Raw genomic sequence first — 57,671 nt, 5'->3', positions numbered from 1 at the left:
GGCCAAGACATCCTTGCCCTCAACATTTCCAAACACACGCTCTGTGTATGCTTTCATTCTGTTCTCCTTTTACTATTTCTCTCAAGCAAACAAACCATAGAAAGCCTACTGACAATCTATGGTTTATCTGATAATTTACAAATCCTCTTGTCAAGAATCTATAAACGCAGTATTACTTTTGATATTCGTGGATGATAACACCTTGTACCACACGGTTTACGGTACCTGTAGGAGACGGTGTATCTGGTTTATTTTCTACCTTGAGTGAAGTCAATAGAGCAAAGAGTTGAGCATATACGATGTATGGGAAGACACGGTAAATATCATTCAAGACACCGCCACAACCAAGGGCCACTTCTTTGACATTTTCAAGACCAAAGGCTTGATCACTCAAAAGCACAACACGACGAGCAATCTGGTCACCAGCAACTTCACGAACCAAGTCTAAGTCGTACTTGCGAGTGTAGTCTGTCGTTGTACCAAAGACCAAGACAACTGTATCTTCGTTGATAAGTGATTTTGGACCGTGACGGAAGCCAACTGGACTTTCATACATAGTCGCAACTTGACCAGCTGTTAATTCCAAAATCTTGAGCTGAGCTTCATGAGCAAGCCCAAAGAAAGGACCAGCGCCTAGGTAGATGACACGCTTAAAGTCTAGGTCAACAAGCTCTTTGACATCTTCTGCATTGTCTAGAACTTTACGGGCAAGACTAGATACAACTTCAAAACGTTCAGACTTAACAGCAAATTCTGTAGGATCAAAGACCAAGAGAGCTGTCAACATCATAGACGTAAAGCTAGAAGTCATGGCAAATCCAGCGTCATTAGAAGCAGTTGGTTGCAAAAGCAAAAGATTGCGATCATCTCCATGAGCTTGAAGAGCCAATTTACCATCTACTGCACAAGTAATCGTCACTTGGTAAAGCTCATCCACCAAGGCTTTGGCCAATTCAACAGTCGCCACACTTTCAGGCGAGTTCCCACTGCGAGCAAAGGATACAAGGACAGTCGCCACATCTTTTTTCAAATAAGTTTCTGGATTGGCAACAATATCTGTGGTCGCAATGGTATTGAAATTCCATTTGCGTTCGTCATAGACTTCCTTAAAGTAAGGCACCAAGGTGTCTCCCACATAAGCAGAAGTCCCAGCACCTGTCAAGATGACCTTGATATAGTCATGTTTATCAGCAATTCCTTGTAGGAAGGCTGCAATTTCTTCACGTTTTTCTTGATAAGATTCAAAAGCTTCTTTCCATACATCAGGCTGTTGGTAGATTTCACGTGTCGTGATTTCTGCACCCAATTCGAGTAAGTCTTCTTTTGTATAATGTAGCATTGAGTTCCTCTTTTTCTATCAAATATGGGAATGGGAGTAAGCCCCATTCCCATGTATATTCTATATAGAATGCTCTAACGATTTTCACGTTGTCACATCTTATTCATCTTCGTCATCATCGAAGCCAGCTAACAGGTCATTAACTTTCACAATGCTTTCTGCAGCACGGCTCTTGTAGTCCGCATCTGCGCCTGTCAGGCTCGCATTGATAAATTCAATCACCATTGGAAGATTCATCCCTGCATAAAGTTCTATGTCACGACCTTCCATGATCAAACGACTGACCACGTTACAAGGTGTTCCACCGAGAAGATCCGCAAAGACTAGGAAATCATCCAACCCTTCAATAGCTGCTTCAAATTTTGCAGTAAAGTCTTCTGGGCCATCTTCTGGAAGAAGAGCTACTGTGTAAATGTTGTCTTGTGGGCCCATAATCATTTCTGTGCTACCTTTAAGCTCCTCACAGAAGCGACCATGGCTCACCAAAATTAATGATTTGGTCATAAGGAATTACATTCCAAATGCAAAGTGACCAAGGGCAGAAAGAGCCAAAGCAAGTACGATAATAATACCGATAGCTTTAGTAGAGTTCATACCTTTCTTACCAAGCAACCAGAAGATAAAGGCAGTAAAGATTGCTGGAAGCAAACGTGGGAAGATTTGGTTCAAGATGTCTTGGAAATCAATCATCTTTTCACCGATTGGCAACTTGTAAGAAATTTCAAAGTTAATCACTGTTGCTACAAGAGCACCCATCATGAAGACACCAAGTACAGATGCAGCGTCAATCAAAGCTGTCAAGGTACTTTGCATATTGTTGATAAGGTTAACCCCTTCTTTGTAAGCAAATTCCAACTGTTTCCAACGGAAGATGTCATACGCTACTGCAACTGCAATCCAAAGGAAGATCCCCCAAGGTTGGCCAGCGATAGCCATAGTTGCTGCGACTGACCCCATGATAGCAGGTACAAGTGAACCAAAGATTGTATCCCCAAGAGGAGCGAATGGTCCCATCAAACCTGTCTTGATACCGTTAACGGCGTCTTTTGAACCTACACCATCTTTTTCTTCCATGGCAAGGTCAAAACCAGCGATAATGGTATGGAAGAATGGCGAAGTATTGAAGAATTGAGTATGAACTTTCATCATTTCTTTCAATTCAGGAGTTCCATCACCATACATTTTACGCAACTGAGGCAAGATCATGTAAAGGTAACCAGAAGCTTGCATACGTTCGTAGTTCCAACCTAATTGGAAAGTAAACAAGCTACGTTTGTTGATTTGATTAAAATCTTCTTTTGTAAGTTTGTAATTAGAATTCGTCATCTTCGATTTCCCCACTTTCTGATGGTGTAGAAGGTGCTGCTACAGCTACTTTTTGGCTATTTTTGAAGTGAAGCACTGCAAGGAAAATACCTACGATAGAAATACCAATCATAGACAAACCTTTGAAGTTGTTCACGAAACCAATTTTTTCAGCAACTTCAGCAGGAAGAGTACCTACGATACCAGCAACAGCGCCACCAAGACCTGTTACATATGAGTAAAGAACAGTCAACATAGCTGTCAAACCAAATCCCATAGCAAGGTAGTGAAGGTTACGTTTAACTGGAAGGTAACGAAGCAAGATTGCAAATCCAAGACCTGGAAGCATACGTCCTGCGAGTGTCAAGCCATCTGCAACCCATTTGTAGGCTTCAACGAAGTCTACTACTGATTGTACAAAAGCACCACCAAAAGCAAGGGCAAAGAAGACTGGAAGGGCACGAGATAGAGCCCACGGAATCGCACCAAGCAAGTAGTTGCGTTCAATACCTTTATAGTCAAAGCGTTCGATTGCAGCATCCACACGGTGAGCGAAGAAGGTAGTAGTCATACGACCAAGAACGTCGAAGTAAGTCAAGAGAGCTGCTACTGGTACAGCGATTGTAGTAATTGCAAGCGGTGCATCAATTCCTTGTGAAACAGAGAAGGCTGTCGCAAGAACCGCACCAGAAGTTGCGTCGATACGAGAAGCACCACCGAAGGTACCAACCCCAAGAACGAACAGTTGCAAGTTACCACCGATAAGTAAACCAGTAGTCACATCTCCCATGATTAAACCAGTAATGAAACCAGCAAATACAGGGGAACCTGCAGATGAAACGATCGTCAACTCATCACAGATTTGATAAGCTGAGTACAAAGTGAGAAGTAAAATTTGCCACCATTGTATCATAACAATGACCTCCTAAAAAATTTTTTCCTATTTTAATAAGCTCAAAAAGTCTGAAATTGGATCATTTGGAACCATCTGAGCAGTAAGTTTAACACCTTTTTCTGCCAGTTTGTGGAAGTCTTCCACATCCTTGTCTACTACGTTGATAGAACGTGTAATAGAACGAGTTTCTGGTGTTTGAGACATATTCCCAACATTAAGGGTTTCAAGTGGTACACCTGCTTCTACCAAACCAAGGAAGCGGTCTGGTTTACGAGCCACGATAAAGAGACGTTGGCTATCGTATTTGCCAGCAAGAATATTGGCTGCAGCTTTCTCAACTGGTAAAATACTCAATTTCACACCTGGTGGTGTCGCAAGTTTCAAACCACTCTTTTCAATATCGTTGTTGACAACTTCGTCGTCTACAACCATAATGCGTGAAACATTTAGTTTTCCAGCCCAAAGATTGGCTACTTGTCCGTGGATCAAACGTCCATCAATACGGCATCCTACAATTGTCATAAGTTTTCCCCCTTTATGTGTTTTAGTGTAGGTTTACGAGTTAAATAAATCTCTTCTTTATATTGGCCCTCTGTTTCAAAGATGATGATACGATTGGCACCTTCCTTGAGATAGCTATGAGGGATATAAAGTGAGAGAGTCGGGCCGACGTTCCAAAAACGTCCTAGATTCTGCCCATTGACAAAGGCAACTCCCTTACCAAACTCAGACAAGTCTAGGTAAGTATCCTTTGGCTCTTGAACTGTAAAGTCATAAGCGTAAAAGGCTGGTTGTCCTTCTGTCCATCCTTTTGAAAAATCAATTTTCTCAGGATTATCTAGTGGAAGTGGATAGTGTTTCCAGTTTAGTAAGAAGTGCAAATCCTTACAAACCCCTGTCCGAATTCCCTTACGTTGCGTATCTGCTAAGAACTTATGTCCATAGTTGACACGCCCCATATTTTCTATCAATATGTCAATCCTAGATAACGCTTTCTTTTCGCCTTGATAAAAAATATCTTCCCCAATCTCTGTCTGATATTGGGTTTTAATCCACTGACCATCGACATAAAGCTGAGCCCTATCTCGACCATCAATGATACGAAGTCTTTCTTCTTCTGCATCCCAGTTTGTTTCTGTTCGATAGAGTAGGTAGCCATAGCTTTGTCCCAACTCCTCCATCTTTTTAGGATAGAGACTTTCTATCGGACTTGACAAGCTATCTAAGGTTTCAAACAAGGAAACTTTTTCAACTAGTGGAATAGCATCCAACTCCATACTCTCTTTGTAGAGTGGTTCCAACTGCGGATACTCTGGAAAATGTGTTGCCATCATCTTCTTGACCGCCAGATATTTAGCAGTTGGATTTCCTTCTTCATCCAGCAGGGCATCGTAATCATAAGATGTAACTTGTGGCAGGTCCAAGGTCCCTCGAGCCGAACAACCATTCATGAAGCCAAAGTTTGTACCACCGTGGAACATGTAAAGATTGATAGAACCTTGCTCCAAAACCTCTCGAACTGCATCTGCCAATTCTTTTGGATCCCGTGTGATAATCGGTTCTTTCCAACGATTGAACCAGCCATCCCAGAACTCCATACACATGAGCGGCCATTTCTTACCATGCTCATCAAAGAATTCCTGCATCTGTGAAAAGTTGTAAGGTGCCTTAGAACCAAAATTTCCTGTCACAAAGAGGTCATCTTCAATCAAGGTTCCAGCTTTCAGAGTAGCTCGCCATGGACCATCTGATGTAAAGAGGGGACAGGTTACGCCACGCTCTTCCATCAACTGTCGAATTGCTCTCAGATAAGCCTTATCTTCTCCGTAAGAACCATACTCATTTTCAACCTGCATCATGAGGATATTGCCACCATTGTCCAACAAATGTGGAACCAATCGTGACAAGAGCTGATCATAGTAGCGACCGACAGCTTCAATATAGACAGGATCTGAGGAACGAAGCCTCATATCTTTGGTTAAAAGCCAAGCTGGTAAACCACCGAATTCCCACTCCGCACAGATGAAGGGAGAGGGACGAACGATAGCGTAAAGACCCAAATCTTGTGCCGTTTGGAGAAATCGCTCCAAATCCAGATCACCTTCAAAATGAAACTCACCTTCACGAGGCTCGTGTAAATTCCAAGCCACATAAGTCTCTACCGTATTAAAACCAAGAGCCTTCAAGTTATAGAGCGAATGATACCAATCCTCTGGAGGAACCCTAAAATAATGAATGGCACCAGATAAAATCTTAAATGATTTTCCATCGAGATAGAAATCATCTCGTATCTCAAATCGTGTCATAAAACTACCTTCTGACTGCGAAAGTTTGCGCTTTCATTTGTTGTTATAGTCATTATAAACCAATCTGTTTGAATTGTCAATAGAAATTGTAGGGATATTTACTGCAATTTTACTATTATACACCCGTTCAATTAATTTCAAACATTTTCAGACCCATTTCAAACGCTCTTTAAATTCGGAATAGAGAACCTAAAATAATTTTGTATAGAATACATTTATAAAATACGAGCAATCCCTATATCGCTTAATTTTTCAAACTATTATTCTAATTTTTTATTCAAAAGACTACTATTTTTTTCGCTTTTATGGTAAAATTTTCTATGGAGAAGGAAAATAGAGGTAAAAATATGGCAATTCCCAAATATCAATACATAAAAGACGAATTAAAAAATAAAATCATCTCTGGGCAGTTTAGCAGTGGAGATAAATTTTACACTGAAGCAGAACTCATTTCAATGTACGATGTCAGCTCTATCACAGTTGTTCGCGCCTTAAACGACCTTGCCAAAGATGGCTATATTGTCCGCCAACAAGGAAAAGGAACCTTCGTTTCACGTGCACGCAAACACAAGCTTGTAGAGTTTTCAGATATTGAACTCTTCAATGCTAAAGATGATAAGGTAACTGTTCTTTCAATTGAACGCGGAAACAAGCTTGTTTACTTGGAAAAATTGGGTCTACGCGGCGATCAATTCTACTACAAGATTGAACGTATCCGCGAATCAAACGGTGTCGTTTATATCTACCATACATCCTACATCCCAGAACAATATATCAACGCAAATTATCCAAACCTTGAATACTATAGTTCTATCTATAATCGTTTCAAGTTAGACTACCACATTCACATGAATGATGAACACTTTGAAGAAATCAACGAAATAGTCTTTCCAACTCCAGAACATGCGGCTTCAGTCCTCGGAGTCGATGAACAATTCCCTACTGTCCTACAAACTAAAATCACCAAACTCGAATCAACTGGCCAAGTTTTAGAATACAGTGAAACTTACAAACGATCTGATTACTACAAGATTAAATTTATCTCATGTGACCGTGATCACTAAGAAGAAAACCTGAGCTAATCGCTTGGGCTTTTTCTATGCTTATTATACTACACCAAAAAGGTAGCGCTTACCTATTTTTGGAAAATTCTATAATTTGTGGAATATTTTATAGAAATAGAACCAAAAATTATACTAGATATATATACGTATTTTTTCCGACCAATCTGAAATCTTAAGTTTAAATTTTATATTTTTTTATACTTATTATAGTTTTTTGTCATCTCCTCTTGACTCTCGTTAATATAAGAAATAAAATAAAGGCGTTGATTTATATAATCGCTATCAATATAACAATGCAATCAGGAGGTTTTGCAATGAAACATGAAAAACAACAGCGTTTTTCTATTCGTAAATACGCTGTAGGAACAGCTTCTGTTCTAATTGGATTTGCCTTCCAAGCACATACTGTTGCAGCCGATGGAGTTACTCCTACTACTACAGAAAACCAACCGACCATCCATACGGTTTCTGATTCCCCTCAATCATCCGAAAATCGGACTGAGGAAACACCTAAAGCAGAGCTTCAACCAGAAACTCTAAAAACTGTAGAAACAGAAACTCCAGCTACTGATAAGGTAGCTAGTCTTCCAAAAACAGAAGAAAAACCACAAGAGGAAGTTAGTTCAACTCCTAGTGATAAAGCAGAAGTGGTAACTCCAACTTCTGCTGAAAAAGAAACTGCTAATAAAAAGGCAGAAGAAGCTAGCCCTAAAAAGAAAGAAGCGAAAGAGGTTGATTCTAAAGAGTCAAATACAGACAAGACTGACAAGGATAAACCAGCTGAAAAAGATGAAGCGAAAGCAGAGGCTGACAAACCGGAAACAGAGGCAGGAAAGGAACGTGCTGCAACTGTAAATGAAAAACTAGCGAAAAAGAAAATTGTTTCTATTGATGCTGGACGTAAATATTTCTCACCAGAACAGCTCAAGGAAATCATCGATAAAGCGAAACATTATGGCTACACTGATTTACACCTATTAGTCGGAAATGATGGACTCCGTTTCATGTTGGACGATATGAGCATCACAGCTAACGGCAAGACCTATGCCAGTGACGATGTCAAACGCGCCATTGAAAAAGGTACAAATGATTATTACAACGATCCAAACGGCAATCACTTAACAGAAAGTCAAATGACAGATCTGATTAACTATGCCAAAGATAAAGGTATCGGTCTCATTCCGACAGTAAATAGTCCTGGACACATGGATGCGATTCTCAATGCCATGAAAGAATTGGGAATCCAAAACCCTAACTTTAGCTATTTTGGGAAGAAATCAGCCCGTACTGTCGATCTTGACAACGAACAAGCTGTCGCTTTTACAAAAGCCCTTATCGACAAGTATGCTGCTTATTTCGCGAAAAAGACTGAAATCTTCAACATCGGACTTGATGAATATGCCAATGATGCGACAGATGCTAAAGGTTGGAGTGTGCTTCAAGCTGATAAATACTATCCAAACGAAGGCTACCCTGTAAAAGGCTATGAAAAATTTATTGCCTACGCCAATGACCTCGCTCGTATTGTAAAATCGCACGGTCTCAAACCAATGGCTTTTAACGACGGTATCTACTACAATAGCGACACAAGCTTTGGTAGTTTTGACAAAGACATCATCGTTTCTATGTGGACTGGTGGTTGGGGAGGCTACGATGTCGCTTCTTCTAAACTACTAGCTGAAAAAGGTCACCAAATCCTTAATACCAATGATGCTTGGTACTACGTTCTTGGACGAAACGCTGATGGCCAAGGCTGGTACAATCTCGATCAGGGGCTCAATGGTATTAAAAACACACCAATCACTTCTGTACCAAAAACAGAAGGAGCTGATATCCCAATCATCGGTGGTATGGTAGCTGCTTGGGCTGACACTCCATCTGCACGTTATTCACCATCACGCCTCTTCAAACTCATGCGTCATTTTGCAAATGCCAACGCTGAATACTTCGCAGCTGATTATGAATCTGCAGAGCAAACACTTAACGAGGTACCAAAAGACCTGAACCGTTATACTGCAGAAAGCGTCGCGGCCGTAAAAGAAGCTGAAAAAGCTATTCGCTCTCTCGATAGCAACCTTAGCCGTACCCAACAAGATACGATTGATCAAGCCATTGCTAGACTTCAAGAAACTGTCAACAACTTGACCCTCACGCCTGAAGCTCAAAAAGAAGAAGAAGCTAAACGTGAGGTTGAAAAACTTGCCAAAAACAAGGTAATCTCAATCGATGCTGGACGCAAATACTTTACTCTGGACCAGCTCAAACGCATCGTAGACAAGGCCAGTGAGCTCGGATATTCTGATGTTCATCTCCTTCTAGGAAATGACGGACTTCGCTTTCTACTCGATGATATGACCATTACTGCCAACGGAAAAACCTATGCTAGTGATGACGTTAAAAAAGCTATTATCGAAGGAACTAAAGCTTACTACGACGATCCAAACGGTACTGCACTAACACAGGCAGAAGTGACAGAGCTAATTGAATACGCTAAATCTAAGGACATCGGTCTCATCCCAGCTATTAACAGTCCAGGTCACATGGATGCTATGCTGGTTGCCATGGAAAAATTAGGTATTAAAAATCCTCAAGCCCACTTTGATAAAGTTTCAAAAACAACTATGGACTTGAAAAACGAAGAAGCGATGAACTTTGTAAAAGCCCTCATCGGTAAATACATGGACTTCTTTGCAGGTAAAACAAAGATTTTCAACTTTGGTACTGACGAATACGCCAACGATGCGACTAGTGCCCAAGGCTGGTACTACCTCAAGTGGTATCAACTCTATGGCAAATTTGCCGAATATGCCAACACCCTCGCAGCTATGGCCAAAGAAAGAGGGCTTCAACCAATGGCCTTCAACGATGGCTTCTACTATGAAGACAAGGACGATGTTCAGTTTGACAAAGATGTCTTGATTTCTTACTGGTCTAAAGGCTGGTGGGGATATAACCTCGCATCACCTCAATACCTAGCAAGCAAAGGCTATAAATTCTTGAATACCAACGGTGACTGGTATTATGTTATAGGCAATCACAAACAAGATGAAGCTTACCCTCTTTCAAAAGCAGTTGAAAATTCTGGTAAAGTTCCATTCAATCAACTAGCTTCTACCAAATATCCTGAAGTAGATCTTCCAACAGTCGGAAGTATGCTTTCAATCTGGGCAGATAGACCAAGCGCTGAGTACAAGGAAGAGGAAATCTTTGAACTCATGACTGCCTTTGCAGACCACAACAAAGACTACTTCCGTGCTAATTATAATGCTCTCCGCGAAGAATTAGCTAAAATTCCTACAAACTTAGAAGGATATAGTAAAGAAAGTCTTGAGGCCCTTGACGCAGCTAAAACAGCTCTAAATTACAACCTCAACCGTAATAAACAAGCTGAGCTTGACACACTTGTAGCCAACCTAAAAGCCGCTCTTCAAGGCCTCAAACCAGCTGCAACTCATTCAGGAAGCCTAGATGAAAATGAAGTGGCTGCCAATGTTGAAACCAGACCAGAACTCATCACAAGAACTGAAGAAATTCCATTTGAAGTTATCAAGAAAGAAAATCCTAACCTCCCAGCTGGTCAGGAAAATATTATCACAGCAGGAGTCAAAGGTGAACGAACTCATTACATCTCTGTACTCACTGAAAATGGAAAAACAACAGAAACAGTCCTTGATAGCCAGGTAACCAAAGAAGTTATAAACCAAGTGGTTGAAGTTGGCTCTCCTGTAACTCACAAGGGTGATGAAAGTGGTCTTGCACCAACTACTGAGGTAAAACCTAGACTGGATATCCAAGAAGAAGAAATTCCATTTACCACAGTGACTCGTGAAAATCCACTCTTACTCAAAGGAAAAACACAAGTCATTACTAAGGGCGTCAATGGACATCGTAGCAACTTCTACTCTGTGAGCACTTCTGCCGATGGTAAGGAAGTGAAAACACTTGTAAATAGTGTCGTAGCACAGGAAGCCGTTACTCAAATAGTCGAAGTCGGAACTATGGTAACACATGTAGGCGATGAAAACGGACAAGCCGCTATTGCTGAAGAAAAACCAAAACTAGAAATCCCAAGCCAACCAGCTCCATCAACTGCTCCTGCTGAGGAAAGCAAAGCTCTTCCTCAAGATCCAGCTCCTGTGGTAACAGAGAAAAAACTTCCTGAAACAGGAACTCACGATTCTGCAGGACTAGTAGTCGCAGGACTCATGTCCACACTAGCAGCCTATGGACTCACTAAAAGAAAAGAAGACTAAGTCTTTTCGATAAAAAATAAACAGCGAGATTGAAGCTCGCTGTTTATTTTTTAATTAATCACCTAGTCCAAGACGTTCAAAGATATCATCCACTCGTTTGGTGTAATAAACTGGGTTGAAGATTTCATCGATTTCTTCTTGAGTGAGACGTGATGTTACTTCTGAATCTGCCTCAAGAAGTGGTTTAAAGTCTACTTGGTTGTCCCAAGAGTAGGCTGTTTTTGGTTGCACCAAGTCATAGGCTTGCTCACGGGTCATGCCTTTTTCAATCAATGTCAACATAGCCCGTTGGCTAAAGATAAGACCAAAAGTCGAGTTCATGTTTCGGATCATATTTTCTGGGAAGACTGTCAAGTTCTTGACGATATTTCCAAAACGGTTGAGCATGTAGTCAATCAAAATGGTCGTATCTGGTGTGATGATACGCTCAGCTGATGAGTGGGAAATATCGCGTTCGTGCCAGAGAGCGACGTTTTCATAAGCCGTAATCATGTGACCACGAATGACACGCGCCAGACCAGTCATATTTTCAGAACCGATTGGGTTGCGTTTGTGAGGCATTGCTGAAGACCCTTTTTGCCCTTTAGCAAAGAACTCTTCTACTTCGCGTTGCTCAGATTTTTGTAGACCACGAATCTCAGTCGCCATACGTTCGATTGAAGTCGCAATGCTGGCAAGAACTGCAAAGTACTCAGCGTGAAGGTCACGAGGAAGGACTTGTGTAGAGATTTCTTGAGCACGGATACCAAGCTTGTTGCAGACATACTCCTCTACAAATGGTGGGATATTGGCAAAGTTCCCAACCGCACCAGAAATCTTACCAGCTTCTACACCAGCAGCCGCATGCTCGAAACGCTCGATATTGCGTTTCATTTCGCTATACCAAGTTGCCAATTTAAGACCAAAAGTTGTCGGCTCAGCGTGCACACCATGAGTACGCCCCATCATGATGGTGAACTTGTGCTCCTTGGCCTTGTCAGCGATGATATTAGTGAAGTTTTCAAGGTCACGACGGATGATGTCGTTGGCCTGCTTGTAGAGGTAACCATAAGCAGTATCCACCACGTCGGTAGAAGTTAACCCATAGTGAACCCACTTGCGCTCTTCACCAAGAGTCTCAGAAACCGCACGCGTGAAAGCCACCACATCGTGGCGCGTCTCCTGCTCAATTTCCAAAATACGGTCGATGTCAAAGTCCGCCTTCTTGCGAATCAAAGCCACATCTTCCTTAGGGATTTCCCCCAACTCAGCCCATGCCTCGTCAGAGAGGATTTCCACCTCAAGCCAAGCACGGTATTTATTTTCTTCACTCCAAATATTCGCCATCTCAGGGCGAGAGTAACGGTTGATCATGTGTTAATTTTTCCTTTCTTCTTAAGCTGTTGGGAATAAGCTATCTAGGTAAACCAAGATTTCTACTCAAACTCCTCTTTTTCAATAAACACAGACGGGTAATGATCTAGTGTATTCAAATCCGTATCCAGCGGTACATCATAGATAGCTAAATAATTTTCGGGGTATTGTGCAGCTAGTTCTTCATATTTAGCTTGTACCTTATCTTGGTCAGCACTGGCATACAACACTTCAACAACTACTCCAGTCTTATCCTTTTCAATAAATGTATTAACGATAATTTGTATCATAGACTTGTCCTAAAAATCAATCCCTTCCCCAAGCTCATCCACACTATCCGGTACATCACTAAACAAGGTCACATGTCCCATCTTACGATTATGCTTTGCTTCTATTTTACCATACATGTGGAGGTGGGTGCTTGGATTTTCTGCGACATACTTTTCAGCAGCCTCGACGTGTTGACCTAGGACATTGAGCATAACGGCTGGCGCATGGAGTTTGATGACTGGTAATGGTGCTCCGAGAACACCGAGAATATGGGTGTCAAACTGAGAGAAATCACAGGCTTCAATAGAGTAATGGCCTGAGTTGTGTGGTCGTGGAGCAATCTCATTGACAATGATGTCATCAGCTGTCGCAAACATTTCCACACAGAGAGTTCCAGACAAGTTGAGTTGTTCTGCGATTCGCACTGCCATAGCTTTAGCCTTGTCTGCTAGACTTTCAGAAATGCGGGCTGGTACGATGGTCTTAGACAGGATATTGTTGCGGTGGATATTTTCCTGAACTGGGAAAAACGTCACCTCCTTGCCATTTCCTGACACGATGACAGAAATCTCAAGGTCAAAGTTGATAAATTCTTCCAAGACGCAGTCTGCTGAGTCTGCTAGCGCATAGGCTGCTTCCAAGTCTGCTTCTGAACGAATAACCTTTTGTCCATGACCATCGTAGCCACCAGTCGCAGTCTTGAGGACATAGTTTTTCGACAAGTCGATATCTGCCAAGTCTAGGCTAGAAGTCACGACCTTGTAGGGTGCCACAGTGACTTGAGCCTTGTTTGACAAAAAGTCCTTTTCAAAAATACGATTTTGCGAAATGCGGAGCAGATCTGTTCCTTGAGGGAGTTGTCCATCCTTGATAACGGCATCCAAACCGTCAGCGTCGACATTTTCAAACTCGTAAGTGAGGACATCGCAACGGTCTGCCAACTGACGGAGGGCGTCCACATCGTTATAAGGTGCCACAATGATTTCCGCCACGCGAGAAGCCGGGCAATCCGCCGCAGGATCCAGCGCGATAACCTTGTGCCCCATGTAGATAGCAGAAATGGCCATCATCTGACCCAGTTGACCGCCACCGATAATTCCGATTGTTTTAGATGAGCTCATTTGACGACTCCTCTGCGATTTTTCCTTGTTCTTCAGCAAAGTTGGCAAGTGCATCCGCAATGGACTTATCTTCTACAGAGAGGAGACGGAGGGCAAAGAGAGCTGCGTTAGTCGCTCCAGCTTCACCGATAGCCATGGTCGCAACAGGCACCCCACCCGGCATCTGAACGATAGAATAGAGTGAATCCACTCCACTAAGAGCACGAGACTTGACTGGCACACCAATGACTGGAAGGGTTGTTTTGGCAGCTACCATTCCTGGCAAGTGGGCTGCGCCACCTGCACCTGCGATAATGACCTTGATGCCACGGCTACGAGCTTCTTCGGCATGTCTGAACATGAGGTCTGGTGTGCGGTGGGCAGAGACAACCTTCTTCTCGTAGGCTACACCGAAGCGGTCTAGGACTTCTGCTGTTTTTTGCATGGTTGCCCAGTCGGATTTTGAGCCCATGATGATGGAAATAATTGGTTTAGTCATAATTTTTCCTTTTTTCTTCTTTTTTGATAATGGTCTTAGGTGGTGGGGACGGAAGCAAACCTTCGGTTTCATTCCTAAACTTTGAGCCTAAGGTCTCAAAGTTTCCCCCTGACCAGAACATTCACTGTTCTGGTCTTTTCACCACGACGACCATTATCGTGTTTGGCGACTACGGCGCGTTATTCTTATATCTTTACTTAATTGCCTTGCTTCCGATATCTGTTCGGTAGAAGAGTCCTTCTATTTTTTGTTGGGATAGTTCTTGGTAGATGCTGGCTTGGGCTTCTTTGACGGTGGCTGCTGTGGTAACGAGCATATAAACTCGTCCGCCGTTTGAGATCAGTGCTCTGCTATTTTCTGCAAACTTAGCCCCTGCATAATAGGTGATAATGTCGCCATCGGTTTTGGCTGGCAACTTGACACCTTTTTCATAGTCTAGCGGGTAGCCGTTTGATGCGACAACCACACCCAGAGTCACACCCTTATCCGTCCAGGTGATGTTTGGCTCCTTGCTATCCAGAATATCTGTAATATTTTGTGCAAAGTCAGATGTCAAACGAGGCAAGATAATCTGTGTTTCAGGATCTCCAAAGCGAGCATTGAACTCGATGACTTTAGGACCTTCTGCTGTCAGGATAAGCCCTGCATAGAGGATGCCAAGATACGGACGGCCTTCTTTGATCATCCCTTCAAGGATTGGCTTGACAATAGTCTCAACCGCTGTATCAACTACACTCTGTGGTAAGTGTGGAACTGGCGCATAGGCCCCCATCCCACCAGTGTTAGGTCCCTTGTCGCCATCGTATGCACGTTTGTGGTCCTGAGCTGTTGGCATGATGTAGAACTTGTCTCTATTGACAAAGGCAAAAAGTGAAAATTCCTCTCCGTCGAGGAATTCCTCAATAACCACACGCGCACCTGAGTCACCAAATTTATTGTCCAAAAGCATCTCGTGAGCTGCTTCGACTGCTTGCTCAACCGTCTCCGCAACGACAACACCCTTCCCAAGCGCCAAGCCATCCGCCTTGACTACGATAGGCGCCCCCTGCTTTTCGATATAAGCCTTGGCTTCCTCGAAATCTGAAAATGTGCCATAGGCTGCTGTCGGAACGCCATATTTGACCATGATTTCCTTAGCAAAATCCTTGGACCACTCCAGCTCCGCTGCCAATCTTGTCGGACCAAAGGCTTTGAGACCAGCTGCATGGAAATCATCCACGATACCAGCCGCAAGGGCGTCATCTGGACCGATAAAGGTCCAAGCAATATCGTTGGCCTTTGCGAAGTCAATCAATTTAGAATGTTCGGAAATAGAGATATTTACCAATTCCAGACCATCCAGAGTCATACCGTCATTCCCAGGAGCTACAAATACTTTTTCAACGTCTTTTGACTCAAGCAACTTCTTAGCAATCGCATGTTCACGACCACCCGAACCGACAACTAACAGCTTCATCCCTCAACCTCTTTTGCGAATTATTTAATAATATTATACCACAAACGTTCGTTTTAATCTTGTTTCAATCCGCATTTTTACGCAAAAAAGGAAAGAAACTGTTTTCTTCCCTTTAACGTTCTTAATGTCTAAAATGTCTCACACCTGTAAAGACCATTGTCAAGCCATATTTGTCAGCAGCTTCGATAGACTCTTGGTCACGGACGGATCCACCCGGCTGGATGATAGCCCTGATCCCTGCTTTGGCGATTTCTTCCACATTATCCGCAAATGGGAAGAAGGCATCCGAAGCAAGAACAGCGCCGTCAAGACGGTCTTTAGCTTGCTCAATAGCGATGCGAACAGAAGCCACACGGTTAGTTTGACCCGGACCGACACCAAGTGTCATGTGGTCATTGGTTACGATGATACCGTTTGATTTGACGTACTTGATAGCTTTCCAAGCAAACTCAAGAGCAGTCGCTTCTGTCTCAGTTGGCTGGCGTTTGGTCACCACTTGCCAGTCAGCTGGGCTTTCTTTGACCACGTCTTGGTTTTGTACCAGAAGTCCACCGACAACACCTGTGTATTCTGCTTCCACTTCGCTAGCCTCTTGAGCATCAAATGGCAAGGCAAGGATACGCAAGTTTTTCTTTTTATTGGTCAAAATAGCTAGCGCTTCATCCGTATAACTTGGTGCGATGATGATTTCAAGGAAAACACCATGCATCTTCTCAGCTGTCGCAACATCCAACTCACGGTTGAGAACGACGATTCCACCGAAAATTGAGACTGGGTCAGACTCATAAGCATAGTCCCAAGCAGTCTCGATGTCGTCAGCTTGACCAATTCCACATGGATTCATATGTTTGAGAGCCACAACGGTTGGACGATCTTTGAAATCACGAATGATACGAATGGCAGCATCCGCATCACGGATATTGTTGAATGACAATTCTTTCCCGTTAAGCTGTTTAGCAGATGCAATCGAGTAGTCAGTCGGCAAGGCTTTTTGGTAGAAATCTGCATCCTGTTGAGGATTTTCCCCATAGCGCATGGCCTGCTTGAGGTCATAAGTCAAGGTCAGCTTTTCAGGTTTGCTTTCACCCACTTGAGTTGTGAAATACTCTGCAATCAAGGCATCATAAGCCGCTGTGTGACGGAAAACCTTGGCTGCCAAACGTTGGCGAGTTTCGTAAGTGGTTTCGCCGTTAACTGACAACTCGTCCAAAACCACTGTATAGTCAGCAGGGTCTACCACAACCGTCACACTGGCATGATTTTTTGCTGCTGAACGAAGCATAGATGGCCCACCGATGTCAATGTTTTCAACTGCATCAGCGTAAGTCACATCCGGTTTGAGGATTGTTTCCTTGAATGGATAAAGGTTGACCACAACAAGGTCGATGAACTCAATCTGATTGTCCTTAGCTGCTTCCAAGTGACTATCCAAGTCACGACGAGCCAAAAGTCCCCCGTGGATATTTGGGTGAAGGGTCTTGACACGACCATCCATCATTTCTGGGAACCCAGTCACATCATCAATCGCAATGGTATCTACCCCAGCATTATTAAGGGCAACCTTGGTCCCACCTGTTGAGATGATGTCCCAACCGAGTTTTTTAAGTTCTTGGGCAAATTCAACAATACCCACTTTGTCTGAGACGCTGATTAAGGCTTTTTTCGTCATTCTATTCCTCTTTCTTTAAGTCCAAGCGCATAGCGACTTCGTTATTTTCTTCTATAAATCCTGTTTCCTGAAAACCCAAACTAGTCAACAGGTGCTTCATTTTTTCATTTCCAACCACATAATCTGCAACAATATGACTGCAGACTCTATCCATCTGAGCCTCTTTGATTAGAACTTCCAAGGCTTTTCTACCATAACCTCTTCCTTGGTACTGCTGACCAATCATTATCCGCCAGATAAAGTATTCCGCTTCATCCTTGTCTATTTCCAGCAGGAGAAAGCCAACCACTTGCTTATCCCAATAGATTGCCCTCGGAAACACATCTTCATTTTCCCGGTAGAGCCATGCGTCAGCTAAAGAGCGTACATTTGGAGCCACAAAACGTGCTCGTTCATCAGCTTCAGATATTTTCAAATCCAGCACTGCCTGAAAACTGCTCTCATCTACTAATTTCATCTCAATCATTTTTTCTCCTTTTGAATAAATAGGGTTTTGAGGTGATTAAAGACTAATCTAACTCATATAAAAGGTAGTTATCAAAATTTATGATTCCTTTGAGGTAATCTCGGTCTGCTTTAGACAACTCAAATTCTGGAAAAGTCGCAATTAAACTGGACAAATAAAAATAATTCGGGTGCCTACGATAAGAAAAACCTGCTTGACCGAATTTCCCTTGACAAAAATCATAGGCAAGTTTCAATTCTTGACTTGTGACACCGTCTAAAATTTTATCTAACTCTGAAAGCTGACTTTTATCAGTATTTTCTATCATAGCTTTCACTGTATTTACTAAAACAAAAAGAAAATCATTAGTATTATCCAGTAGGATTGGTCTGTTAGATAACTTATTCTTTAACTCCATATAGTATTGGTCCATAATCATTTCTTCCTCTCCACTCCCAAACTATCCAACAATTCTGGATACAGTTTGTACTCTGTTTCGTGTATGCGAGTCTCGAAAGTATCTAGGGTATCCCCTTCAAGCCGTGGCACACGCACTTGTTTGATAACCTTTCCTGTATCCACACCTGAATCCACCCAATGAATGGTCACGCCGCTCTCAGCAACGCCAGCATTCCAAGCATCCTCAATCCCATGAGCTCCTGGAAATTCTGGCAGGTAGGCTGGATGAATGTTGACAATCCTGCCTTCATAAGCCGCCAATAAGGTTGGCCCAACGATTTTCATGTAGCCTGCTAGACAAACCAAGTCAATCTGGTGTTCTTCCAAGAGTTCGACAAGGGCCGCTTCGTAGTCTGCCTTGCTCTCAAACTCCTTGAGTTCAAAATCATAGGACAGAACGCCGAGCTTGTCTGCACGTTCGAGCACATAGGCGTCACGATGGTCTGAAAAGACAAACTCTACTGGAAATTGTTCCGCTATCACCTGAAAATTTGAGCCATTACCAGAGGCAAAAACCGCTATTTTTTTCATTTGATGATGACACTTTCGTTTTCTTTCTTGACGATGTGACCAATTTCATAGACTGGTTCATCCAGCAATTCCTTGACACGACCTACATTTTCAGGGCTGACTGCTAGCATAAGTCCCACACCCATATTGAAGATTTCAAACATTTCTTCATGTTTGATTTTACCATATTTTTCAAGAGCTTTGAAAATAGGAAGCACTGGAACTTTGCTTTCATCAATCTCAGCAGCTAGGTCATCTGCAAACATACGAGAGACATTTTCGATAAAGCCACCACCAGTGATGTGGGCAATGCCATTGACCAAGCCTTCCTTGATGAGTGGTAAGACAGCCTTGACATAGATACGAGTCGGTTCAAGAAGAACTTCCTTGAGTTGCTTGCCTTCCAATTCTGGCAAGATTTCCTCACCTGTGTAATCCGCAAAGACACGACGAACAAGAGAGTAACCATTGGAGTGAATCCCACTTGAAGCAAGTCCGAGAAGAATATCTCCTTCTGCCACCTTTGAACCGTCAATGATTTGAGATTTTTCAGCCACACCGACCGCAAAACCAGCCAAGTCATAGTCATCTTCGCCGTACATGCCAGGCATTTCAGCCGTTTCTCCACCAATGAGGGCAGCGCCTGCCTGCACACAACCTTCTGCCACACCAGCGACAACTTGTTCTAGCTTAGCTGGTTCATTCTTCCCTGTCGCTACGTAGTCAAGGAAATAGAGGGGTTCCGCACCCGCAGCGATGATATCATTGACACACATGGCCACACAGTCCTGACCGATAGTATCGTGCTTGTCGTATTTGATAGCCAACATGAGTTTGGTTCCGACACCATCAGTTCCTGAAATCAAGACAGGTTCTTTGACACCTGTTTTTGAAAGGTCAAACATACCACCAAAGCCTCCCAGAGCTCCCATGACACCTGCACGCTCCGTACGAGCCACGTGCTTTTTAATCCGTTCAACAACTTCATAACCCGCTTCAACATCCACACCAGATTGAGCGTACGCATTTTTATTTGCCATTTTATTTTTCCTTTTCTTTTTTGGGAAAGACTGCGACGTATTTTTAGATAAACAATTATTTTATCTAAAAATACTAGTCAGGTCTCTAGCTTTGGTCCCATAGGAGAAAGCGTCTACTGACAAATGCTTTAACTTTTAGTCAGTAGTGAGACGTGAAGCATAAGCATTCTTATTTGTCATTTTTATATTCCTTTTCTTTAATGGAGAATCTGTCATCTATTTGTAAAAACTGGTCTTTTCTTCCAAACTTCGACGATAGTCTTCTTCATAGTCGTAGAGAGGCGTTGGGTAATCACCGTCAAAGTAAGCGACACAGAGACCGCCATTTGGCGCATCCGTTTCAATACCAATTGAATCAATCAACCCTTCAACAGAAAGATAAGTCAGACTGTCCGCACCAATGATTTGGCGAGTTTCTTCAACAGTATGATTGGCCGCAATTAGCTCCTGACGGGTCTGGATATCAATCCCGTAGAAGCATGGATAAGCAAGCGCTGGACTACCAATGGCAACGTGAACCTCAGTCGCACCAGCTTCTTTCAAGAGCTGAACGATACGACGAGAGGTTGTTCCACGTACAATAGAGTCATCAATCATAACCACACGCTTGCCTTTGACAACACCAGAAACAGCAGATAGTTTCATCCGCACCCCTTGCTCCCGCAATTCTTGAGTCGGTTGGATAAAGGTCCGTTGGGTGTATTGGTTCTTGATAAGTCCCATTTCATTTGGCAAGCCTGATTCTTCCGCAAATCCCATAGCCGCGCTGAGGGAAGAATTGGGTACACCGACCACGATATCCGCCTCATGCTTGAATTCACGCGCCAATTGGGCACCCATACGTTTACGTGCCGTATGAACATTGACACCATGAATGTTAGAATCAGGGCGGGCAAAATAGATATACTCCATAGAACAGATTGCTAACTGAGTATCATCTGTATAGCTATCATACTGGATGCCCTTGTCATCAATGATCACAATCTCACCTGGCCTCAAATCACGAATCCATTCAGCACCAATAACCTCAAAAGCACAGGTTTCAGAGGAAACAACCACCGCTCCGTTAGCCATTTTCCCGATAGAAAGCGGACGGAAACCATTGGGGTCAAGAGCCGCAATCAACTTGTCCTCAAACAGCAAGATATAGGCAAAACCACCTTTGACAAGGCTGAGCGCTTCCTTGATTTTGCCCATCAGGCTAGGATTATGACTGCGACGAATGAGGTGAGCCAAGATTTCAGAGTCCGAAGTCGCACTGAAAATCGCGCCTCTTTGTTCCAGTTCTTTCTTGAGAGAGGCTGCATTGGTCAGATTTCCATTATGAGCCAACCCAAACTGCATATCGTGAAAACGGAAGAGGAAGGGCTGGATATTATCTACAGAAGCTTCGCCAGCAGTCGCGTAACGCACATGCCCAATCGCACCAGTTCCCGTCAATTTATCCAAATTAGCAGGATTTCTGAAGACTTCTGATAAAAGTCCCATGTCACGATGGCGCTTCAATTGCCCCTGATCATTGGAGAGGATTCCTGCCCCCTCTTGACCACGGTGCTGAAGACTATGGAGACCAAAATAGGTCAACTTAGCAGCATCTGGATGTCCCCAAATACCGAAAACACCACATTCTTCATTAAGAGATTTTACTTCGTATGTCATTTTTTATACCTAATTTTCATTTGTAATCATCAAGAGCTAGATTTACATGACTTTTACATTACTGATACCATCTATTAGAAAATCTGTAAGTCTTATTTTCCAGTGAAATGTTTAACCGCTGATGCGAACAGGTGTTGGTCTTTATTGCCTGGGATATTTTGGAAAAGACCATCCTCATAACGTTCTGAGTGGCCCATCTTACCGATGATTTGACCATTCTTGCTGGTAATTCCTTCGATGGCATGGACAGAACCATTCGGATTGTACTTAGAATCCATACTTGGTTTACCGTTAAAGTCAACGTATTGGCTGAAAATTTGTCCATTGTCACGGAGCTCTGCAAATTCCTCAGCCGTCACGACAAACTTCCCTTCACCGTGCGAAACAGGAATAGCGTGGATATCGCCCACTTGCACACCAGCCAACCATGTCGAGTTGCTATTGGCAATACGAGTTTCCACCATCTTGGCCACGTGTTGGTTGGCATCATTGTAGAAGAGGGTTGGACTAGTACTGTTAGCATCTTCAAAGTTTCCGTATGGTAGGAGACCCGATTTGACTAAGGCTTGGAATCCATTACAAATACCGATAATCAAGCCACCACGGGCGATAAAGCTATCAATAGCCACACGCACTTTTTCATTAAGCAGGATATTGACGATAAACTTAGCTGAACCATCTGGTTCATCCGCAGCCGAGAATCCACCGGCAAAGAAGAGAATGTTAGCCTTACCGATGTTGTCAACCATGGTTTCAACTGACTTGACAATGGCTTCTTCATTGAGTGTCACGAATGGCACCAAGTTAACCTCTGCGCCTTCTTTTTCAAATGCCTTGGCTGAGTCATATTCTGAGTTGGTTCCCGGGAATACTGGGATATAGACCACCGGTTTTTCAACCTTTTCTTTTGCTTTAATCACAACATCTGATACCACAGCTGGTACTTCAGCCAGTTCTTTGGCTTGAGCAAATTCTGTTGGGTAAACTTCTTCCAATTTGCCTTGGAAGGCACTGTCAAGTTTGTGTCCATCTAGCTTCACACCGTTGACAGTCAGTGTAAAGGCTGCTTTCGTTTGTCCAATCTTCTCTACTCCAGCAATTTCTTCAGGAGATGTGAAGACAAATCCGCCCAATTGTGCTGTCAAAGAACTTTCAAGTTCAGGCAAGATTACCTCTGCACCGATATGATTTCCAAAAGTAGCAAGAGCCAAACTTTCAACTACACCACCGTATTTGACAGCTGATGCAGACGTCACTTTATGGTCAGCTTGGCTTGCTTCAAACTGAGCAAAATTTTTCTTAATCAAGTCAAAATCAATCTCTGCAGAGAGGGCTTGACCTGGGATGTAGTAGATATTTTCCCCAACATCTTTAAATTCTGGAGAGAGCACCTTACGGCTATCTGCCGTCGTCACCCCAAATGCAACCAAGGTTGGCGGAACGGTCAATTCTTCAAAGGTACCAGACATGGAGTCCTTCCCACCGATAGATGGCAAGCCAAGTTGAATCTGAGCTTCAATAGAGCCTAGAAGGGCGGCTACTGGCTGACCAAAACGCTCTGCTTGCTTGTCCATCCGCTCGAAATATTCTTGGTAAGAGAAACGAGCCTTAGACCATTTGGCACCAGCAGCCACCAAACGAGCAGTTGCTTCGATAACCGCATAAGCAGCACCGTGGTATGGAGACCATTCAGCTACATATGGGTTGAAACCTTGAGCAATGACCGACGCAGTATGAGTCACACCGTGTTGAACTGGCAATTTCTGCACAGATGCCTCAGTTGGTGTAAGTTGGTAACGACCACCAAGTGGGTGATTAACCGTTGAGCGTCCAACAGAGCAGTCAAAGACAGTCTGTAATCCTTTTTGACTTGCATGGTTGAGGTCAGATAGAACCGTAAGGGTATCTGATTCCAGTGTGTCAGCGCTTGTTGTGCGTTCTTCTGGGAGTTTGACATCCTTATCTACAACCTTTGCATCAACGACCACGCGCACACCATTGGTATCAAGGAAACGGCGTTCCAAGTCGACAATGGTTTCACCATTCCAGTGCATGACAAGATTTGGTTTTTCCGTCACTGTCGCCACCACAACAGCGTCAATATTTTCTTTGTTACATTCAGCAACGAAGGCATCTACATCCTCAGGACGAACCACGACTGCCATCCGTTCTTGAGATTCAGAGATGGCAATTTCGGTACCATTCAATCCTTGGTATTTAAGAGGCACCTTATTAAGGTCGATTTCAAGACCGTCTGCCAATTCACCGATAGCTACACAGACACCACCAGCACCAAAGTCATTAGACTTCTTGATAAGACGAGTGACATCGCCATTACGGAACAGACGTTGAATCTTGCGTTCTTCGATGGCATTCCCTTTTTGAACCTCAGCACCAGCAGTCTCTACAGACTCAACCGTTTGAACTTTAGAAGAACCTGTCGCACCACCGACACCGTCACGTCCAGTCTTACCACCGAGGAGGATAATGACATCGCCCGCTTCCGGTTTTTCACGGACAACATTGCCCTTGGGAGCCGCACCAACAACGGCACCAAGTTCCATACGTTTAGCAACGAAACCTGGGTGGAAATATTCACGAACGTAGGTTGTTGCAAGCCCAATCTGGTTACCGTATGAAGAATAACCATGAGCCGCTGTTTTAGAAATGACTTGTTGTGGCAGTTTCCCAGCGCGAGTTTCTGAAATCGGTGCTGTAATATCACCAGCACCTGAGATCCGCATGGCTTGGTAAACATATGAGCGACCTGACAATGGGTCACGAATGGCTCCACCGATACAGGTAGCAGCCCCACCAAATGGCTCAATTTCCGTTGGGTGGTTGTGAGTTTCATTCTTGAACATTAGGAGCCATGGTTCTTTCACACCATCAACGTCCACTTCGATTTCTACTGAGCAAGCATTGATTTCATCTGACACTTCCATGTCGTCCAAACGTCCATTGGCACGCTCATAACGACCGAAAATAGTTGCCATATCCATCAAGGTTTGCGGTTTTTCCGTACGTCCCAACTCATCACGCATAGCGATATATTTGTCATAGGTTGACTGCAATTGCTTTTGGAATTTAGAAGCTGAGAAATCAATCTGTTTCAACTCTGTCTCAAAAGTCGTGTGACGGCAGTGGTCAGACCAGTAAGTATCCAAAACCTTGAGTTCTGTTTCCGTCGGCACGCGCCCGATTGACTTAAAGTAGTCTTGGATAAAGAGCAAATCATCCACTTCCATGGCCATCCCTTGCTCGGCCTTGTAGCGAGCAAAGTCTTCTGCCCTATAGCTTTCAAAGAAAGTCAATTTAGGAATGGTCTTGTCTGACTCAGAAAATTCCTGCTTGGCAATCCCTGTCGTGATGTCCTTGAAACGAGAATCAACTGGGTTGAGCAAGTAGTTCTTGACCGCTTCCAACTCAGTCGCATCAATATCCTTATTGACCAAATACAATTGTGCTGTATTGACCGTTACATCACTCGAACTTCCCAGCAAAAGCAAGGCTTCTTGCGAAGAAGCTGCACGCTGGTCAAACTGCCCTGGCAGGCTTTCAATGGCAAAGAAAGCATAATTAGCAAGATCCGCCTGCACAGATACTTCATCTAAAACATGGTCGGTCACCTGCTCAGAGAAGATGTGCTTCTCTGCAGGTGCAAACAAGTCCTCCGCCAAATCAAAGACATCATAGACTTGCACAATACGAATACTTTTCAAGCTTGAAAGTCCCAAGTTATGCTGGAGTTCTCTCACCAAACTCTCTGACTTGACCTGAAAATCAGCCTTTTTTTCAACAAAAATACGTTTATCCATCAATCCTTATTCCTTTATTTCAGCTCTTGCAATGTTCCCAACGACCTTGAGGTTGTTATTTCAATTCCTGCAACTTTTCCCAAACAATCTCATAAACGTCTGTTAGCTCTCCTAATCCCCTACGGAGTGAAAAGGTCTGGGGGACCTTTTCAGCCTGAGTCCTTTTAGTTGAGAGACGAAGGTTTTCCGTTGCAAACAGATTATTTCAAACCTTGCAACTTCTCCCAGACAACTTCGTAAACGTCGGTTAGTTCTCCCAATCCTCTACGGAAAACATCCTTATCCATGTGGTTGCCATCCGCATCCCACAAGCGGCAGTTATCTGGTGAAAATTCATCTGATAAGATAATCTTGCCATCCTTGTCAAAACCGAACTCTAGCTTAAAGTCAATCAACTTAAGTCCAATCTCAGCAAACCAGACCTTCAAAAGTTCATTGATACGACGAGTTTCTTCCTTCAAGTAGGCGATTTGCTGGTCATCCGCAATCTGTAGGAATTTCACATGTTCGTCATTGATAAACGGGTCATCCAAATCATCATTTTTATAGTAAAATTCGACAATCGGAGTCTCAAATGCGATTCCTTCGTCTACACCAAAACGTTTTGAAAAGGAACCAGCCGTGTAGTTTCGGAGCACGACTTCCAAAGGAATAATCTTAACCTTTTTATTGAGTTGCTCCGTGTCTGAAAGCTTCTCCACAAAGTGAGTCGCTACACCAGCTGCATTTAACTTCTCAAAAATAAAAGATGAAATCTGATTATTCAAGACTCCCTTACCTGCAATCTGCTCCTTCTTGACACCATTGAAAGCAGTCGCCTGGTCCTTGTAAGTTGAAATAATAAGATTTTCATCCTCTGTTGTATAGATATCTTTAGCTTTTCCCGAATAGATCAATTGTTTTGACATTTTAAAGTTCGCCTTTCGTATTACTTGAGCACATTCTACCATAAAAAACCAAAAAATACAAGAATTTAACCGAATAAATAGCGTAGTGACGTCAAAAATCATAAAGAAAAAACTGCAAGAAACATCTTTCTCACAGTTTTAAAATCATTTAACTCTAAAAACACGAACATTACTCTTTGTTCAAAAATTGATCCAAATAATAACGCAGATAACTTTTCTTGCCCGTAATCATCTGCAGGCGACCTTCCACCCCATATCGAAGTTTTTCAGCCTGCTCCGAAGTTAGATTAGTCTCCGCCTCGATTTTAAAGAAATTCCCTTTCTCAGTCTTAGTAGCTGTCGCATCAATACTTGTAATAGTAGAATCTAGGAAAAATTGATTCTTGGCATCATGAGTCGTAGTATAGCGAACAGAATCACCGACCTTGATCCTTGCTACATCTTTCGAACTGAGATAAGCTGTAAGTTTGGCTTTCCCTTCTTTTTCCAAGGACGGATAGAGTTGGGCTAGTAAGGCACCTTCTGCAACCATGCTAGAATCACTGGTCTCAGGATTGAGATGAAGTACCCCATCCTCACTCGCCGTAATTTTCCCCTTGTCTAAAAGATTTCCCTGTACCTTCTTACCTGACTCTGCTTCCAAGATTTTCTGGTCTAGAAGGGTCAATTCCTGACCAACCTTTGCCAAGTGTTGGGATTTGAGAGACTCCAATTGACTGCTTAAACCAGACGCGTAGGCTTGCTGGGTACCTGAACCTGCATACTGAACACGGTAAGTAGCAAGACTAGATTCTAACTGAGAAAGCTGCGCTTCAACCTGCGCAACAGCCTGAGCCTTAGCTTGCGGATTTTCCTCGCCCTGAGACTTGTAGGACTGGTAGAGAGAGTAGGCTAGATTCTGACTGGCCAAGGAAGCACCTGTTTCCATAGCTGACTTAGCTGTCTGGTAATCGCGAATTTTAGCCTCTGTTTGACTGATGAGATTCCCGATTTCAGCTTGGGTTTGACTAGTTGCTGCATTCTGGGACGCGATGGTCTCGTTTTGTTGCGATGTACTAGCCCTAAGACTGCCTGCTTGACTGATGTAGTCGCGAAAGGTGGCTTGGTAGCCAAACTTATCCTCCTCTGGAAAGTGGTTCTCCCCTTCTTGCAGGCTCTTTTGCAAATACTCCAATTGCTTTTTTTGATCCTTAAGCATGTCCAACTGACTAGCATAGGCCTCTGCTTGGATACCCTCCGCCCCTTCCTGATATTGAACCAACAGTTCTCCCTTTTTAACCAGCTTATTTTCTTCCAAATGATTGACAAGAATGCGATTGTTGCTAGTTGACTGGATATTTGCAAGGATACGACTAGGTTCGACAGTAGCCCTAGTAGACAAGCTCATCTCCTTCTCTGCAAATGTTGCAAATCCAAGCAAAAACACGAGCAGAAGGGACATAGGTACAATCACCCGACTGGAAAAATTATGGTAACGACGATTATAAAACTCCGCACTTTCTAAAAATTCTGCTTTCATCCTCTCCTCTTTCTAGCTATTTACCAAATGGGCATAAAAGCCACCCTGTGCAAGCAAATCATCATGCTTTCCTTCTTCGACAATCTTGCCCTGATCCAAAACAACCACCTTCTCTGTCCGCTCAGCAATGGTCAAGCGGTGAGCAATGAAAATCAAGGTCTTGTTCAAAGCCATGAGATTATCAACAATTCGCTTCTCTGTCAAAATATCCAAACTGCTAGTCGCCTCATCCAAAATCAAGACCGGTGCATCTGTCAAGAGAGCACGCGCCAGAGCGATTCTCTGCCGTTGACCACCTGAAATCCCTGCCCCATCCGAAGTCAACTCTGTCTGGTAATTCAGTGGCATCCGCTCAATGTCCTCCCGAATCTCTGCCAATTCAACCGCCCGTAAGATGTCTTCCTGTGTCGTCCCCTCCTTGGCTCCCAAAAGAAGATTGTCCAAAATCGTTCCGTTAAAGACATAGGGCTGTTGAGGCAGATAGTTAATGTACTGGCGCAGGGCTTTTTTATCAATCTGATTGAGATTGACACCACCCAGACTAATCTCTCCCTGACTTGGGTCGTAAAAATTAACCATCATCTTGGCCAATGTCGTCTTACCTGACCCTGAAATCCCCACAAAAGCCACCTTAGAGCCTTGAGGAATGGTCAAATTGATATCCGACAAGACATCTCGACCATAGCCATACTTATAGTAAACCTGCTTGAAAGTCATCTCTCCCTTCATCAAGCTCAAATCCTCAACTGTTTTCTTCTCCTCAAACTCCGAAGCTACCAGATACACTTCATTTAAACGGTTATTGGCAACCTGCGCTGTCTGAAGCTTGGTTTGCAGATTGATGATATTTTCCAAAGGATTGGTAAAGTAAACAAGCAAGGTATTATAGGTAATCAACTGCCCCAAACTCATCTTGCCATCCATGACCAGAACAGCCCCCATCCAGAGAATGCCGACATTGAGCAAGAGATGGGCAACTTTTTTCAGAGCCTTTTGCTGACTCTCTGCCCGACTATAGGTAAAGGATTTCTTCAGATAATCCACAAATTCCTTGTCAATCTTTTGGTAACGCTGACTTTCACTGGTCAAAGACTTGATAGTCTCAATACCGTTGATGTCCTCAATGATAGAAGAAGACAGAACCGCATTGGCTTCCATGGTGTCCCGATTCATCTTTTCAAACGGCTTCATAAAGGCAAAGATAATCACTGTGTAGATAGGCAGCGCCAATAAGGTCATGAAAAAGAGATTGGTATTTTGTGAAAATAAAACAAGGGAAATAATGACAACCGTTGACACATCTAGGAAAATCGAAAGGATGGTCGAAGCCAGCGCATCAATAATACTATTGGCATCTGTAAAACGAGACACGATTTCCCCTGTTCTGCGTGTCGCAAAGAAGGACATGGGCAAGTGAAAAACATGCTTGATATAGGACAAAATCACATCAATCGACAAGCGTTGCCCCAAAACAAGTAAGAGATACTCCTGAGCGTAAGACAAAATCTGCTGGAGAATATAGACGATAACCAGCCCAATAGAAATAATCCCAAGCGTCGAACGCATCTGATCTGGCACATAGGTATCAATGATAGACTGCAGATAATAAGAACCCACAATGTTAATCAAGGTTACCAAGAGTGTTGCCAAAACGATATTGGCAATCAAGCCACGCTGCTTCACTAATATAGGGATAAAAGAGAGCAGACCATTCTTTTGTTCCTTATGAGGCTTGTAGTCTGGACTAGGTGCCATAAAAAGAGTCACTCCTGTCCATTCTTCCGCAAAACGCTCACGTGGCAGTTTGGTCAATTTCACCCCAGGATCTGGATCGGCAATATGAATGCTATCCTTATCCTGCCCAGTCACCACATAGTAGTGGAGCAATTTTCCTTCCTTAAGAACATGGGCAACAAAAGGAAAAGTCAAATCTGGCAAGTCAAAGAGCGTCATATCCGCCTTAATTGCTCGCGTCTCAAAACCAATTTCCTCTGCCACCTTGACCAAGCCCAAAGCCGTCGTCCCATCCATAGTCGTCTTAGCCAATTCTCGCAAGTGAGCCAAAGAATAATAACTACCATAGTAGCCAAAAACCATAGCTAATGAAGCTACACCGCAGTCCATCTGATCCACCTGCGGACGATAGTGACGTTTCCCAAATTTCATCTTCATCTCCTTTTTCCTAATACTCAATGAAAATCAAAGAGCAAACTAGGAAACTAGCCGCAGGCTGCTCAAAACACTGTTTTGAGGTTGTAGATNNAAGGCGACGTTGACGTGGTTTGAATTTGATTTTCGAAGAGTATAAACTCATCTGATAACAACTATCTTACCCCAATCCTCAAACAAAAACTGGACTTCCTCCCCAAATGCGCCTATCTCCCTCCCAACTGCACTTTTTGGATAAAGAAAATAGGCAGAACAAACGTTCTACCTAGAAAATATAAGAATTCCAAGTTAATAAAACCGAAATGATTTCGTGTCATTATTAAGTAAAGAAAAGAAATTTTAGTATTTCTAAAAACTATTTATAATAGACACTATAGCATTAAATAAAAATGGTACAGAAAATACTACTGTCAATCTTAAATTTTTAAATCTCGCATAATTTGTTATCCCAATTAGTAATACTGTCAATATGCTGAAATAAGCAAACTTTATATCCGATGGATTAAATAAGTAACAAAGTAAAATGCTAAAACTTAAGGTTATATTTTTAGATAAAAGAATATCTCCAAAGTTCCTCTTATCCTTATCAGAAAATAATGTAATCAGAAAGAGAGAAAATCCATATTCAATAAGAGTTGCTATAAATGTGAAAACAACAGAAATCACTGTCAATATTGTTTCTATTTTAATTGTAAAAAGATTAGATAGTTCAGATAATTTATCAATTTGTTCATCTAAAATTCCCGACTTCATCAGTAAATCAATAAACAAATATAAAAGAAAAAGATAAATAATCAGATTCATTAATTTGTATAAACTATTATTTGTTTGAAATTTCATAAACCCGTCCTTCCTCTATTAAAATCCTTTGAGATTTGCTAATCAATTCTTGATTCAATAAATTATGAGATACATATATAATAGTAGAGCTTTCTTTCATGGAAATTAAACGTTTAGCAATCATATCAATACTTCTTGCATCCACTGTTGATAAGGTCTCATCAATAAAAATATAATCCCAATTTTTAGCAAAAATTAAGGATAAGCCTAATTTGAATTTTGTTCCAGTAGATGCTGTCATATAGTTATCTCCGATTTTATTATCAAAAAAAGTATTAATTTGTTCTTTATCCTCAAATGATAGATGGATTTGAAAAGAATCACACAACAACTGCAAATTTTCTTCTATAGTAAATGGAATAACCCCAAGCTGATTGGTATCAAGGTATAGTACATCTTTGGAGACACAATTCTTTAAACCACTATCAAAAGTCTCTAGCCCAGCTAAAAGTTGTAGAAGGGTGCTCTTTCCTGAACCATTCTCTCCTTCAACTCTGTAAATTCCCTTATCAATCTCTAGTGATATATTTTTCAGTATACATTTATCATAACTTTTAGATTCATTTTCAATTTTCATAATTTAATTCCCTCTATCAACGCTGCTAAAATTAATAAAATATAAGAAATGATATACCATTTTAAATTACTTTTTATATAAATAAGTATATTTTCAATTCCCCTATCCTTCAATAATCGGTATAAAAGATACTGACTCATACCTTGATACCAAATAAAATTCGGTATTTCAATAAGACCATGAGGTAATATTCCTTTTATTGTAGCTACTATTCCAATCATCTGACCAGATATACCCAATTGTATTCCTAAAGATAGCAAATCAAAAAGTTGCAATAAGGGCGAAATCGGAAAACAGAATAGATATAGCAAAAAATTTGTAGAATTTGCCTGTAAAACTGTCAATGTAAATTGTAATTCCAGTTTCGGAGGTATAGTAGCAAAAGTCTCACTTTTTAATATAAAGCTTAAAAGTAAACCTAGTGAAAAACAGACCGTACAAAATAACACATAGTAAATCAGAAAACCACTTTTTCTCATCTAATGCCCCCTACTAAAGTTACAAATAATATCAGAAAACAATATAAAACCAGAAAACTCCATCTCAATAAACTAATTGTACCTTTAATTAAAAATAGAGCTTTCTTATAATAGACATAGGCTATAAAATAATTGAATGGAATCAATAACAAATTCAACAAAATACTTTTTATATCATTACTATAACTTGTCACCGGAATCAAACATAACAACAATGAAAATTGTAAGAAAGAGATTAAATGCGTCAACATCATTAGTTGTGCATTCTTAAAAAAGAAATTCATTTTAGAATGATTAAGAGCAGATAATTGAAGTAAAGCTAGATCTACCCCAATTGAGGATTTATGATTCCCTATTATTGCCTCCATTAATGTGATATATATTGAGGTATAAAGAAACAATATTGGTATTTTTGTACCATCAATTGATAACATCGTCATCATATACCAAAATAGATAGGAAAGAAGAATACTAATCAAAATAAAAGAAAAAGTTAACCCTTTATTTAACCAACAAAAACGAAGCAATATAAATAGACTGCTACGAAATCTTTTTTGGCTCATTCGACTGCTTTTAAAATAGAAATTACTCGCGTGATTATCTAATATCCCCATAACTAAAATAAAATAATTGAGTAGTATGACATAAATTACAACTTGTCCTTGTTCTATAGACAATAGTCCTATAGATAAAAATAAGAACAATTTACTTATAATTGAAAACAAACTAGGTAGAATTAAAGAAATAATTTGAATAACTATCAAACAAAGAGTAATGTATAAATAAAAATATCCAATAATATCTAGAAAATACAAAATAAATAAATAAATGAATGATTGTAAAATTTGGAAAGAATAATATTTCTTGACAATGGCAAGAAGATAGAGAAAAATATAGTTTTTCCTTATATAGAAAGTATTTATTTTTTTACTTTGGATAGGCAGTTTCATATTATAACGATTCAAAGTAGCGTAATCTACTACCAAAAAAAGTAAAAATAATTTCCCTTGAAAAGGAAGATAGCTTTTAAAATAGATTGACAAACTTATGATAACAAAAAACAAAAGGGTTATCCCAATAAAATTAAGATAACCTAAAATACTTTCACATTCTTTTTTAGAAAGTATTTTCATCTAGTTCTACCATAGAGCTGCTTGAGCAGCACTCTTCTTTTTCAATATATAAAGAACTGTTGCTGCAATACCCGAACCAATAGAACCTACTCCTGTGATTGCACCTACAATTGAAATTACTGCTGTAACTGTACTATAAGCACTAATCAAATTGACTACAGTAGCAGCAGCTTTTGTCGAAATTCCTAATGTCCCAGCCAACATAGGAAAAGAAACAACACCTAAGCTTAACCAACTAATGACTGCTAACATTGCTGAAACAATGAGAAATTTATTATGAAATTCCATTCTTTTAGATTTCATTTTAGTGTACTCCTTTTGTATATTATGTATGTTTTATTGAGAGTTAATTCGCACATGTTGTATTCCTAACTCTCTTCAAATGTTCGTCTATATTTTATACTACTTTTATTAACATATCTATAATAAATAAATTACTACTACATTTTCCTAGATTATCAAATTACTTTTATATCACTAAGACTCAATAAAAGATAATGTCTATTTAACTTTTATACGATTACTACCTCCTTTTTAGTTTACACTTCCTACATCATAAATAAACATACTCAACCCTCACAATCTCCAAATCACTCTTTTATATCATTGAAAATTGAGTTTCATCCTCTATACTAATGTAGGAAACCTATTAAAACATTCCTTTAATCCAATATAAGAATACTTTATTCCATTAATCTCTACCTGATATTATAGATAGAACCAAACTCTTATACTTAAAGGGACAAATAACGTTCCAACCATAATAAACCTCCTTTCTTTTTGAGAGCGTTTTCTTTATAGACTTAGTATAACAAAAACATGAAAAAAACAACATGACTTAGAAGTCAGGTTGTTGGGAAATCTATTTGTTTTTCTTCTAAGATTCTCTGAACTAATATCTGATCATCTAGCAATTCTGCTAGAGAAATTGCCTTTTCATAGAAACTTTCTGCCTCTAAAATATTCTTGTCTACAAATAAAGCATATTTTGCCTTTAGCAAAAATAGATGAGGTCGGTAAAAAACATGTCTTGTTTTAGCAATAATTTTCTCAAATGTTTGAATATATATCAGACTATCTTCTGTCTGAATTTGGATAAATAGGCTCAGAAGAACTTTTTCCATCTGAGCTAGGCTAGCCTTATCTTCATATTCTGAACATAGCAATACTTTTTGAGCTAACTCCTCAAAATGTTCTTTATCTTTTAATCCCATAGCACAACAAAAGAAATACAATTCAATAATCAACAAATCATTTACAGAAAAATATTTCTTTTTTAATAACTGCTGGAAATATTCTTCCACTAACCCTAAACCGTAGGTCACATCTGAACTACCATAAATATCAAAACGAGCTTGTGTCACATCCACAATTAACTGCTCTTCCTCAGGCAAATTCTCATAATAGTTTTCATATATTTCCTCAAGTATAGCTTCTTTTCGTTCGATTCTTCCCTTATCAGCGTAGGTTTGAGAATGAATCAGCTCATCTTTGAGTTTTAGGAATCCTTTTGGAATCTCTATAACCTTAACATCCACAATATTCTGTAATGATACTCCAAGTTTATCCGCAATCAATAATAATTTAGGAAGTGTTGCTAAAGCTTGCCCATTTTCAATACGTGCTAGCTGACGAATCGTCAACTCTGATTCATCACCACAAATATCTATCTGAGTTTTTCCACAAGATCGCCTAATAGTTTTGATTTTATAACCAATTTCACGTTTCAACTCATCCATAGTAATACTCCTTAAGTTGATTACAAAGATTTCTTTTTCTTCCTAATTCTTTTGTCAATCATGTACAAAACGATAATCGAAAACAGCGGTGGTACAATATAACTCTTTTCACTCATTGTCAGCTGAAATCCCAGAGTTGCTAGTATCTTAAAGATGAAAATATTCATCAAAAATAGAAAAACAAATACTAAAAAATATCTTAAAACCTTCTTCATTTCTTTTCTTCAACTCTCCTAATTTCTATAACTATTTTATCAAAAAAGTACGAACAACAATACAAATAAACTTCAAACGATATAAATAAACACCTCAACTGAACTTTTTGGCAAAAAATAGGCAGAACAAACGTCCTACCTACTAAAAATATGCTATTGAAAGGAAAATGATTTTTTTCTGACACCCTAGGCAAGCTTGGGACAAATAAATCATTGATAGTAACCTTTACGACATCCTATTTAAAGTTACTTCAATTTTTAATGTCCCTGCTATTTCTAAGCCACCTCTGGTATAATCTATTCCTAGTCAGAATAGATAACACCGTTCTAAATTACGATTCATAGTTACTTCAATTTTTAATGTCCCTGCTATTTCTAAGCCACCTCTGGTATAATCTATTCCTAGTCAGAATAGATAACACCGTTCTAAATTACGATTCATAGTTACTCCTTTTTTTGATTCGTTACTATAAGACACCTATTCCCTATAGAGCGTCTACTACCTCAAATTTATCCATTCTTTTTTTCTTTACTTCTGTATAAAAGAATGAAGACCATCATAAATAATGCAATCGTTGGTATATTGAAACTATCAAACCAAGTAAGTAAAGATACTTTATTCATGTCAGCTACTAATCTGATGATGATATAAGACATTGAACTAAGTAATACCATAATTTCAGGCCAAACTTTCAGTATTGATTTAATAAATTTCATATTAAACTCCAATGTGATGCATTCCTAGATTCTAGCCTAGCCATTTTAGCGCAGACTAACAAGTCATTCTTAACTGTTTACTCTACTCGCTTTTTATTGACCTTATATCCTAGATAAAAGAGCCCAAATAAAACAGGGTAAATTTCTGGATAAAATAGGGTATTGATTGGATTTCTCAAAATCAAATACGTTGCGATGTAGATTATGAGCGATACGGTAAAATAACCCTCAGTAAAGCCTAATAAAAATGTTTTCATAGAAAGCTCCTATCTACCTGACAAGAATGGCGGAAAAACGCTACCATTCATATACACAAAATCCTTTTGATTCATGTTCTTCATTTATAGTTTTGATTATTTTTTGACAAATCTTTGCGAAAAATACCAAAATATGCTGAGAAAAGCAAACCAACCAAAGTCCATTGCCAATTAAAGTATACTAACGAACCTGTACGAATCACATGAAGCGCGACATTAAGAATTATTCCCAACAAAGGAAATATAGTGGCTAGTTTAGGTAACAATGTATTGAGATTAAGGTTGCGATTATTCATTATCTAACGCCCACGACGAGCCAAATCTGAACCAAATTTGTAACCAGCATTAAAAATTTGTACAGCAGCATTCAGTACTCCTGCAATCCCAACTGCTTCCGCAAGACCAAAACCACCTTTTGTTCCCACTAATTCATCGTCAGATAATTGATAAAATTGTTCTAAGTTCATATTCGTCATTACTCCTTTGTATTATATTTTATTGCTATGTAAATGATTAAAATGAGTATTGGATAAGTAAATACTTCTGAAATATCCATAAAATTTATACTATACTGTCCAGATAATATTTTATAATCAATTAAAATTTGAACGATAGTAAAAATAATACGTAGCGATAACAATACCCCTAATAATATCACTTCTTTTTTTAAAAACATAGAAATGCCTCTCTGACTACAATCAGATTATGGTCTATTCGCATAATACCCCAAAGCTGCTCCTCCAGCAAAAAGCGCTGCTGCTCCACCTGCTACTGCTGCACCTATCTTCCAGATAGACACTCCGGCGATTACAAGAGGCAATGCTCCCCCATCCACATCCATCAACTCTTCTTCTGTAAGAGCTACAAAGTTCTGTTCCATTTTGTCAAAATTTGTCATCTTTTTTCTCCTCTTGTTCTATTTTTTCTAAATCTTATCTTCTAAAAAATGGGGTTCCAATAAATACACCGCGTAACAATAGACCTGTAATTAGACCCCGTTGATAGCTTTCCTTGCTACCACCCACCAGCAAAGCTAAGTCGCTCTCCTTTAATACTTCAATAGTATACTTATCATTCATTTCATTCATCTCTTATCCTCCTAAAAACCAAAACCTCTACGAAATCCAATGTACCAATCTGCAAGGGTCTTCACCCAACTTTCTCCACCTTGAATATCGGTCAATTCTTCCGAAGTTAGCTCAACAAATCCGTAATAATGTTCTTTCATTATTTTATTCCTTTCTTTTTCTTCTCACTTATCTATTCGAAAAAAATTTCAAAAATGTACAACTAAATTAAATTTTATTTAAAAAATAATTTAATGAACCATGAATAGAAAATTGGCAGATACATAAACCAAACTCCTTCCTTTTTCCTCTTACTTATCTATTCGAAAAAAATTTCGAAAATGTACAACTAAATTAAATTTTATTTAAAAAATAATTTAATATACCATGAATAGAAAATCGGTAGATACATGAAGCAAACTCCTTTTCTTTTCCTCTTACTTATCTATTCGAAAAGGAAGTCAAAAAAATAAGAATATCAGAAAATTTTCCGACATTCTTATTGATAAATTTGTAAGTCTATTAAAACTATTCTACCTTGTAAAAAAATCCCTCGGTACTACCATTGATAAGTTGGTGTCCAAACCATAAGCGGTCTTGTGTAATATCAGACGAGTCAGTATAGCCATTATCTGAAGAAGAGGTGACAGACATGGTTATAGGGATTCCTGCTGGCAAAAAGGCAATAGCTGCACCAGCACCTCCATCTTTAGAAACAGAACTTGCCTTGAGATAGTGGTCAATTTCCTTAGCATGTTCAATTGAAATCTTGGAATGATCACTTACTAAACCATTTTTGTCAAAGGTGAATTCAATACCTGTACGATTCCTCCAAGTGCCTGCGACACTAGAAAAATCTCCATTTTGAATTGCAGTAATATCCATCCCTTTACTTTCTGACGGAAGGCTTGTTTCTCCATTTATAAGACTTGTGACAGATTTCCAAAAGAAAGATCTTAGGTCAAGGGAAGGTGGTTTTGTCCCCAGTCCCTCTTCTGTATCTGATTCAATGACTAGTTCTAACCGTGTTCCATCCTGATTCAACTTGTATAGTTTAAGTTGGATTTGATTAGTAGATACTCGGGTAGATAATTGAAAATAACCATTTTCTAAAGGATTAAAATGTACTCGCTCTCCAATAAAGTCCAGATTGTTTTCTGCATTGGTCAGTCGAATAACTTCACCATTTTTAAGAGTTCGAATATCTAATAAATCGTAATAGTTAGAATCCATTTTTAGGGCAATCAAAAGTTCGTCCGTACCGTCTTGGTCTAAATCATACAAGCTATACTGTAATCCAGAATATTCTTTAGGATAAGTGTTTTTTAAGTTTGCTTTTGAATTGATCTCTGTATGTGAAGTTGACGAACCATCTAATACTTTGGCATATTCTTTAAGAACAGGATTATATAGGGTGTAATCAGGTTTCTTCTCTTCCGATGTAGAAGAAGTTGAACTAGTACTTGAAGCAATTGCTTCAGAACTTGTTGCAGAAGTGTTTTCACTCTGATGTTGGCAAGCCGTTAAAATAGAGATAGCTAATATACTAATACTGAATAGAAATAATTTTTTCATATGTTTAATCTTACAATTTGAAATTGTTTTTATACCCACTCACCGTTGTAATTGACACGGTAGCCATCAGGTGTAGTTGTATTGATTGCGAGTACACCAGAGCTATAGGCATAGTACCATTTGCCAGAAACTGTAAACCAGCCTGTTTTCATAGCACCTGAGCCGTCGAGATAGTACCACGTGCCGTTGTCTTTTACCCAGCCAGTTTGCATCCAACCAGAGTTATCAAAACGATACCAAACACCATTGATTTTTTCCCAGTCATTAGTTGTATAAGTGCCATCTTCGTGTTTATACCACCAGCGACCATTCGAATACATCCAAGTAGATTTAGACTGATGGGTCGTCATGGTTGTATCCGTGTTAGAATAGTTTCCAGATGACGAACTTGTAGAAGTTGACGAGCTAGATGAATTCGAACCTGATTGAGTAGTCGTGTTAATATTTGAATTTCTCGAAGGATTTCCGATAGTCACCTCTTTTCTAACTTTAAAGACACGTTTTCTTGTATCAGTTAAGTGATCATAAGGTGAACCAGCTTCCCCAGACATCTCCAAGATATATGTTCCAGCAGGAAACTGTTTTGAAACAAAAATATCACCTTTAAATTTATTGCTATAAATTAAGGGGAGTAGAAATTGGTCACTAACGTCTTTAGTTAAACCACTAAAAATTACCGCATTATGACTTTGATATACAACTTTTCCACTATCCTTATCAATTAAAGTAATATTTCCTTTGGCGGCTTTATCTCCCCCGTGTTGTAGTGGCTCTGAAATTTTTCCTTCGAAGCTAAGTCCAAAATAATCAATTTCAACCTTTGTAATTGTTGCTTCTATTTGTTTTTCAGTACTCGTATTCGAGATAGTATTTGCTTGATTATTTGATAAGACTTCTAGTTTGGTTACATAAGTGTAAAAAGGACCACCTTTTCCCAGATTTTCTCTGACATCAGCAGTTAACTTATAGCGAGTACCATTTAGCTCAAACTTCATGGTATAGATACCATAGTCTGTTGCTTTAAAGACAATTGTTTTACCGTTGAATGTGGCGATACCATTGGATTCAAAACTTGCAAATTGCTTAGAAAATTCTTGTCTATAAGCTTTGTCTACATAATCAACCGTTATAAATTCACTATTACCTTTAGAAAATGCTCCGAGTTGTGCTTTTCTTTTTTCTACAAGCGTCACATCTGTTGCGACTAAATCTGTATCACGATAACCAATAGCAGGGACTTCAACATAAGCATTGGCTGCTGGAGACCATACTTTGACCATTGGAATGTCTGCAGCATTGACACTTGAAATTGTAGCTCCTGTTGCTAGGAGTGATAAAACTGCTGTAGTCGTTAAAACGATTTTTTTCATAATTTTTGTATTCCTTTTCTTTTTATCTATTTTTTATAATCTTATCCTATACCCACTCACCGTTGGCATTGACACGATAACCGTCAGGTGTAGTCGTATTGATTGCTAGTGCACCAGAGCTATAGGCATAGTACCATTTACCAGAAACTGTAAACCAGCCTGTTTTCATAGCGCCTGAACCGTCGAGATAGTACCAAGCCTTACCGTCTTTCAACCAACCTGTCTGCATCCAGCCTGAACTATCGAAGTGATACCAGATATTATCTAATTTTGCCCACTGATTGTAAGGGTAAGACCCATCAAGTTGCATAAACCACCAACGAGAGCCCGATTGTTGCCAAAAACCCATACCCCTACCAATATCTTGCATTTGAAAAAAGAAACCTGGTTTATTAGTCCCGTTAGACTTACCTTGTTTTGTTTTCTTACTGGTATGAGTTCCGATTGCCTTCAAGTCTTTGTCAAAAAGATTCGCCTTAGTCGCAAATGTTTGAATCTGAGAAGAATTTGCTTCTGTATATTGAATGGCCTTTCCATAACCACCAGCTAATTCTTCAGAGCCACCAGATGATGTTCCGAAACTTTGTGCAACGGTAATCCATCCATTTTGAGTGACAGGGTTTTCAAAGGCTGCCAAACCCATATAGGTCAATTCTGAATTGATTAAGGATTCGTAGTGTCCAGTTTGACCAGATACACTTGCCCCACTACGAGATTTGACGTAATCTGCTTTTTCGTCATACCATTGATTAATAGCTGTCATAAATCCATCATAGTTCCAAGCTAAGTTTTCGGCTAGTGAAAAATTCCCTGAAGGCCAGGCACTCCAAATATCTTTATTAGATAAACGTTTATGATGCCTAGTTACAGAAGCTTCTGCTGCCCGAACGAAGGCTGTTTTTTCTAGTTCAGTTGACCATTTGATCGGAACATAGCTAGTAACTAGACCTTCATCTGCTGCCTCTTTTCGAATAGCATTGATACGATCTAAGATAGCCTGTTTATCTGGCGTTAAGAAAGTCCCTTCAATCCCAACTAGAGTAGTACCAGAAGAAGTACTAGTGACCTCAGAGTTTAAGATATTGTAGGATTGACCTTTGATTGCTTGAGTGGAAACCAGCCTATCATTAGCAACTACTGATTGTGATGTAACAATTCCTACCCCAAGAAGTGATAGAGCTGAAATCGTTGCAAGTGTGAACTTTTTAGCTTTGGTGTCCATTTCGTGTCCCCCTATTTTTATTTATTGTAAAATAATCAGTTTGTCCTAAAATCTAGACTTTTTTGGACAAACTTGATAAAATGGAAGTGTAATAATAATTGGTCAAAATGCTGGATTTTAGAACCTTTTTTCTAACGAAAACGCTTCTAAAATAGACTGTATTTTCTGTCCAAAAAATCCTAGGTTTTTTGACAAGAACTATGAATTTTTTATCCAATTGTGAAAGGTGCTTTTTGATACTCCTAAGATGTCTGCACCTTCTCGTAAGGTTATTTCTTTTTTCTTATATTGAGCTATCACATCAGGGAGATTATTCGGAACAACCAATTTTGGTCTGCCGAATTTCTTCCCTTTTTTCTGTGCTTCCCGTATTCCTTCCATTTGTCTTTGTTTGATTTGTTCTCTTTCAAACTGTGCCACATAAGATAGGACTTGTAAAACGATATCGGAGATTAGTTTTCCTGTGATATTATCATTGCTATTCTTTGTATTTAATAAGGGGAAATCTAAAACAGTTATATTTACTTTCTTTTTCTTAGTAATTGCTTGCCATTGTTCTAAAATTTCATCATAGTTTCTTCCCAACCTATCAATTGATTTAATAACCAATTCATCATTTTCTTTCAAGGTAGTTAATAATTTTTGATATTCCATTCTGTCAAAATCTTTTCCTGAAACGTAATCAATAAAAATATTCTCTTTTGATAATTTGTTTTCTACCAATGCTGAAAATTGCCTATCAATATTTTGTTCTTTTGTAGATACTCGAACATAACCGTAACGCATAAAAACTCTCCTTTTTACACTTATTGTAAAATATAAAAGAGGGCAAAATGCCCTCAAGGAGTAGTGTATTCAATTTCTAGCAATTATATATTAGTTCAAACTACTTCATCAAGACTTAAAAGTATGTAAAAAATCACAAACTAAGACCTTCTTCATTCCTTTTCTTCAACTTTCCTAATTTCTATGCCTATTTTTTATCAAAAATACATGTAAAACTCCAAATGATGCAAATAGACACTTCAACTGTACTTTTTAGCAAAAAAATAGGCAGAACAAGCGTCCTACCTACTAAAAATATGCTATTGAAAGGAAAATGATGTTTTACTGACACCCTAGGCAAGCTTGGAACAAATAAATCATTGATAGTAACATTTGTGACATCCTATTTATTACTACAATTGCCAATGTCCCTGCTATTTTTAAGCCGCCTCTGGTATGATCTATTCATAGTCAGAATAGATAACACCGTTCTAAATTACGATTCATAGTTACTCCTTTTTTTGATTCGTTACTACAAGACTCCTATTTACCTGATAAGAGGAGAGATGGTTCTCTTTACATGTGCAAGATAATTTTGAATCAGATTCATCATTTATCGTTCTGATTATTTTTTGACAAATTTTTCTGTTTTCTTCTCCGAAGACTTTAAAAATTTTTTTCTAATTAAATCATCCATATAGGGACCAAATATACCAACTACTAAACCAATAATAAAACTTTTAAAATCCATAATTACCACCAACATGTCGCTGCATAGGCCACACCTCCAAATATAGCTCCTCCCGCAGCACCAGTTGCTGCACCTTGCCATGTTCCTGTTTTAATTCCTAGCTGAAGACCTCGTGCTGCTCCTCCTCCAACACCTGCTTTGGCAAAATCTCCCCAATTGCATCCGCCACCTTCAAGGCAAGCAAGCATCTCAGTATCCATAATTTCAAATTGTGACATCGTTTTTGTATTCATAACGAATACCTCCTTTTTTATTTTTAATATTTATCTTGTTGCAAACTTGACAAGTTTGGTATAGCGGTGTTTATTAAATTTTTTCATCCAAATCTTGAATTACTGAAATAATCATTCCCTGTATTCCTCTTATTTATCTATTCGAAAACGAATCCAAAAATATAATATATGATGTCAATTTTAATAAACTATATTAATAAAATGCATTGTAAACATTTCGCCCAAATGCTCTACCAGCATTATAGATACTACCGAAAAATCTTCCCGTACTATCAATCACTTTATGGACATCGATGTTAATATTACCTCTCCATGGCACTCGACCGCCCTCTACTGTTGCTAAATCTTTTTCTGTAAGACTTGTAAATCTTTCTTCAATTTTTATCATATTCATTATGTATGTTCCTCTTTATCTATAATTTTTTATTAAAACAAATAATTGTAAACCATTTCGCCAAACTTCTGCCCCGCCCAATAAACCGGTCCTAAAAGTAATGTCCCTAAAGCATAAATCCCAACTACTCCAACTATGAAAATGAATACTTTTACAGGAATTGACTGCAAACTGTAAAAATTCTCTACTCTAGTAATCCAACTTTCTATTATGCGTTCCATTAGCGCTCATCCTTCCCTGTTAACGTCCACGACGCTTAGCATGTGCTCCTGAAGCACCATCTACCGCACCCAATAAAAATGTTCCTGCAATTGCGACTCCTCCAACTACTACCAGACCAAATAGCAAGCCTCCTTCTACATCGGCCAATTCCTCATGACTCATTACATGAAAACTATTTTCCATATTTTTAATTTGTTCCATCTTATTCTCCTTTTTTGATTCTTAACGATTGAAAAAGGTAGTTATTTGTATTTCCTTTTTCATATATTCTGTTCATTGTTGTAGGTAAGCTTTACTCTCTAAATGTTATCTTAGAATCCAAATAATGCACGACGTAAAATGAACCCCACCATTAAACCATGTTGGTAACTTGCCTCACTACCACCCACCAGCAAGGCTAAGTCGCTTTCCTTTAATACTTCAATAGTATATTTATCATTCATTTCATTCATCTCTTATCCTCCTAAAAACCAAAACCTCTACGAAATCCAATGTACCAATCTACAAGGGTTTTCGTCCAATTTTCTCCACCTTGAATATCGATCAATTCTTCCGAAGTTAGCTCAACAAATCCGTAATAATGTTCTTTCATTATTTTATTCCTTTCTTTTTTCTCTCACTTATCTATTCGAAAAAAATTTCGAAAATGTACAACTAAATTAAATTTTATTTGAAAAATAATTTAGTAAACCATGGATAGAAAATTGGTAGATACATGAAGCAAACTCCTTCCTTTTCCTTCTCACTTATCTATTCGAAAAAAATTTCGAAAATGTACAACCAATTAAATTTTATTTGAAAAATAATTTAATGAACCACGGATACAAGATTGGTAGATACATGAACTAGGCTCCCTTCTTTTTCCTCTTACTTATCTATTCGAGAAAGAATCCAAAAATGTACAACTAATTAAATTTATTTGAAAAATAATTTAGTAAACCATGAATAGAAAATTGGTAGATACATGAAGCAAACTCCTTTCCTTTTCCTCTTACTTATCTATTCGAAAAAGAAGTCAAAAAAATAAGAATATCAGAAAATTTTCCGATATTCTTATTGATAAACTCATTCAAATCTAACAGATATTAGACATTGAGATGTTTTTTAAGGGTTCTTCTGGCTGTTCGTGATACGGGGAAATGCAAGCCTTCTAACAAGGTCACTTCTGTGGCAGTCATCTCTTCAATGGCTTGTAAACTGACTAACGTATTGCGATTGGCATAGACAAAGTAATCTTTTTCAGCCTTGGCAGCGATATCCTTGAGACTGCCATAAATGGTCTTGATAGAATGATTGGCATAATAAACCTTGATACGGTGGGATTCCACTGAGGTTTCAAAGGCTAAAATCTCATGGTAGGGCAGAGTAAAGCCCCGTCTTCCCTCAAAACTATAGGTAAAGAGACGCATATTTTCCCTCTTATCCACTGCCAGTACATAGTCCAGACAACGCTCCAGCTGACGACGGTAATCCTCCTCAGGCTGATCCTTGGAAATAAAATCCAAGGCAGACAAATGGTAGCGAAAAGCTAGAGGCAAGGCCTCCGAGTGTGTGGACACAAAGACAATGCTTGTAAAGGGATCCCGCTCCCGAACCTGTTGAGCAACCTGAAAGCCCCGTTCACGCTCTCCATCAATCTCTAAATCCAATAAATAGAGCTGGTAATGGTCAAAATACTGAGAATACTTTTCAACATCCCCATAGTTTTTGGCAATATCAATTTCCAATCTTAAATTGCGAGAGCGACCGATATCTAGTAAAGTCTGCTCTATCCGTCCTTGCTGGACTCTATCGTCTTCCAAAACTAAAATTCTCATTCCTCTCCCCCTCGTTTCTCATCCTTAAATGGCAATTCTAAATCTTGTCTAAAAGTCGTCTCTCCTAGCTGGGTATCTAAGTTTAAATCATAATGAAAAACCATGTCCTCCAAGGTTGCCAAGCCCAGTCCACTGTGGTTATCCTTGGTAGAGTAACCCTTTTGACTGAGAATACTGGGATTCAGTTCTTCTTTCTTACGAGTGTTTTCAATGATAAAACGGACACTCCTATCACCTGCCAATAAAGCAACCCGAATCTGCGGATTTTCAGCCTCACTGGCTGCTTCTAAAGCATTTGTCGTGAGGATAGAGAGGATACGGATAGCCTCCAACATAGGCAATGCCAGCTCTTCGACAACCCCCACCGTCTCCAAACTAAAATGAATTCCCTGCTTATCTGCCACAATCATGGCTTTTGCCAAGGTATTGCGAATAGCTATATCATGGATATTGTGAAGATTAAAGGCCGTGTAATCCGCCTTCCTCAGCTTTTCATTAGTCTTTAGAAAGACATCTTGATAAATGGTAGATACCTCAGCCATGTCTTGATTTGCTATGGCAGGCTCCATGCTGGCGACAATTCCCGCAAAATCATGACGGAAACCTCGAACCTCATCATAGAGATGTCCCAACTTATCCACCATTCCTTGCAAGGAACGATTTTCATCTTCCTGTCTCTGAATGGTCTGCTCATCACGATAAACCTGCTCCAAATGCTTGATGTAAAAGAGCCAAGAGAAAAAGAGAATGAAAATCAGGAGAGAAATGGTCGTATCAAAACGAACGTAGAACGAACTATTTCTATTGGTCATAAACGAAGAGAATATCCTAAATCCAGTCAGAGGTAGGATAATGAAAAAACTCTTATAATAGTGGGTTTTGAAAGCATCTGAAAAGAATAAATCCAAATCCAAAGAACAACGTTTCATAATTGTAGAACATAGAAATATTGATAATAAATCAAATACAGATCTATATAAAGTGGAAAACGAATCTACAAAACAACAAGGCTCACCAGATAATACACGAATCCAAATTGTCAAAAATAAATAACGAATACTTTGAAAGAAGAGAAAAAGATACAGAGAAAGAAAAAAAGCTTCCCCTTTTCCCTTGTGCAATACTAGTAAAAAAATACAGTAAAAGAAGAGAATGATTCCTATATGAAATAATTCTCCAAATGTTTGGCGAGCAGATAAACTAATTAAAAATACAAGGACCCAATAACGTTTTTTATAAAATTCTGGGGAAATTTGAGCACCCAAATAAATAGTAGGAACCATGGTTGAAACGACTACCAACAGTATATATAGCACAGAAACTAAGAATTCTAAAATAATCATAAATAAATCTAATCTCTAACGAATACTGTGAATTTAAGCAAAGTGTCTACCCGTACTAAATAACTTATCGCACCATTTTACGGCATCTTCAAAAATCCCTCCACCATTCACTTTCTCCAAAGCCTCTGGAGTTAATTCTTCAAATTGTTTCAATTCTACAAATATATTTTTCATTTCCATGACAGACTCCTTTTCATTATTTTATAGACAACTCTATCCCCTGCTCCATCTACAAAAGGCTTTAGTTTTCTTTTAAAATACAAGAAATCTAAAGCCTCTTGAAAATGGTATATTGGTTAGAGCGTTAACGATTAGTTGTGAAGATGTTATTTTTATTTAACCACAACCACTTTATAATATTCGTTTGAGTGTGGAGATTCAATTTTAATTTTTTCACCATATAAACCATCGATTTCTTTATCCAGATAATCTGAAACTCCTGATGGCAAGCGTTTCATCTTAAGAATTTCACCAGATTGATCCGCATAGGCTAGGATGTGATAGTGGGTTGTAGCCATACCATCATCAATCAATACAAAGTAACCTGTTTTGAGCTTACCTTGCTCATTTTCTAAATAGTATAGTTTATTGTTATTGATTGTAAAGTGGGTAGCTCCAAGACGAAGTCGTGCACCTGGATTTTCTAAATAGACATCATTGCCAACTTTTTTAATCTCTGAATAGGTTGTCATTGCTGGGATATTAATCACACGATGTCCATTTTCATCAAAGTAGTAGCGATTTGGTAAGTTTTGGAAGTTCTGTAAAACTGCCTTAGGATCAATTTCTTGTCCTTCTTCTTTATTATCCACTAAAGCTAAGGTAGTATTTGCAACCTCATCTCCATATTTATTAGAAAACTTCTTGAACTCTGGTCTGATATACCAGGCATTCTTTTCAATAATAACATCGTCACCTTTAGCATTTAGCAAATATTCTTGCCCATCTCCAAGTTTGACAATATCATGAATACTGTATCCAGCATCTTTTCTATTTGCTAGATAGCCATCCTTACCAATGACATAACTTTCCCCATCACTGGCTGGAACAGCTCTATCTGCGACCATAGCACCTGATTTTTCAAAGTAAGACCATTTACCATTTGGAGTCGCCCATCCTGTTGCCATAGCGCCACTGCCTTTGAGATAATACCATGTAGATCCTTCTTTGTACCAACCTGTACGCATGGCGCCACTACTTGCGAGCGAATACCATGTGTTACCTTCCTTGTACCAGCCAGTGCGCATAGCACCACTATCTGCTAGAGAATACCAAGTATTGCCGTCTTTGAGCCAGCCTGTCTGCATTTTACCAGTGCTGTCGAAGTGATACCATGAGCCAGCATTTTGTACCCATTTATCCTTAGCTAGACTGCCATCTTGTGAAAGATTCCAGTCAGCACCATTTTTAACCCAAGTATCTGCAGCCTGTGCTTGGTTGATAGACAAAAGTAGACCAGCACCTGCAAGCAAACCAAGTGTAAGTAGTTTAGATTTTTTCATAGCCATTTCCTCCTTTATTGAATAGCTATAAGAGGGCTTCCCCTCTTTATTTAGCTATATTCTAATACTTTTCATTGTCAAAGTCAATAATATTGTGAAAAATTAGACAATATTACCAATATCTACGAATTGTATTTTGAGTAATACCGTATTGATTCATATAAGAAACATATTGACCTGGATATGGAGCATGAACTACCTTTCCACCACCAACATAAATACCTACATGGTCATTTGTCTCTTCACTATTATACAAAATCAAATCTCCAGCTTGTTGAGAACCATTACTTATATAGCTTCCTCCTGTTGCTTGACCATAGGTTACTCTAGGAATACTAATATCAAACTTAGCATGAATAGCCATCGTAAATCCTGAGCAATCTACGCCACTATTCAAATCTGCCCCACCCCAAACATATGGGATTTTTCCTACAAATGTCTCTGCGTATTCACCAAGTGCCTGTCCACGATTTTCTACCCATACACCACTGGCTCTAAAGAAGTATGGTGTACCATTCACACGTTGATAACCAGTGACCATAGCACCACTAGCAGATAAGTAGTAATAATTGCCATCAGGTTGAATCCAAGTATTTTCTTTCATCCATCCTTGGTCATCAAAATAGTACCACTTGCCATCTAATTGTTCCCAATTTTTAGCATACCCACCTGAACCGTATTTAAACCACCATTTACCATTGGTTTGCATCCATGTTCCTTTCGGATCACGATATTGATTGAAAGCTTTCTTCTCTTGATTGCCCTCTGCTTGGGTTTCTTTATCTTCAAAACCAATCAATTTTACTTGATCAGCTTCTTCAGCTTTTATCTTGCCTTGATTAACTAATTGAGCAATCGCTTCTTTCTCACTTGCTGATGGGGAATCAGCATAGGCTACCGTAGTATTTGCTAGGAGAACGCCTCCTGCAAGAACTAACAAACTAGAATAAAGATATTTTTTCATCATAAAAATCCTTTCTTTTCTCCTTTTTGGAGATTGATTTTTTCTGACTCCATTATATCCCTTATTTGTCCTCAGATTTCTACTGTCCCTAGAAAGACTAAATCTGTTCCTAAACGGTCACTTATACTCAATGAAAATNNCAAAACACTGTTTTGAGGTGGCAGATAGAGCTGACATGGTTTGAAGAGATTTTCGAAGAGTATTAAGCCAAATAAAAAATTCCAAAGCAAATGCCTTGGAACTCCGATTTCTATTTTCCTTGAATAATCTTAACCACATCTCCTACACTTTGGAGTTGGTCAATTTCCTCATCGCTGATTTCGATATTAAATTCATCCTCCAGTGTCAAGATAAACTCCATCAAGTCAACAGAATCCGCATCCAAATCGTCTTTCAGACTCAAGGATTCTGTCACGACAAAGTCCTCTCCCTGTCGCTCTTGGATAATGGTCACAATACGGTCAAAAATTTCTTTTTCTGTCATCTCTTTTATTCTCCTGAAAATTCACGCGCAGTCTGGGCAACTACGTCTGTTTCTAGCATGGTACGAATCTGGCGAATCGTACTATAAACAGCCTTGGCATCGCTTGAGCCATGAGTCTTGACAACAGGTGCCTTGACACCAAACAAGACCGCTCCACCAACATCTGAGTAGTTGAGCTGTTTTTTCAAACCTCTGAGGCTATCCTTGAGAAGGAGTGCGCCTAGTTTCGCTCGAAGACCACCACCTGTAATAGCTGTCTTGAGCAATCCCATGATTCCCATGGCTGTCCCTTCGATGGATTTGAGCACAGCGTTTCCCGTGAAACCATCTGCCACGACAACATCCGCAACGCCATTCATCAAATCACGTGCTTCCACGTTTCCGATAAAGTTCAAACTTTCATCAGCTGCTAGTAATTCGTAAGTTTCCTTACGAAGCGGGTCACCCTTGCTACTCTCTGTTCCATTGTTAAGTAAGCCAACACGTGGTTGCGCAATGCCACGGACATTTTTAGCATAGAAAGAACCTAGAACCGCATATTGATGGAGGTGCTGGGCTGTATTTTCTGCATTGGCACCGAGGTCCAGCATGTCAAACCCCTTCCCATCTACAGTCGGCAAAGTCGACATAAGTCCAGGACGATCGATGTTCTTGATACGACCCACGATGAAGAATCCTGCCGCCAACAAGGCACCTGTATTCCCAGCCGAGAGAACAGCGTCTGCTTCTCCTTCTTTGACAGCCTTGGCCGCCAATACCATACTGGCATTTTTCTTCTTCCGAATAGCTCTCGTAGGTTCATCGTCTGAATCAATCTTTTCATCCGTATGGATAATGCTGACGCGCTCTGTCGCTGTCAGATATTGCTTGATTTTAGCTTCATCTCCGTAGAGTTGAACCTCAATATCTGAAAAGTCAGCTAGGGCTTGATTGACACCCTCAACGATGGCTTGAGGTGCGTAATCGCCCCCCATGGCATCTACTGCGATTTTTTTCATTTCTTTTCCTCTTTTAGTAATTGTCCCCAGTCTGCTAGGGAATCAATAAATTTCTTTGATTTTAGGTGAATCCCAACGTACTCTTCGTAGAGCTGATCCATAAACTGGCGTAAGTCTTGCTTGATATCGGGCTTGAGCGAAATGGTCTCCAAGGTCTCAAAATCAATGGCTTGAAATTGATTGAGCAGATAAGGGATATTGGGATTGAGATGGCAACGTCTCTCATCCTCATGATAATGCTCTGAACAGAGGCAGGCTCCATATTTGAAAGAAAAGTCAAAAGCCTGACCGACCCGATGGCAAAAGACACACTCATTAAAATTAAGGCTGATCCCAAATCGAGTCAAAATTTGAATTTCAAAAATATTGGTCAAAACCTGATAATCCAAGCCTGCTTCCATCAACTCCAAAGTCTTTTGCAAAAAAGCAAACAAGGGAGCATCCTGCTGATTGTCCTGCAAACTAGCATCTGCAAGAGCTGCCACATAGGTCGCATAGGCCATGACAAAGAGGTCACTATTAATCTTGGGAAAAGTCATGACCTCATGATAGTCTTCGATGTAACTGAGTCCGTCATCATTGATTCGCAAGAGAAATCGTGCCAGCACCAAGGGCTGAATAACAGGCGCCAGCTTAGACTGACCAGCGTGTTTGACAAAAAACATGCGTTTGCCAACCTGCTCTGTAAAAATTTTGACGAGCTTGTCATCCTCACGAAAATTGCGATTATAGAGCACCAAGCCTTGACTCGTGATAGACTGAATCATGCTTCTCTCATATACTCCTCAAGTCGTTTCATGGCTTCTTTGATAGTCTCCATGCTGGCTGCATAAGACAGGCGAACATAACCTTCTCCATAACACCCAAAGGCAGCACCAGGGATAAAGGCAACAGCCTTCTTCTGAGCAAAATCCTTTAGAAAGGCAAAGGAGTCTTGGTTGTAACCAGCTGGAATCTTAGCAAAGATATAGAAGGCACCGTCTGGTTTGATAATCTCAAAACCAAGAGCAGTCATTTTCTCGATAATATAATCACGACGCTGGATATATTCCTTCTTCATAGGCTCCGCATCGTTTTTACCAGCCGTCAAGGCCTCCACCGCAGCGTGTTGCGCCATGGTATTTGCGGCAGTCACCAAGTACTGGTGACTCTTGATTAACTGAGCTGTGAAGGCCGCAGGAGCGAAAATTAGTCCCAAACGCCAACCGGTCATAGCATGCGATTTAGATAGACCATTGATAATGATAGCCTGGTCTCTCAACATCGTTCCTAGAGATACATGGGCTTCGCCTGTATAGGTCAATTCTGAGTAAACCTCATCACAGACAACGAAAATTTCGTACTTGCGTAAAACGTCTGCCAAGGCCTCCAACTGCTCCCGACTATAGGTAATTCCTGTCGGATTAGCTGGATAGTTGAGAATAACCGCCTTGAGCTTGTCTCCCTGCTCCAAAATGGCCTTTTCCAACATCTCAGGAGTCAAGACAAAACCATTTTCAGTTGTGTCAATCTCGACAATCTCTGCCCCAACTAGATTGACAATCGGTTCATAACCTGGATAGGCAGGAGCTGGCAAGAGCACCTTGTCTCCCTCTTCCAAAATAGCTGTCAAAGTCGCAGATAAAGCCTCTGTCGCCCCAATTGTAACCAGGATTTCATTTTCAGGAGCATAGTCCAGTTGGTACTTTTCCTTAACAAAGTCACTGGCTGCCTGACGTAGAGTCAGCAGACCACTCATCCCTGTATAGTAGGATTGGTTCTGGTCAATCGCTCGCTTGGCCGCCTCCTTGACATGATCTGGCGTTGTAAAATCAGGTTCCCCCAAGGTCAAACGCAAGACCCCAGGAATCTCCGAAATAGCCTGGTCAAACTGACGAATCAACGAAACTTGAATCTTATCTAACTGTTTATTAAAGCGCTTAGTTAAGTCCATAGATACCTCCTACTGTAAAAACGTATCTCTATTATACTACAAAAGCCCCCCGACCGCAAAAATACATAATAGAATAACTTTCCACTTTCTACTTTACTTTTCCTGTTTTTATGTCTATAATGGTAAAAGATTTTATTTGGAGGTTTTTATGTCATTTCTATCAAAAAATGGAGCAGGTATCTTGGCCTGCCTTCTCATTTCTATCGTATCTTGGTACTTAGGAGGATTCTTCCCTGTGATTGGCGCGCCCGTTTTTGCCATTTTCATAGGCATGCTCCTACATCCCTTTCTCTCGTCCTATAAACAACTGGATGCTGGTTTGACCTTTAGTTCCAAGAAGTTGCTCCAATATGCCATTGTCTTGCTTGGTTTTGGTCTCAATATCTCGCAGGTCTTCGCAGTTGGCCAATCTTCACTCCCTGTCATCCTGTCCACTATCTCAATAGCTCTGATTATTGCCTACCTCTTCCAGCGTTTCTTTGCACTGGATACAAAACTGGCTACCTTGGTTGGAGTAGGTTCTTCTATCTGTGGGGGTTCTGCCATTGCAGCGACAGCGCCCGTTATTGATGCTAAGGAAAAGGAAGTAGCCCAAGCCATTTCCGTTATCTTTTTCTTCAATGTCTTGGCTGCGCTCATCTTTCCAACCCTCGGCACCTGGCTTCATCTATCCAATGAAGGCTTCGCCCTCTTTGCAGGGACTGCGGTCAACGACACTTCCTCTGTAACGGCTGCCGCCAGCGCTTGGGACAGTCTTTACCAAAGCAATACCCTCGAGTCTGCAACCATTGTTAAACTCACACGTACTTTGGCCATTATCCCTATCACGCTCTTTCTCTCCTACTGGCAAAGTCGCCAACAAGAAAACAAGCAAAGCCTACAACTGAAAAAAGTCTTCCCACTTTTTATCCTTTACTTTATCCTTGCATCGCTCCTAACCACCCTTCTGACCTCTCTCGGTGTGTCTAGTAGTTTCTTTACCCCTCTCAAACAACTTTCCAAATTCCTCATTATCATGGCCATGAGTGCTATCGGTCTCAAAACCAATCTAGTAGCTATGGTCAAATCCAGTGGAAAATCCATTCTTCTTGGAGCCATCTGCTGGATTGCCATCATCCTCACCACTCTTGGTATGCAGACCCTTATCGGCATTTTCTAATACTCTTCGAAANNTTGAGCAGCCTGCGGCTAGTTTGCTCTTTGATTTTCATTGAGTATAACACAAAAGGTAGCCCACCAGCTACCTTTTTCTTATGCTTCCTCAATCAAGCGTGTATGTTCTCTCTTGATGCAACGATTCATCACGATGTCATCACATCCACCAGCACGCAAAATCTCTTCTGCTTCTAGACTTTCAAGTCCTAGCTGTGCCCAAAAAATCTTAGCATCAGCCTTGAAAAAATCACGCGCCACATCTGGCAAAAACTCACTGCGACGGTAAACATTGACAATATCTACAGGAAAAGGAATCTCTGCTAGACTAGCATAAGCCTTTTCACCCAATATTTCGCCACCTGCCGCCTTGGGATTGACTGGAATAATTTTATAACCCCGAGCCTGCATTTCCTTGGTCACTCGATTACTGGTTGTTTCCTCACGATCTGATAACCCCACTACAGCAAGGGTTTTACTCGTTGCGAGATACTGACGAATCACGCCATCACTTGGATTGATAAATTCTTGACTCATAGAAATCCTCCTTTTTCATCAGTATAGCACATTTTGAAAAGGCTTGCATAATTCTACTACAAAAAGGAGGACTAGCCCCCTTTTTATTTAGCCTCGTACCAGGTTGCCCCTTCATTTTCATCTGCGATGAGGGTAACACTGAGTTGAATGGCTTCTTCCATGGTTTGTTTGACCAATTTTTTCATCTCTGCCAATTCAGATTTAGGAACTTCAAGGACGATTTCATCGTGCACTTGCAGAAGCATCTTAGTCTGATAACCACCTGCAACCAAGGCTTTATCTAGCTGAATCATGGCAATCTTGAGAATATCTGCTGCCGAACCCTGAATAGGAGAATTGATGGCTGTCCGCTCCGCAAAACCACGAATATTAAAGTTGCGCGAATTGATATCTGGCAACTCACGACGACGCTTGAAGAGGGTCTCCACATAGCCCTTATCACGCGCCTCACGCACCACTTCATCCATGTAGTTTTTAATACCTGGGAAGCGTTCAAAGTAGGTATCAATGTAGGCTTTGGCCTCCTTACGGCTAATGCCCAGATTATTAGACAAACCAAAGTCTGAAATACCATAAACCACTCCAAAGTTAACCGCCTTGGCATTGCGACGATCGTTTGCAGTCACATCCTCAGGACGCTCAATGCCAAAGACCCGCATGGCTGTCGAGGTATGGATGTCCGCTCCCTCTTGGAAGGCCTTAATCAAGTGCTCATCCTTAGAAATATGCGCCAAAACGCGCAATTCAATCTGTGAATAGTCCGAGCTGAGCAATACACTATCCTCCCACTCAGGCACAAAAGCCTTACGAATGAGACGACCCTGCTCCAAACGGGCAGGAATATTTTGCAGGTTTGGATCCACACTAGACAGACGACCTGTTTGGGTCAAATCCTGCACATAACGAGTATGAATCTTGCCATCATCCAAAATCCAGTCCTGCAAGCCAATTACATAAGTCGATTGAATCTTAGCAATTTGACGGTAGTCTAGGATTTTCTTAACAATCGGAGCAATAGGAGCCAAGCGTTCCAAGACATCCACCGCTGTCGAATAACCTGTCTTGGTTTTTTTAGTGTATTCTAAAGGAAGTCCCAATTTTTCAAAGAGAAGCACGCCCAACTGCTTAGGCGAGTTGATATTAAACTCCTCACCAGCCAACTCGTAAATCTCTTGAGTCAGTTTTTCAATGACAAGCTCATTTTCAGCCTGCATCTCACACAAAGTCTCTTTCTTGACCCTAATTCCAGCTATTTCCATCTTGGCAAGGACAAAAGCCAGAGGTTGCTCTATATCATAAAGAAGCTCTAATTGCCCATTTTCGCTGAGTTTTTCAAGCAAAATAGGCTCTGTTTCAACCAAAACAGCAAGTTTACAAGCTAAGTGTTCCAAGAATTTCTCACGTTCAGGAATGGCCTTTTTAACACCCTTACCGTAGAAAGTTTCATCATCAACCAAGTAAGTCTGACCATAAAGACTAGCGATGGTCGCAATTTCATTGTCCTCCACAGTCGAAAGGAGGTATTTAGCCAAACGGATGTCAAAAGCAGGCGCCTGCAAATCCACACCCAAACGTTGCAAAAGAACTTTAACCTTCTTAAAGTCATAAACTCTCAGAGATGTTTTTTCTAAGAAATCCTTGAAAATCGGGTCTTGCAACAGCTCAAGCTTGTCTGTGGCATAGAGCTTATCCCCACAAGACCAGGCAAATCCAACCAAATTATCCGTATGGTAATTCTCACCAAAAAGCTCAAAGTGGAAGATAGACTCTTCACTCAGCATATCTTGACTGATTTGGTCAACAATAGTAAAATCCAAACTCTCAGACACATCAGCTGACGACACATTTAAAGCCTGCTTGAGCTGTTTGAAGCCCATCTCATCGTAGAATTTTCCAAGATTTTCAACATCTGGACCACTATAGACCAAGTCCTCTAAACCAATCGCAATCGGTGCCTTGGTATCAATGGTCGCTAGTGTTTTAGACAAAAAGGCCTGTTCCTTATCATTAATGAGATTTTCCTTCATCTTAGAAGCCTTCATCCCATCGATATTTTCATAAATCCCCTCAAGCGAACCATACTCCAGCAAGAGCTTGATACCCGTCTTTTCACCGATTTTGGTCACCCCAGGGATATTATCCGACTTATCTCCCATAAGCGCCTTGAGATCGATAAACTGCGTCGGTGTAATGCCCATCTTTTCCATGAGATAATCTGGCGTAAAGGCCTCAAACTCAGCCACACCTTTCTTGGAAATCTCAACCACCGTATGCTCATCCGTCAGCTGAATCAAGTCCTTGTCCCCACTGACAATGGTAATATCAAAACCATCCTGCTCTGCTAGCTTATCCAGTGTCCCAATGATGTCATCCGCCTCATACTGAGCCAACTCATAGTGACGAATCCCCATATGATCCAGCAACTCACGAATAAAGGGAAATTGCTCACGAAACTCATCCGGAGTCTTAGCCCGACCACCCTTATAGTCCGCATACATCTCTGTCCGGAAGGTCGTCTTCCCCGCATCAAAAGCCACCAAAATATGACTAGGCTCAACCCGCTCCAACAAATGGCTCAACATCAACTGAAAGCCATAAATCGCATTGGTATGCAAACCAGCCGCATTCTTAAAACGGTCCAACTGCTGATAGAGCGCAAAAAACGCCCGAAAGGCAACAGAAGACCCATCAATCAATAATAATTTTTTCTTATCCATACACCCATTATAAAGGAAAGAATCAAAAAATACCATTGGGAAGAGCTAGAGCAAGTATTTTTCAAACTTTTTCCCGAATAAATAGATAGAAGCATTGAAACTAGTAAACTTAGATTTAAAAATGTGCTATAATGAAAGACAAACTATAAGAAAAGTCAATAGTTTATCTAAAATATTTCTTATTTCAATTTGATGATTTAGCGATGATTTTAGAGCATGGCAAAAATCCCTTGAAAAAGTCCATTTTTTTCAAAGGTAATCTTGTGTTAATTTCAGAAATTACATCACTTTTTGTTCGTCAAATGGTAGCTCTTTTTTAGGAGATAAAACATGGTTCGGATAAGTTTTTTTGCAAGGTGGATGATGGCTACATTGTAATGTTTTCCTTGTTCTAACTTAGTCTTAAACTAGGCCTTAAAAAAGCGATTGCATGCTTTGCCAGCTGATGAACGACTACAGAAACGTCAAGAAGAGCTCCAACCCCTAATGGAAGACTTCTTTGCTTGGTGTCGGCGTCAGTCAGTTTTACCTGGTTCAAAACTAGGAAGGGCAATTGAATACAGTCTCAAGTATGAAGAAACCTTTAAGGCCATTTTGAAAGACGGGCATCTGGTCCTTTCCAATAATCTAGC

At 40.1% G+C, this 57,671-nt stretch carries 62 protein-coding genes and 1 pseudogene (1 of these 63 running past the window's edge); 4 read left to right on the top strand and 59 right to left on the bottom strand.

Translation table 11 applies throughout. The annotated features are described in order from the left end of the window. The 7 genes from HT709_RS08440 to HT709_RS08410 all read right to left on the bottom strand — a co-directional run. Positions 1–57, bottom strand: partial view of an aldose epimerase family protein gene (locus tag HT709_RS08440; RefSeq protein ID WP_172925679.1) — the 5' end (the start) only. 981 nt of this gene lie to the left of the window's left edge; 57 of the gene's 1,038 nt are visible here — the first part of the coding sequence; its start codon is at positions 55–57; the stop codon falls past the left edge of the window. Positions 58–172: 115 nt separating this feature from the next. Beyond that, positions 173–1,339 (bottom strand): SIS domain-containing protein, encoded by a 1,167-nt coding sequence (locus tag HT709_RS08435; RefSeq protein WP_138706015.1) that lies wholly within the window; start codon positions 1,337–1,339, stop codon positions 173–175. A 99-nt stretch (positions 1,340–1,438) separates the two neighbouring features. Further along, entirely contained in the window at positions 1,439–1,843 is a 405-nt protein-coding gene (locus HT709_RS08430) for a PTS sugar transporter subunit IIA (RefSeq protein ID WP_000167446.1), read from the bottom strand. 6 nt (positions 1,844–1,849) lie between these two features. Beyond that, positions 1,850–2,665 (bottom strand): PTS system mannose/fructose/sorbose family transporter subunit IID, encoded by an 816-nt coding sequence (locus tag HT709_RS08425; RefSeq protein ID WP_000185297.1) that lies wholly within the window; start codon positions 2,663–2,665, stop codon positions 1,850–1,852. Next, positions 2,652–3,557, bottom strand: coding sequence for a PTS mannose/fructose/sorbose/N-acetylgalactosamine transporter subunit IIC (locus HT709_RS08420; RefSeq protein WP_000616999.1), 906 nt, complete (start codon positions 3,555–3,557; stop codon positions 2,652–2,654). The genes HT709_RS08425 and HT709_RS08420 overlap by 14 nt, the downstream gene beginning before the upstream one ends. Before the next feature lie 27 nt (positions 3,558–3,584). Continuing rightward, positions 3,585–4,061, bottom strand: a complete 477-nt coding sequence (locus HT709_RS08415) for a PTS system mannose/fructose/N-acetylgalactosamine-transporter subunit IIB (protein ID WP_000156967.1) — start codon at positions 4,059–4,061, stop codon at positions 3,585–3,587. Then, entirely contained in the window at positions 4,058–5,845 is a 1,788-nt protein-coding gene (locus HT709_RS08410) for a beta-galactosidase (RefSeq protein ID WP_172925678.1), read from the bottom strand. Before HT709_RS08410 ends, HT709_RS08415 begins: the two co-directional genes overlap by 4 nt. 347 nt (positions 5,846–6,192) lie before the next feature. Here HT709_RS08410 and HT709_RS08405 point away from each other — a divergent pair, with 347 nt between their 5' ends. Next, the gene (locus HT709_RS08405) at positions 6,193–6,909 is read left to right on the top strand and encodes a GntR family transcriptional regulator (RefSeq protein ID WP_001007202.1); all 717 of its coding nucleotides are present in this window, start codon (positions 6,193–6,195) and stop codon (positions 6,907–6,909) included. 314 nt (positions 6,910–7,223) lie between these two features. Further along, positions 7,224–11,162, top strand: a complete 3,939-nt coding sequence (gene strH, locus HT709_RS08400) for an LPXTG-anchored beta-N-acetylhexosaminidase StrH (RefSeq protein ID WP_172925677.1) — start codon at positions 7,224–7,226, stop codon at positions 11,160–11,162. 54 nt (positions 11,163–11,216) lie between these two features. Here the strand turns inward: strH and purB are convergent, their stop codons facing one another. The 50 genes from purB to HT709_RS08160 form a co-directional block, all read right to left on the bottom strand. Continuing rightward, positions 11,217–12,515, bottom strand: a complete 1,299-nt coding sequence (gene purB / locus HT709_RS08395) for an adenylosuccinate lyase (protein WP_000610749.1) — start codon at positions 12,513–12,515, stop codon at positions 11,217–11,219. 62 nt (positions 12,516–12,577) lie between these two features. Next, a complete protein-coding gene (locus HT709_RS08390; protein ID WP_050091235.1) occupies positions 12,578–12,805 on the bottom strand; it encodes a hypothetical protein in 228 nt (75 codons plus the stop codon). 9 nt (positions 12,806–12,814) lie between these two features. Then, positions 12,815–13,906 carry a 5-(carboxyamino)imidazole ribonucleotide synthase gene (purK, locus tag HT709_RS08385; protein WP_172925676.1) on the bottom strand — a complete coding sequence of 364 codons (1,092 nt, stop codon included), beginning with the start codon at positions 13,904–13,906 and terminating at the stop codon, positions 12,815–12,817. Continuing rightward, entirely contained in the window at positions 13,893–14,384 is a 492-nt protein-coding gene (gene purE, locus HT709_RS08380) for a 5-(carboxyamino)imidazole ribonucleotide mutase (protein ID WP_000165489.1), read from the bottom strand. The genes purK and purE overlap by 14 nt, the downstream gene beginning before the upstream one ends. A 193-nt stretch (positions 14,385–14,577) precedes the next feature. Beyond that, positions 14,578–15,840, bottom strand: coding sequence for a phosphoribosylamine--glycine ligase (gene purD, locus HT709_RS08375; protein ID WP_000772181.1), 1,263 nt, complete (start codon positions 15,838–15,840; stop codon positions 14,578–14,580). Positions 15,841–15,961: 121 nt separating this feature from the next. Next, positions 15,962–17,509: a bifunctional phosphoribosylaminoimidazolecarboxamide formyltransferase/IMP cyclohydrolase gene (purH, locus tag HT709_RS08370; RefSeq protein ID WP_000161907.1), complete on the bottom strand. Its 1,548-nt coding sequence runs from the start codon at positions 17,507–17,509 to the stop codon at positions 15,962–15,964. 1 nt (position 17,510) lies between these two features. Further along, positions 17,511–17,975 (bottom strand): GNAT family N-acetyltransferase, encoded by a 465-nt coding sequence (locus HT709_RS08365; protein WP_023935456.1) that lies wholly within the window; start codon positions 17,973–17,975, stop codon positions 17,511–17,513. Between the two features lie 43 nt (positions 17,976–18,018). Further along, complete coding sequence (locus HT709_RS08360; RefSeq protein ID WP_002224354.1) at positions 18,019–18,387, bottom strand: hypothetical protein; 369 nt, start codon at positions 18,385–18,387, stop codon at positions 18,019–18,021. 2 nt (positions 18,388–18,389) lie between these two features. Continuing rightward, on the bottom strand, positions 18,390–18,944 hold the full coding sequence (purN, locus tag HT709_RS08355) for a phosphoribosylglycinamide formyltransferase (RefSeq protein ID WP_002256676.1): 555 nt from the start codon (positions 18,942–18,944) through the stop codon (positions 18,390–18,392). Beyond that, the gene (gene purM / locus HT709_RS08350) at positions 18,941–19,963 is read right to left on the bottom strand and encodes a phosphoribosylformylglycinamidine cyclo-ligase (RefSeq protein WP_023935458.1); all 1,023 of its coding nucleotides are present in this window, start codon (positions 19,961–19,963) and stop codon (positions 18,941–18,943) included. Before purM ends, purN begins: the two co-directional genes overlap by 4 nt. Before the next feature lie 216 nt (positions 19,964–20,179). Next, positions 20,180–21,622, bottom strand: coding sequence for an amidophosphoribosyltransferase (gene purF / locus HT709_RS08345; RefSeq protein WP_000220653.1), 1,443 nt, complete (start codon positions 21,620–21,622; stop codon positions 20,180–20,182). A gap of 92 nt (positions 21,623–21,714) precedes the next feature. After that, complete coding sequence (locus tag HT709_RS08340) at positions 21,715–25,440, bottom strand: phosphoribosylformylglycinamidine synthase (protein ID WP_023935460.1); 3,726 nt, start codon at positions 25,438–25,440, stop codon at positions 21,715–21,717. 55 nt (positions 25,441–25,495) lie between these two features. Further along, positions 25,496–25,639 carry a phosphoribosylaminoimidazolesuccinocarboxamide synthase gene (locus tag HT709_RS12225; RefSeq protein WP_079211609.1) on the bottom strand — a complete coding sequence of 48 codons (144 nt, stop codon included), beginning with the start codon at positions 25,637–25,639 and terminating at the stop codon, positions 25,496–25,498. A gap of 1 nt (position 25,640) precedes the next feature. Continuing rightward, a complete protein-coding gene (gene purC / locus HT709_RS08330; RefSeq protein WP_000043297.1) occupies positions 25,641–26,348 on the bottom strand; it encodes a phosphoribosylaminoimidazolesuccinocarboxamide synthase in 708 nt (235 codons plus the stop codon). Positions 26,349–26,517: 169 nt separating this feature from the next. Next, a complete protein-coding gene (gene comB, locus HT709_RS08325; RefSeq protein WP_023935462.1) occupies positions 26,518–27,867 on the bottom strand; it encodes a competence pheromone export protein ComB in 1,350 nt (449 codons plus the stop codon). Between the two features lie 12 nt (positions 27,868–27,879). Continuing rightward, positions 27,880–30,033 carry a peptide cleavage/export ABC transporter ComA gene (comA, locus tag HT709_RS08320; protein ID WP_023935464.1) on the bottom strand — a complete coding sequence of 718 codons (2,154 nt, stop codon included), beginning with the start codon at positions 30,031–30,033 and terminating at the stop codon, positions 27,880–27,882. Between the two features lie 351 nt (positions 30,034–30,384). Next, positions 30,385–30,876, bottom strand: coding sequence for a hypothetical protein (locus HT709_RS08315; protein WP_172925675.1), 492 nt, complete (start codon positions 30,874–30,876; stop codon positions 30,385–30,387). Continuing rightward, positions 30,857–31,453 (bottom strand): ATP-binding cassette domain-containing protein, encoded by a 597-nt coding sequence (locus HT709_RS08310; RefSeq protein ID WP_000687786.1) that lies wholly within the window; start codon positions 31,451–31,453, stop codon positions 30,857–30,859. The genes HT709_RS08315 and HT709_RS08310 overlap by 20 nt, the downstream gene beginning before the upstream one ends. Further along, the gene (locus HT709_RS08305) at positions 31,450–31,932 is read right to left on the bottom strand and encodes a stage II sporulation protein M (RefSeq protein ID WP_001232096.1); all 483 of its coding nucleotides are present in this window, start codon (positions 31,930–31,932) and stop codon (positions 31,450–31,452) included. The genes HT709_RS08310 and HT709_RS08305 overlap by 4 nt, the downstream gene beginning before the upstream one ends. Continuing rightward, on the bottom strand, positions 31,929–33,065 hold the full coding sequence (locus HT709_RS08300) for a hypothetical protein (RefSeq protein ID WP_000698830.1): 1,137 nt from the start codon (positions 33,063–33,065) through the stop codon (positions 31,929–31,931). Before HT709_RS08300 ends, HT709_RS08305 begins: the two co-directional genes overlap by 4 nt. 6 nt (positions 33,066–33,071) lie before the next feature. After that, complete coding sequence (locus tag HT709_RS08295) at positions 33,072–33,368, bottom strand: uberolysin/carnocyclin family circular bacteriocin (protein WP_000837727.1); 297 nt, start codon at positions 33,366–33,368, stop codon at positions 33,072–33,074. Positions 33,369–33,910: 542 nt separating this feature from the next. Then, positions 33,911–34,804 (bottom strand): XRE family transcriptional regulator, encoded by an 894-nt coding sequence (locus tag HT709_RS08290; RefSeq protein ID WP_138706030.1) that lies wholly within the window; start codon positions 34,802–34,804, stop codon positions 33,911–33,913. Between the two features lie 20 nt (positions 34,805–34,824). Continuing rightward, on the bottom strand, positions 34,825–35,019 hold the full coding sequence (locus HT709_RS11905) for a hypothetical protein (RefSeq protein ID WP_000757185.1): 195 nt from the start codon (positions 35,017–35,019) through the stop codon (positions 34,825–34,827). Positions 35,020–35,529: 510 nt separating this feature from the next. Further along, on the bottom strand, positions 35,530–35,736 hold the full coding sequence (locus HT709_RS08285) for a hypothetical protein (protein WP_023938646.1): 207 nt from the start codon (positions 35,734–35,736) through the stop codon (positions 35,530–35,532). Between the two features lie 77 nt (positions 35,737–35,813). Further along, positions 35,814–35,993 (bottom strand): hypothetical protein, encoded by a 180-nt coding sequence (locus HT709_RS08280; protein ID WP_000846995.1) that lies wholly within the window; start codon positions 35,991–35,993, stop codon positions 35,814–35,816. Positions 35,994–36,073: 80 nt separating this feature from the next. After that, complete coding sequence (locus HT709_RS11900) at positions 36,074–36,289, bottom strand: bacteriocin immunity protein (protein WP_079247587.1); 216 nt, start codon at positions 36,287–36,289, stop codon at positions 36,074–36,076. Between the two features lie 3 nt (positions 36,290–36,292). Beyond that, complete coding sequence (locus HT709_RS08275) at positions 36,293–36,460, bottom strand: class IIb bacteriocin, lactobin A/cerein 7B family (RefSeq protein WP_001047583.1); 168 nt, start codon at positions 36,458–36,460, stop codon at positions 36,293–36,295. A gap of 236 nt (positions 36,461–36,696) precedes the next feature. Continuing rightward, a complete protein-coding gene (locus HT709_RS08265) occupies positions 36,697–36,891 on the bottom strand; it encodes a class IIb bacteriocin, lactobin A/cerein 7B family (RefSeq protein ID WP_000180815.1) in 195 nt (64 codons plus the stop codon). Positions 36,892–36,925: 34 nt separating this feature from the next. Further along, entirely contained in the window at positions 36,926–37,081 is a 156-nt protein-coding gene (locus HT709_RS08260) for a hypothetical protein (RefSeq protein ID WP_171039272.1), read from the bottom strand. A gap of 11 nt (positions 37,082–37,092) precedes the next feature. Next, the gene (locus tag HT709_RS08255) at positions 37,093–37,221 is read right to left on the bottom strand and encodes a smi_0059.1 family bacteriocin-like peptide (RefSeq protein WP_000658224.1); all 129 of its coding nucleotides are present in this window, start codon (positions 37,219–37,221) and stop codon (positions 37,093–37,095) included. Positions 37,222–37,588: 367 nt separating this feature from the next. After that, positions 37,589–38,635 (bottom strand): DUF6287 domain-containing protein, encoded by a 1,047-nt coding sequence (locus tag HT709_RS08250; RefSeq protein ID WP_172925674.1) that lies wholly within the window; start codon positions 38,633–38,635, stop codon positions 37,589–37,591. 29 nt (positions 38,636–38,664) lie between these two features. Then, positions 38,665–40,005, bottom strand: a complete 1,341-nt coding sequence (locus HT709_RS08245; RefSeq protein ID WP_172925673.1) for an N-acetylmuramoyl-L-alanine amidase family protein — start codon at positions 40,003–40,005, stop codon at positions 38,665–38,667. 46 nt (positions 40,006–40,051) lie between these two features. Then, the gene (locus HT709_RS08240) at positions 40,052–41,227 is read right to left on the bottom strand and encodes a CAP domain-containing protein (protein ID WP_172925672.1); all 1,176 of its coding nucleotides are present in this window, start codon (positions 41,225–41,227) and stop codon (positions 40,052–40,054) included. 198 nt (positions 41,228–41,425) lie between these two features. Continuing rightward, positions 41,426–42,013, bottom strand: coding sequence for a recombinase family protein (locus HT709_RS08235; RefSeq protein ID WP_023935475.1), 588 nt, complete (start codon positions 42,011–42,013; stop codon positions 41,426–41,428). Positions 42,014–42,617: 604 nt separating this feature from the next. Beyond that, positions 42,618–42,743 carry a PncF family bacteriocin immunity protein gene (locus HT709_RS12070; protein WP_007284823.1) on the bottom strand — a complete coding sequence of 42 codons (126 nt, stop codon included), beginning with the start codon at positions 42,741–42,743 and terminating at the stop codon, positions 42,618–42,620. 2 nt (positions 42,744–42,745) lie between these two features. Further along, the gene (blpU, locus tag HT709_RS08230) at positions 42,746–42,976 is read right to left on the bottom strand and encodes a bacteriocin-like peptide BlpU (RefSeq protein ID WP_172925671.1); all 231 of its coding nucleotides are present in this window, start codon (positions 42,974–42,976) and stop codon (positions 42,746–42,748) included. 193 nt (positions 42,977–43,169) lie between these two features. Next, entirely contained in the window at positions 43,170–43,370 is a 201-nt protein-coding gene (locus HT709_RS08225) for an SPPN_00645 family bacteriocin-like peptide (RefSeq protein WP_172925670.1), read from the bottom strand. 32 nt (positions 43,371–43,402) lie between these two features. Then, on the bottom strand, positions 43,403–43,591 hold the full coding sequence (locus HT709_RS08220) for a hypothetical protein (protein WP_138703720.1): 189 nt from the start codon (positions 43,589–43,591) through the stop codon (positions 43,403–43,405). 19 nt (positions 43,592–43,610) lie between these two features. Continuing rightward, positions 43,611–43,793: a class IIb bacteriocin, lactobin A/cerein 7B family gene (locus tag HT709_RS08215; protein WP_061439961.1), complete on the bottom strand. Its 183-nt coding sequence runs from the start codon at positions 43,791–43,793 to the stop codon at positions 43,611–43,613. 110 nt (positions 43,794–43,903) lie between these two features. After that, on the bottom strand, positions 43,904–44,044 hold the full coding sequence (locus HT709_RS08210; protein WP_001004581.1) for a hypothetical protein: 141 nt from the start codon (positions 44,042–44,044) through the stop codon (positions 43,904–43,906). A gap of 11 nt (positions 44,045–44,055) precedes the next feature. Continuing rightward, positions 44,056–44,184, bottom strand: coding sequence for a smi_0059.1 family bacteriocin-like peptide (locus HT709_RS08205; RefSeq protein ID WP_050266023.1), 129 nt, complete (start codon positions 44,182–44,184; stop codon positions 44,056–44,058). 493 nt (positions 44,185–44,677) lie between these two features. Continuing rightward, positions 44,678–45,409: a response regulator transcription factor gene (locus tag HT709_RS08200; protein ID WP_045606519.1), complete on the bottom strand. Its 732-nt coding sequence runs from the start codon at positions 45,407–45,409 to the stop codon at positions 44,678–44,680. Beyond that, entirely contained in the window at positions 45,406–46,221 is an 816-nt protein-coding gene (locus tag HT709_RS11895; protein ID WP_007285090.1) for a GHKL domain-containing protein, read from the bottom strand. Before HT709_RS11895 ends, HT709_RS08200 begins: the two co-directional genes overlap by 4 nt. A 564-nt stretch (positions 46,222–46,785) precedes the next feature. After that, positions 46,786–46,932: a smi_0057.1 family bacteriocin-like peptide gene (locus HT709_RS08190; RefSeq protein ID WP_023940555.1), complete on the bottom strand. Its 147-nt coding sequence runs from the start codon at positions 46,930–46,932 to the stop codon at positions 46,786–46,788. Positions 46,933–47,084: 152 nt separating this feature from the next. Further along, positions 47,085–48,254 carry an N-acetylmuramoyl-L-alanine amidase family protein gene (locus HT709_RS08185; protein WP_050261359.1) on the bottom strand — a complete coding sequence of 390 codons (1,170 nt, stop codon included), beginning with the start codon at positions 48,252–48,254 and terminating at the stop codon, positions 47,085–47,087. A gap of 112 nt (positions 48,255–48,366) precedes the next feature. Continuing rightward, positions 48,367–49,221: a C40 family peptidase gene (locus tag HT709_RS08180; protein WP_023935480.1), complete on the bottom strand. Its 855-nt coding sequence runs from the start codon at positions 49,219–49,221 to the stop codon at positions 48,367–48,369. Between the two features lie 247 nt (positions 49,222–49,468). Further along, entirely contained in the window at positions 49,469–49,702 is a 234-nt protein-coding gene (locus HT709_RS08175; RefSeq protein WP_000136446.1) for an acyl carrier protein, read from the bottom strand. A gap of 5 nt (positions 49,703–49,707) precedes the next feature. Beyond that, a complete protein-coding gene (plsX, locus tag HT709_RS08170) occupies positions 49,708–50,700 on the bottom strand; it encodes a phosphate acyltransferase PlsX (RefSeq protein ID WP_023932889.1) in 993 nt (330 codons plus the stop codon). Further along, a complete protein-coding gene (gene recO / locus HT709_RS08165) occupies positions 50,697–51,467 on the bottom strand; it encodes a DNA repair protein RecO (protein ID WP_023932887.1) in 771 nt (256 codons plus the stop codon). The genes plsX and recO overlap by 4 nt, the downstream gene beginning before the upstream one ends. Beyond that, a complete protein-coding gene (locus tag HT709_RS08160; protein WP_000366350.1) occupies positions 51,464–52,633 on the bottom strand; it encodes a pyridoxal phosphate-dependent aminotransferase in 1,170 nt (389 codons plus the stop codon). Before HT709_RS08160 ends, recO begins: the two co-directional genes overlap by 4 nt. 148 nt (positions 52,634–52,781) lie before the next feature. Here HT709_RS08160 and HT709_RS08155 point away from each other — a divergent pair, with 148 nt between their 5' ends. Then, on the top strand, positions 52,782–53,792 hold the full coding sequence (locus HT709_RS08155) for a YeiH family protein (protein ID WP_172925669.1): 1,011 nt from the start codon (positions 52,782–52,784) through the stop codon (positions 53,790–53,792). A 92-nt stretch (positions 53,793–53,884) separates the two neighbouring features. Here HT709_RS08155 and HT709_RS08150 read toward each other — a convergent pair whose 3' ends face one another. Next, positions 53,885–54,322: a CoA-binding protein gene (locus tag HT709_RS08150; protein ID WP_054388194.1), complete on the bottom strand. Its 438-nt coding sequence runs from the start codon at positions 54,320–54,322 to the stop codon at positions 53,885–53,887. Between the two features lie 83 nt (positions 54,323–54,405). Then, positions 54,406–57,039, bottom strand: a complete 2,634-nt coding sequence (gene polA / locus HT709_RS08145) for a DNA polymerase I (RefSeq protein ID WP_119919608.1) — start codon at positions 57,037–57,039, stop codon at positions 54,406–54,408. Positions 57,040–57,474: 435 nt separating this feature from the next. Here polA and HT709_RS08140 point away from each other — a divergent pair. Beyond that, positions 57,475–57,671: pseudogene (locus HT709_RS08140) on the top strand (transposase); the annotation flags it as partial.

Source organism: Streptococcus sp. 1343 (assembly GCF_013277355.1).
GTDB classification, from domain to species: Bacteria; Bacillota; Bacilli; order Lactobacillales; family Streptococcaceae; genus Streptococcus; species Streptococcus pseudopneumoniae.
Note: the sequence above shows the minus strand (reverse complement) of the source record. Positions and strands in the feature narration are given on the sequence as shown.

Excerpts from the sequence above, each read along its gene's own strand:
- HT709_RS08435 (WP_138706015.1), bottom strand. The coding sequence starts at position 1,339 with ATGCTACATTATACAAAAGAAGACTTACTCGAATTGGGTGCAGAAATC.
- HT709_RS08430 (WP_000167446.1), bottom strand. The coding sequence starts at position 1,843 with ATGACCAAATCATTAATTTTGGTGAGCCATGGTCGCTTCTGTGAGGAG.
- HT709_RS08425 (WP_000185297.1), bottom strand. The coding sequence starts at position 2,665 with ATGACGAATTCTAATTACAAACTTACAAAAGAAGATTTTAATCAAATC.
- HT709_RS08420 (WP_000616999.1), bottom strand. The coding sequence starts at position 3,557 with ATGATACAATGGTGGCAAATTTTACTTCTCACTTTGTACTCAGCTTAT.
- HT709_RS08415 (WP_000156967.1), bottom strand. The coding sequence starts at position 4,061 with ATGACAATTGTAGGATGCCGTATTGATGGACGTTTGATCCACGGACAA.
- HT709_RS08410 (WP_172925678.1), bottom strand. The coding sequence starts at position 5,845 with ATGACACGATTTGAGATACGAGATGATTTCTATCTCGATGGAAAATCA.
- HT709_RS08405 (WP_001007202.1), top strand. The coding sequence starts at position 6,193 with ATGGCAATTCCCAAATATCAATACATAAAAGACGAATTAAAAAATAAA.
- strH (WP_172925677.1), top strand. The coding sequence starts at position 7,224 with ATGAAACATGAAAAACAACAGCGTTTTTCTATTCGTAAATACGCTGTA.
- purB (WP_000610749.1), bottom strand. The coding sequence starts at position 12,515 with ATGATCAACCGTTACTCTCGCCCTGAGATGGCGAATATTTGGAGTGAA.
- HT709_RS08390 (WP_050091235.1), bottom strand. The coding sequence starts at position 12,805 with ATGATACAAATTATCGTTAATACATTTATTGAAAAGGATAAGACTGGA.
- purK (WP_172925676.1), bottom strand. The coding sequence starts at position 13,906 with ATGAGCTCATCTAAAACAATCGGAATTATCGGTGGCGGTCAACTGGGT.
- purE (WP_000165489.1), bottom strand. The coding sequence starts at position 14,384 with ATGACTAAACCAATTATTTCCATCATCATGGGCTCAAAATCCGACTGG.
- purD (WP_000772181.1), bottom strand. The coding sequence starts at position 15,840 with ATGAAGCTGTTAGTTGTCGGTTCGGGTGGTCGTGAACATGCGATTGCT.
- purH (WP_000161907.1), bottom strand. The coding sequence starts at position 17,509 with ATGACGAAAAAAGCCTTAATCAGCGTCTCAGACAAAGTGGGTATTGTT.
- HT709_RS08365 (WP_023935456.1), bottom strand. The coding sequence starts at position 17,975 with ATGATTGAGATGAAATTAGTAGATGAGAGCAGTTTTCAGGCAGTGCTG.
- HT709_RS08360 (WP_002224354.1), bottom strand. The coding sequence starts at position 18,387 with ATGGACCAATACTATATGGAGTTAAAGAATAAGTTATCTAACAGACCA.
- purN (WP_002256676.1), bottom strand. The coding sequence starts at position 18,944 with ATGAAAAAAATAGCGGTTTTTGCCTCTGGTAATGGCTCAAATTTTCAG.
- purM (WP_023935458.1), bottom strand. The coding sequence starts at position 19,963 with ATGGCAAATAAAAATGCGTACGCTCAATCTGGTGTGGATGTTGAAGCG.
- purF (WP_000220653.1), bottom strand. The coding sequence starts at position 21,622 with ATGACATACGAAGTAAAATCTCTTAATGAAGAATGTGGTGTTTTCGGT.
- HT709_RS08340 (WP_023935460.1), bottom strand. The coding sequence starts at position 25,440 with ATGGATAAACGTATTTTTGTTGAAAAAAAGGCTGATTTTCAGGTCAAG.
- purC (WP_000043297.1), bottom strand. The coding sequence starts at position 26,348 with ATGTCAAAACAATTGATCTATTCGGGAAAAGCTAAAGATATCTATACA.
- comB (WP_023935462.1), bottom strand. The coding sequence starts at position 27,867 with ATGAAAGCAGAATTTTTAGAAAGTGCGGAGTTTTATAATCGTCGTTAC.
- comA (WP_023935464.1), bottom strand. The coding sequence starts at position 30,033 with ATGAAATTTGGGAAACGTCACTATCGTCCGCAGGTGGATCAGATGGAC.
- HT709_RS08315 (WP_172925675.1), bottom strand. The coding sequence starts at position 30,876 with ATGAAATTTCAAACAAATAATAGTTTATACAAATTAATGAATCTGATT.
- HT709_RS08310 (WP_000687786.1), bottom strand. The coding sequence starts at position 31,453 with ATGAAAATTGAAAATGAATCTAAAAGTTATGATAAATGTATACTGAAA.
- HT709_RS08305 (WP_001232096.1), bottom strand. The coding sequence starts at position 31,932 with ATGAGAAAAAGTGGTTTTCTGATTTACTATGTGTTATTTTGTACGGTC.
- HT709_RS08300 (WP_000698830.1), bottom strand. The coding sequence starts at position 33,065 with ATGAAAATACTTTCTAAAAAAGAATGTGAAAGTATTTTAGGTTATCTT.
- HT709_RS08295 (WP_000837727.1), bottom strand. The coding sequence starts at position 33,368 with ATGAAATCTAAAAGAATGGAATTTCATAATAAATTTCTCATTGTTTCA.
- HT709_RS08290 (WP_138706030.1), bottom strand. The coding sequence starts at position 34,804 with ATGGATGAGTTGAAACGTGAAATTGGTTATAAAATCAAAACTATTAGG.
- HT709_RS11905 (WP_000757185.1), bottom strand. The coding sequence starts at position 35,019 with ATGAAGAAGGTTTTAAGATATTTTTTAGTATTTGTTTTTCTATTTTTG.
- HT709_RS08285 (WP_023938646.1), bottom strand. The coding sequence starts at position 35,736 with ATGAAATTTATTAAATCAATACTGAAAGTTTGGCCTGAAATTATGGTA.
- HT709_RS08280 (WP_000846995.1), bottom strand. The coding sequence starts at position 35,993 with ATGAAAACATTTTTATTAGGCTTTACTGAGGGTTATTTTACCGTATCG.
- HT709_RS11900 (WP_079247587.1), bottom strand. The coding sequence starts at position 36,289 with ATGAATAATCGCAACCTTAATCTCAATACATTGTTACCTAAACTAGCC.
- HT709_RS08275 (WP_001047583.1), bottom strand. The coding sequence starts at position 36,460 with ATGAACTTAGAACAATTTTATCAATTATCTGACGATGAATTAGTGGGA.
- HT709_RS08265 (WP_000180815.1), bottom strand. The coding sequence starts at position 36,891 with ATGACAAATTTTGACAAAATGGAACAGAACTTTGTAGCTCTTACAGAA.
- HT709_RS08260 (WP_171039272.1), bottom strand. The coding sequence starts at position 37,081 with ATGAATGAAATGAATGATAAGTATACTATTGAAGTATTAAAGGAGAGC.
- HT709_RS08255 (WP_000658224.1), bottom strand. The coding sequence starts at position 37,221 with ATGAAAGAACATTATTACGGATTTGTTGAGCTAACTTCGGAAGAATTG.
- HT709_RS08250 (WP_172925674.1), bottom strand. The coding sequence starts at position 38,635 with ATGAAAAAATTATTTCTATTCAGTATTAGTATATTAGCTATCTCTATT.
- HT709_RS08245 (WP_172925673.1), bottom strand. The coding sequence starts at position 40,005 with ATGAAAAAAATCGTTTTAACGACTACAGCAGTTTTATCACTCCTAGCA.
- HT709_RS08240 (WP_172925672.1), bottom strand. The coding sequence starts at position 41,227 with ATGGACACCAAAGCTAAAAAGTTCACACTTGCAACGATTTCAGCTCTA.
- HT709_RS08235 (WP_023935475.1), bottom strand. The coding sequence starts at position 42,013 with ATGCGTTACGGTTATGTTCGAGTATCTACAAAAGAACAAAATATTGAT.
- HT709_RS12070 (WP_007284823.1), bottom strand. The coding sequence starts at position 42,743 with ATGGATTTTAAAAGTTTTATTATTGGTTTAGTAGTTGGTATATTTGGT.
- blpU (WP_172925671.1), bottom strand. The coding sequence starts at position 42,976 with ATGAATACAAAAACGATGTCACAATTTGAAATTATGGATACTGAGATG.
- HT709_RS08225 (WP_172925670.1), bottom strand. The coding sequence starts at position 43,370 with ATGAATATGATAAAAATTGAAGAAAGATTTACAAGTCTTACAGAAAAA.
- HT709_RS08220 (WP_138703720.1), bottom strand. The coding sequence starts at position 43,591 with ATGGAACGCATAATAGAAAGTTGGATTACTAGAGTAGAGAATTTTTAC.
- HT709_RS08215 (WP_061439961.1), bottom strand. The coding sequence starts at position 43,793 with ATGGAACAAATTAAAAATATGGAAAATAGTTTTCATGTAATGAGTCAT.
- HT709_RS08210 (WP_001004581.1), bottom strand. The coding sequence starts at position 44,044 with ATGAATGAAATGAATGATAAATATACTATTGAAGTATTAAAGGAAAGC.
- HT709_RS08205 (WP_050266023.1), bottom strand. The coding sequence starts at position 44,184 with ATGAAAGAACATTATTACGGATTTGTTGAGCTAACTTCGGAAGAATTG.
- HT709_RS08200 (WP_045606519.1), bottom strand. The coding sequence starts at position 45,409 with ATGAGAATTTTAGTTTTGGAAGACGATAGAGTCCAGCAAGGACGGATA.
- HT709_RS11895 (WP_007285090.1), bottom strand. The coding sequence starts at position 46,221 with ATGACCAATAGAAATAGTTCGTTCTACGTTCGTTTTGATACGACCATT.
- HT709_RS08190 (WP_023940555.1), bottom strand. The coding sequence starts at position 46,932 with ATGGAAATGAAAAATATATTTGTAGAATTGAAACAATTTGAAGAATTA.
- HT709_RS08185 (WP_050261359.1), bottom strand. The coding sequence starts at position 48,254 with ATGAAAAAATCTAAACTACTTACACTTGGTTTGCTTGCAGGTGCTGGT.
- HT709_RS08180 (WP_023935480.1), bottom strand. The coding sequence starts at position 49,221 with ATGATGAAAAAATATCTTTATTCTAGTTTGTTAGTTCTTGCAGGAGGC.
- HT709_RS08175 (WP_000136446.1), bottom strand. The coding sequence starts at position 49,702 with ATGACAGAAAAAGAAATTTTTGACCGTATTGTGACCATTATCCAAGAG.
- plsX (WP_023932889.1), bottom strand. The coding sequence starts at position 50,700 with ATGAAAAAAATCGCAGTAGATGCCATGGGGGGCGATTACGCACCTCAA.
- recO (WP_023932887.1), bottom strand. The coding sequence starts at position 51,467 with ATGATTCAGTCTATCACGAGTCAAGGCTTGGTGCTCTATAATCGCAAT.
- HT709_RS08160 (WP_000366350.1), bottom strand. The coding sequence starts at position 52,633 with ATGGACTTAACTAAGCGCTTTAATAAACAGTTAGATAAGATTCAAGTT.
- HT709_RS08155 (WP_172925669.1), top strand. The coding sequence starts at position 52,782 with ATGTCATTTCTATCAAAAAATGGAGCAGGTATCTTGGCCTGCCTTCTC.
- HT709_RS08150 (WP_054388194.1), bottom strand. The coding sequence starts at position 54,322 with ATGAGTCAAGAATTTATCAATCCAAGTGATGGCGTGATTCGTCAGTAT.
- polA (WP_119919608.1), bottom strand. The coding sequence starts at position 57,039 with ATGGATAAGAAAAAATTATTATTGATTGATGGGTCTTCTGTTGCCTTT.